Source organism: Pantoea sp. RG18, from assembly GCF_025910075.1.
Taxonomy (GTDB): Bacteria; Pseudomonadota; Gammaproteobacteria; order Enterobacterales; family Enterobacteriaceae; genus Pantoea; species Pantoea agglomerans.
Window position 1 is genome coordinate 1 of sequence record NZ_JAPCIL010000015.1, and the last position, 57,671, is coordinate 57,671.

Genomic DNA, 57,671 nt, shown 5'->3' on the forward strand with positions numbered 1-57,671 from the left:
TAGTGTGCTGATATGGCTCAGTTGGTAGAGCGCACCCTTGGTAAGGGTGAGGTCCCCAGTTCGACTCTGGGTATCAGCACCAGTTAAGACACGAGTTCGGTAAATAAAAGAATTTGCCTGGCGGCTGTAGCGCGGTGGTCCCACCTGACCCCATGCCGAACTCAGAAGTGAAACGCCGTAGCGCCGATGGTAGTGTGGGGTCTCCCCATGCGAGAGTAGGGAACTGCCAGGCATCAAATAAGAGAGAGCCCTTTGCGTATGCGAAGGGCTTTTTTCGTTGTAGCAAACCGCAATAAAACTCCCTCTTCACAGCGTATCTGTCTGTTTATTCATAACAGCAACAGGTCAGTAAGCATATTAAAGCGGCTGTTCAGGCCATAAAAAAACCCGGCACCAGGCCGGGTAGTGAGATAACTGAACGTCTGATCAGTGAATAACCTGCGATAGAAACGCCCGGGTACGCTCCGATTTTGGATTCGCAAAGAACTCCTGCGGTGGCGCGACTTCGACGATCTCTCCCCGATCCATAAAGATCACCCGGTCAGCCACCGTTCGGGCAAAGCCCATCTCATGGGTGACGCACAGCATAGTCATCCCATCCTCAGCCAGACCAATCATCGTATCCAGCACCTCTTTAACCATCTCAGGATCCAGCGCTGACGTGGGCTCATCAAACAGCATAATTTTGGGCTTCATACAGAGTGAGCGGGCGATGGCGACACGCTGCTGCTGTCCGCCAGAGAGCTGGCCCGGAAACTTATGTGCATGCTCGGCAATACGCACGCGTTGCAGATAGTGCATGGCCAGCTCATCAGCTTCCTTCTTTGGAATCTTTCTTACCCAGGAAGGTGCCAGCGTGCAGTTTTGCAGTACGGTCAGATGTGGAAAGAGATTGAAGTGCTGGAAGACCATACCGACTTCGGTGCGCACGCGCTCAATGTTACGAACGTCATCATTAAGATGGATACCGTCAACAACAATGCGGCCCTGCTGATGCTCTTCCAGATGGTTGATACAGCGGATCGTCGTCGATTTGCCGGAGCCGGAAGGTCCGCACAGTACGATGCGTTCACGGGGTTTAACCTGCAGGTTGATGTCTTTCAGTACATGGAATTGCCCGTACCATTTATTCACGTTCTCAAGCGAGATCATCAACGCGTCGGAAGAGTGTGTCATAGAGTCAGTCATGTAAAACCTCAGTGCGATGTACGCCCGGTGTGAAAGCGCTTTTCCAGATACTGGCTGTAGCGCGACATGCTAAAACAGAAGATCCAATAGACCAGTGCAGCAAAGACATAACCTTCGGTCGACATCCCCAGCCAGGTCGGATCGACCGTTGCCTGCTGGACGCTGCTGAACAGATCGAAAAGACCAATGATGATGACCAGGCTGGTATCTTTAAACAGTGCGATGATGGTATTGACCAGGCCGGGAATAGTGAGCTTCAGCGCCTGGGGCAGAATAACCAGCATCTGCGTCTTCCAGTAGCCCAGCGCCAGAGATTCGGCTGCTTCGTACTGACCTTTCGGCAGTGCCTGCAGGCCACCGCGAACCACCTCTGCCACATAGGCGGACTGGAACAGAATGACGCCGACCAGCGCGCGCACCAGCTTGTCGATGTTAGTGCCTTCAGACATAAACAGCGGCAGCATCACGGATGACATAAACAGCACGGTAATCAGCGGCACGCCGCGCCAGAACTCAATAAAGATAATCGACAGCGTGCGCACGACCGGCATGCGTGAGCGACGGCCCAGCGCCAGCAAAATACCCAGCGGCAGTGCACCGGCAATACCCACCGACGCAATAATCAGCGTCAGCGTTAATCCGCCCCATTGACGTGTTTCGACACGTTCCAGCCCCAGATAGCCGCCATACAGCAGAAACCAGACAATCACCGGATAGATGACAGCCCAGGCAGCAATGTAGCGTCCACGATACGGCAGGCTCTTCAGGAACATCGGCACAATCGACAACAGGCCGATCACCAGCGCCAGGTTAATACGCCAGCGCAATTCATGCGGGTAAAGCCCATACATGAACTGGCCGAAACGAGCATGGATAAAGACCCAACAGGCACCCTCTTTGGTGCAATCGGCGCGCGTGGTGCCGATCCAGTTTGCCTGAAAGACCAGCCAGTTCAGCGCGGGTGGAATGACGTGCCAGATAACCCAGATGCAAAACAGCGTCAGTAGCGTATTAAACCAACTGGAAAACAGGTTTTTACGAGCCCAAAACCAGGCGCGACTGACCAGAGTCGTCGGGACGGGGGGCGTTTCATGCGTAGTCACAGACATAGTTATCCCGTTCTCTTAACGCTCAACCAGCGCAATTTTGCGGTTGTAGAAGTTCATAAGCATTGATATCAGCAGGCTGATAATCAGGTAAACGCCCATCGTGATAGCAATCGTCTCAATGGCCTGACCGGTCTGATTCAGTACCGATCCGGCGAACAGCGACACCATATCGGGATAACCGATAGCGGCGGCGAGTGAAGAGTTCTTCACGATGTTCAGATACTGGCTGGTTAGTGGCGGAATAATGACGCGCATGGCCTGAGGAATAATCACCTGGCGCAGCGTAACCGGATTAGGCAGCCCCAGCGACCGCGCTGCTTCATGCTGACCATAGGGGACCGACTGGATCCCGGAGCGGATCACTTCAGCAATAAACGACGACGTATAAATCGACAGTGCCAGCGTCAGGGCTGCCAGCTCCGGTATCATCACCGAGCCGCCACGGAAATTGAAACCGCGCAGTTGTGGCACATCCCAGTGCGTGGCTGGGCCAAACCCAATGTGTGCAAGCAAAGGAAAGAGAATCAGCATCACAACGGCAGCGGGCCATGTGCGACGTAACTGACCGGTTTTCAGCTGATGTTTACGGTTAAAGCGGTACAGGCCATAGCTCACAGCCGCGGCCAGAAGCAGTGCAATAACAAACGGCCAGCTGCCTGCTGCATAGGTCGGCCATGGAACGTAGAGTCCGCGATTACTGACATATGCCAGGTCAAAAGCATTCAGCGCCTGACGTGGGCCCGGTAGATTGCGTAAGACTGCAAAGTACCAGAAGAAGATTTGCAGCAGGGGTGGGATATTACGGAAGGTTTCGATATAGATATTCGAGAGTTTCCGCAGCAGCCAGTTGTCAGAAAGGCGGGCAAGACCGACCGCGAATCCGAGAATCGAAGCGAAAACAATACAGAGTGCAGAGACCAGCAGCGTGTTGGTTAATCCGACCAGAAACACGCGCGCGTAGGTATCTCCCTCAGTGTACTCAATCAGATGCTGAACGATGCCGAAACCGGCAGTGCGCTCAAGAAATCCAAACCCCGATGTAATGCCGCGATTGGCAAGGTTAATAATGGTGTTATGCACCAGATAACCCACCACACCAAGCACCGCGACGATGGCGATGAGCTGATAAATCCAGGCGCGAACCGTGGGATTACCAAATGAAAAATCCCTTTTCACGGTTGGGCGTTGTGACATGTTGAAACCTCAGTAACGAAAGCTGGGGTAGGGCACCACAGAATAGGGTGCCCGATTAGTGAGGTCTGTTAACGTACCGGTGGTGCGTACTGAATACCGCCCTGGTTCCACAACGCATTCTGACCACGTGCAATCTTCAGTGCGCTGTCTTTACCGACGTTACGGTCAAAGCTTTCCTGATAGTTACCCACCTGCTTGACGATGTTGTAGGCCCACTTGTTATCCAGCTTCAGATCCTTACCAAAATCACCTTCGGCGCCCAGGAAGTGTGCCATGTCTGGTGTGGTTGGCTTGGCCGTCATCTGATCAACGTTCTTCGAGGAGATGCCCATCTCCTCCGCATTCAGCATGGCGTAGAGCGACCACTTCACGATGGTGAACCAGTCATCATCACCACGACGCACCAACGGCCCCAGCGGCTCTTTGGAGATCACTTCGGGCAGAACAATAAATTCATCCGGTTTGCCCAGCTTAATGCGTAATGCGTAAAGCTGAGACTGGTCAGACGCCAGCGTATCGCAACGTCCGCTATCCAGCGCTTTAGCCGATTCATCAGAGCGGTCGAAGGTTACAGGCGTATATTGCATTTTGTTGGCTTTAAAGAAGTCCGCTACGTTCAGCTCGGTGTCGGTTCCCGCCTGAATACAGACGGTGGCACCATCCAGCTCTTTCGCACTTTTCAGGCCGGCCTTCTGGTGAGTCAGGAAGCCGATACCGTCGTAATAGTTCACGCCCGCAAACAGGAAGCCCATGCCGCCATCGCGCGATGAGGTCCAGGTGGTATTACGTGAAAGCACATCCACCTCGCCGGACTGCAGAGCGGTAAAACGCTCTTTCGCGGTCAGCGGGGTATATTTCACTTTGGTCGCATCACCAAACACAGCGGCAGCCGTCGCACGACACACATCCACATCGATACCGGTAAACTTGCCGCCAGCATCTGCATAGGAGAAGCCCGGCAAGCCGTCACTGATACCACATTGAACAAACCCTTTTTTCTTTATCGCATCCAGTGTGGTGCCTGCGTGTGCTTGCTGAGCAACGGCAACCAGCGAGGCAGCAGCGATCAGCGTAGAGAGCATCATCTTTTTCATAAAGCATCCTGTGTGGCGGGATCATGTTGTTATGTTTGCGCACTTTAGTGTGCGTTTTTCCTGTCTGTGGCGGTCAGCCATCCACGACTCTGCAAAGCTGATGCCAGGTTTGCAGGTTCCTGAATTCGTATGAAAGAACGGTTAATAATCGGAAGCACTTAGAAAGTTCCGCTAATATGGCGCACCAAAAGGAAGCAATGCGAGTCGACCCGATCACATTTAGTGCAAATAGTTTCACTATGTGGGAGCAGTGTGAGCATTCACTCAGGCAGAAATGTATGAAGAGATTGCGTTGCTTTTTAATGCGCAGAAAGTCACATACCCAGCAGTGGCGGGGATGTGAAGCGAGGTGAGGGTCAGGCAGGCACTAAGTCAAATCACAGCGGGCGAAAGCGAGAGGGTGAAATATCACGCCAGCGATTGCAACTACAGTTACCATATTACCGGAAACTGTTTCACTATCATTACCGTGGCTTTGTGCGTCGACGCACAAATAAAAACGCCAGCCCGAAGGCTGGCGTGATTTACAGACAGAACTAAAAATCAGTTCATGCCGTATTTTTTCAATTTCTTACGCAGCGTACCGCGGTTGATACCCATCATCAGGGCAGCACGGGTCTGATTGCCACGGGTATACTGCATCACCATGTCCAACAGAGGCTGCTCGACTTCAGCCAAAACCAGCTCATACAGGTCGCTCACATCCTGACCATTCAGTTGAGCAAAATAGTTCTTCAGTGCCTGTTTAACCGAATCACGCAAAGGTTTTTGAGTTACCTGATCCTGTGAGTTAACGGTTGAAACGGTCAGTACGTCAGAATTTACGCGTTGTTCGAACATAGTTCTTTCAGCTCTTTATTTCGTTACGCAAGATTTTCGAAGTATGCCTCCAACGCCTCCAGCTGTTCGCTGGCATCCTCAATGGCGTTGAATGTGCGCCGAAACTGGTCATTCGGGGCGTGCTCCTGCAGATACCAGGAGACGTGCTTTCGCGCTATACGGTATCCCTTGCCTGAACCGTAAAAGTCGTGCAGCTCACGTATATGCGAAACAAGCAAGCGCTTGACCTCTGCCATCGGCAGCGGGGCAAGCAACTCCCCAGTGTCCAGATAATGCTGGATTTCCCGGAAGATCCACGGTCTTCCCTGAGCAGCACGTCCTATCATCAGAGCATCGGCCCCTGTATAGTCGAGCACCGCTCTGGCTTTATGCGGGTCAGTTATGTCTCCATTCGCGATAATCGGAATGGAGACACTCTGCTTAACTGTCCGAATGCTGTCATATTCAGCTTCTCCGTTGAACAGGCAGGCACGAGTGCGACCATGTATCGTCAGAGCCTGTATACCGCAGCGTTCAGCCAATTGGGCAATCGCGACACAGTTCCTGTTTTCAGGATCCCAGCCAGTACGAATTTTCAGCGTAACCGGCACATTCACTGCATTAACCACTGCGGAGAGAATTGACTCCACCACGGTGGGATATTGCAGCAAGGCTGAACCCGCCATTTTGCGGTTAACCTTCTTGGCAGGGCATCCCATATTAATGTCGATGACCTGTGCACCAGCCTCAACATTAATGCGTGCAGCTTGCGCCATTTCACTGGGATCGCAACCGGCAATTTGCACGGCGCGAATGCCTGGCTCATCGCTGTGAACCATACGTAATCGAGATTTGTCGCTAGCCCAGACTTCCGGGTTTGAAGACAACATCTCAGAAACTGCCATGCCTGCACCCATTTCGTGACACAGCGCCCTGAACGGCCTGTCGGTAATACCGGCCATCGGTGCTGCAATCAGTCGATTTCTCAGCTGGAGGTTTCCAATACGCATGAAGTCAGAATGGCCATACTGTGTCTGCAAGGCGGCGTATATTACGCATTTTTGCAGGAAGATGAAAGGCCAAACTTTGAACAATCAGCAAGAAAGATCAATGAAATCCGGGTCATGATCGATGTGCATATTTATTAAGCTTAAAAATCAATGATTTAACAATTTATGCTGAAATTGTGAACAAAAGTTTTTCCAGAAAAGTACGTCAATTCGCCAGATAAAAAACGTCACATGCCGTGATTAACGATACAAGCATCCATTTCAAATCGGGAAAGCCCGCAACTTACGCTACGGGCTGGCTGAATGTTCTGTTAAGGCACTTTGTTCCGGGCAGCGCGATATCAGAGGGGGCAGACAGGCGCCATATTCAGGATTTAATCCCGGTAATCCGGCACCACTCCTCTTTAACCGCAACCGGGTCGAGCGTGAACTCGCTGACATACGCTTCGCAGACGCTCTCTGCCTGGCTCTCTAACACGCCCGAGAGTCCCAGATGACCGCCAGACTTCGGCAGTACGCTGATCAGCGGGGCCAGTTCACGTAGCGGGCCGGCCAGGATATTAGCCACCACCACATCAGCCTGTAGATTTTCGGGTTGCTGGTGGGGCAGATAGAGCGACAGGCGATCAGAGACGCCGTTGCGCTCAGCATTATCCCGGCTGGCCTGAATAGCCTGCGGATCGATATCAATCCCGATCGCCTGAGCCGCACCCAGCTTCAGTGCGGCGATCGCCAGGATCCCCGAACCACAGCCGAAATCGATCACCGTTTTGCCCACCAGATCCAGCCCGTCAAGCCAGGTAAGGCAGAGTGAGGTGGTCGGATGCGTGCCGGTCCCAAACGCCAGGCCGGGATCGAGCATCACGTTGACGGCATCAGGATCCGGCACATCACGCCAGCTCGGACAGATCCAGAGCCGCTCACCGAAGCGCATCGGATGGAAGTTTTCCATCCATTCGCGCTCCCAGTCTTTATCTTCGATCTGCTCGATCCGGTGACGAAAACCGGCGCCCAGCAACGGATGCTGCGCCAGTTCGGCGGTAATCGCGGCCATATCAGTTTCTGCATCGAACAGGCCGATAACATCGGTATCGCCCCACAGGCGGGTTTCACCTGGCAGCGGCTCATACACCGGCGTGTCGTTGGTATCCTGAAAGGTCACTGAAACCGCACCGATGTCCATCAGCGCATCGCTCAGCGTTTCCGCGTGTTCACCTGAGCTATTAATTTTGATTTGAATCCACGGCATAACGTCTCTCTTTCCGTCAATGTTGCGGCGCGTCGACCGTTTGCGGCGCGCGTCCAAACAGGTTGCCCACTAAAAATGCCAGCAGGCTTAAAAGCAGTGAGGGCACAATGGGATGAAAACCCAGAATCTGCAGGTTCAGGCTCGCCAGAAAAGCGTAGCAGCCTCCACCCACCACCATGCCGGTGATGGCGCCTGCGGCATTAGCGCGTTCCCAGTAGAGACCCAGTACCAGCGGCCAGAGGAAAACCGCCTCAAGGCCGCCAAAGGCCAGCAGGTTGAGCCAGATAATCATATCGGGTGGATTCCAGGCCGCAATCAGCAGCAGGATACCCAGTGCGAACGTAATGGTGCCAGATAACAGCCGCAGCCGCGTCTCATTTTCCATCTGCTGCGGGGCGACACGCAGATAGAGATCTTTGATCAGCGTGGCCGAAGCCTGTAACAGCTGGGCATTAATGGTCGACATAATGGCGGCCATGGGGGCTGCCAGAAACAGTCCGGCAGCTAACGGTGGCAGCACAGTGATCATCAGGGTGGGTATAACACTATCCGGCACGGTCAGATTCGGCAGTATCGCCCTGCCCAGCGCACCGGCCAGATGCATTCCCAGCATCAGGATCACCACCACAATGGTACCCAGAATAATGGCCCGATGGACTGCCTTGCTGTCTTTATAAGAGATGCAGCGCACCGCAGTATGCGGCAAGCCAATCACCCCAAAGCAGACCAGCACGACAAATGAACTGAGGAAGGTCGGCGTTATAATCTCACCCGGTCCCTGCGGCGACAGCAGAGCGGGATCAATGTCATGCAGTTTCTGCACGGCCGTGCTCAGGCCGCCAGCCTGATGAATCACCGCGAACAGCAGCAGAAATGTGCCAATCAGCATCACGATGCCCTGCATGGCGTCATTGAGAACGCTGGCACGGAACCCGCCAAAAGCGGTGTAGAGCGCAATAGTGCCGCCAAAAATCAGCAGACCCGTGTCATACGGGATGCCTGCGGCGGTTTCGAGCAGCCGCGCGCCGCCAATAAACTGCACCGTCATGGCACCGATAAAGGCAACCAGCAGGCTCAGACTCGCCAGCCAGATCAGCAGCGGGCTCTGATAGCGGGCGTAGAGCATGTCATTCAGCGTCACCGCATTATGCTTACGCGCCAGGATGGCAAACTTTTTCCCCAGCACACCCAGCGAGAGCCAGACGGCGGGCACCTGCACCATCGCCAGCAATACCCATCCCAGCCCATATTTGTAGGCGGCACCGGGACCACCAATAAACGAGCTGGCGCTGATATAGGTGGTGGTGAGCGTCATCGCCAGCACAAATCCGCCCATGGAGCGGCTGCCAAGGAAATATTCAGTGAGGAAGCTACCCTCGCGCCTTTTGCGCACGGCAAACACCGACAGCGCGGCAATCAACACCAGATAAATCAGTAACGGCAGGATAATTTCACTGTTCATTTGTGTCCTCCAGCGGCATGTCGCGGAAAATTAACCGCACCATCATCCAGCACAGGAATATGAACAACAGGGGAGCAAACAGGCAGGAGAGTTCAAACCAGCGCGGCAGGCCGGTGATACCAATTTCACTGCCACCCAGCCAGGCAGAAAGCCCCCAGGCTGCGAGCCAGAGCAGGGTGAGGTAGAGCGACCAGCGCGCCTCTTTATGTGCCTGTATAAAACGAGCATCCATGATTCAACCTTAACGCCAGCGGCAAAAGAAAAAGGCCGGATTAACCGGCCTCTGACTGACTCAGCGTTGCGTTTACTTCTCGTGCAAGCCGAGTTTTTTCTCCAGATAGTGGATATTGGTTCCACCGTGCTGGAAGTTTTCGTCGGACATGATTTTCATCTGCAGTTCAACGTTGGTTTTGATACCGTCGATGATCAGTTCCGCCAGCGCATTCTTCATGCGGGCGATAGCCACGTCGCGCGTTTCGCCATAGGTGATCAGCTTACCGATCATGGAGTCGTAATACGGCGGTACGGTGTAGCCTGAGTAAATATGCGACTCCCAGCGCACGCCAAAACCGCCTGGCGCATGGAAGCGGGTGATTTTACCCGGACTTGGCAGGAAGGTGACCGGATCTTCAGCGTTAATACGGCACTCGACCGCATGTCCGCGAATAACCACTTCGTCCTGTTTGATCGACAGTGGCTGACCCGCAGCAATGCGCAGCTGCTCTTTGATCAGATCCACACCGGTGATCATCTCGGTCACCGGATGTTCCACCTGAATACGGGTGTTCATCTCAATGAAGTAGAACTCACCGTTTTCGTACAGAAACTCGAAGGTACCTGCGCCACGATAGCCAATCTCAATACAGGCTTTGGCACAACGATTGCCGATAAAGCTGCGCTGTTCTTCAGTAATACCTGGGCCTGGCGCTTCTTCAACCACTTTCTGGTGACGACGCTGCATAGAGCAGTCACGTTCGCCCAGATAGATCGCGTTGCCCTGGCCGTCAGCCAGAACCTGAATCTCGATGTGGCGCGGATTCTCCAGATACTTCTCCATGTAAACCATGTCGTTGCTGAAAGCCGCTTTGGCTTCCGCTTTCGTCATGTTGATGGATTGTTCCAGATCTTTGTCGCTGCGCACAACGCGCATACCACGACCGCCGCCGCCGCCAGAGGCTTTGATGATGACCGGATAACCGATGCGCTTCGCAAAGGCACGGTTTTTTTCCATATCATCGGTCAGCGAACCGTCAGAACCGGGTACGGTTGGGACGCCTGCTTTCTTCATGGCATTAATCGCAGAGACTTTGTCGCCCATCAGGCGAATGGTGTCTGCTTTCGGACCGATAAAGATAAAGCCGGAGCGCTCAACCTGCTCAGCAAAATCGGCATTCTCAGAGAGGAAGCCGTAGCCAGGGTGAATCGCCACCGCGCCGGTGATCTCTGCAGCAGAGATCAGCGCCGGGATGTTGAGGTAACTTTTAACTGACTGCGCCGGGCCGATGCAGACGGTTTCGTCTGCCAGCAGCACGTGCTTCAGGTCACGATCCGCGCTTGAGTGTACCGCAACAGTCTTGATGCCCAGTTCTTTACAGGCACGCAGAATGCGCAGCGCAATCTCACCACGGTTAGCAATAACAATTTTATCCAGCATGATCTGCCCCGTTACTCGATGATAACCAGTGGCTCGTCAAATTCGACCGGCTGACCGCTTTCAACCAGGATCGCTTTCACTACACCTGATTTGTCAGCTTCGATCTGGTTCATCATTTTCATGGCTTCGACGATGCACAAGGTATCGCCGGCATTCACTTTCTGGCCGACTTCCACAAAGGCTTTCGCATCCGGGCTCGGCGTACGGTAGAAGGTCCCTACCATTGGTGAACGCACGATGTGACCGCTGATTTCAGCCGGTGCCGCTTCGGCAACCGCTGCAACAGGAGCAACAGCTGTTGCCAGAGCAGGCTGTTGAACCGGCGCAGCGTAAGTCTGCTGCATCATCGGGTAACCCACGTTTGCAGGTGCACGGCTGATGCGAACGGACTCTTCACCTTCAGAAATTTCCAGCTCTGAAATGCCAGACTCTTCAACCAGTTCGATCAGTTTTTTAATTTTACGAATATCCATGAGTGGGGTTCCGTACTCAGTTTGATTAATTAGTTTGAGACAGGCGTTTTACTGCCGTTTGTAAAGCCCATGTGTAGCCGTCAGCGCCAAGCCCACAGATCACGCCAGCAGAGACATCAGAAAGATAGGAGTGATGGCGGAAGGGCTCGCGGGCATGCACGTTGGAGAGATGAACCTCGATAAACGGTATTTCTACCGCCAGCAGGGCATCACGTAGTGCGACACTGGTATGGGTAAACGCGGCAGGATTAATAATGATGTAATCCACATTGCCTTTGGCCTCATGAATGCGATCAATCAGCTGAAATTCAGCATTGGTTTGCAGGTGGCTCAATTCCACATTCAACTGGTCTGCCTGACGTGTCAAATCGTCAACGATCTGACGCAGCGTGGTATGACCATACTTCTCAGGTTCACGCGTTCCCAACAGGTTCAGGTTGGGCCCGTTTAAAAGCAGAATATGTAATTTATGCGCCATCGTGCTGCCATCTCCCGCAATCATTGAGGCATCGCGTAAAATACCTTGCGAATCTTCATTTGTCACCTTTGAGAATGAAAAAGAAGACCCGACGAGCAATAAAGCCGGGCATTATATCCGTTTCGTGTCATTTCGCAGCAAAATACTGGTCTTATCTGCGAAGATGATCGGATGTGGCCTGCGGGCCACATCTTTTATCAGAAAAGTGCAGAGGAAAACAACGGGTGAAGCGCTAGCGAGGCCACCATTTGAGAAATTTTTTGTAACGCCAGGCTAACAGTATTGCAGCAAGTAGTGCGTAGATAAGTGGCTGGGGTGACACGGTTTTCACTGACCAGATATAGTGAATCGGCACCAGAATGGCCACCAGATAGACCGCGTTGTGCAGGGTTTGCCAGCGCTTACCGAGCTTGCGCTGAGCGCGCTGAAACGACGTCAGCGCCAGGGCCAGTAATATCAGCCAGCTGATAATCCCCAGTGTCAGATAGGGACGGGAAATCAGCTCGCTGCCCAGCAGACGCAGATTGTCAGCGCCCAGCTCCAGCAGGTAATAGCTCAGCAGATGGAGAGAAGCCCAGACAAACGTCCAGACGCCAAGCAGACGCCGGGTGCGGATTAACAGCGGTTGCCTGCCATAACGTGCCAGCGGTGAGACCAGCAGCGTACCCAGCAGCAGTTTCAGCGCCATGCGGCCGGTAAAATGCTGAATATCTTTTGCCGGATCCGCACTCAGGCCGCCCTGCATCGCGGCAAGAACCAGATAAACCAGCGGCAACAGGGCCGCCAGATGCAGAATCACCTTAAGCCAGGTGATCTGTTTTATCGACAGGCGTACCACCTAGTAATTCTCCCGTAAATCCAGGCCACGATAGAGCGACGCAACCTGTTCGGCATAGCCGTTAAACAGCAGCGTTGGCTGACGTTCGACCTTCAGACTGCCGCCCGGGCCAATAAATCGCTCAGTGGCCTGCGACCAGCGTGGATGATTAACATGCGGATTCACATTGGCATAAAAACCATATTCATCTGCGGCGATCTGGTTCCAGGTCGTTGGTGGCTGATTTGCGGTCAGGGTGATTTTGACAATCGACTTAATGCCCTTAAAACCATATTTCCACGGCACCGTCAGGCGAATCGGCGCGCCATTCTGCGGCGGCAGCGCTTTGCCATAGACGCCGGTGGTCAGAATGGTCAGCGGATGCATGGCTTCATCCAGACGTAAACCTTCGACATAGGGATAATTGAGTCCGCCGCCAATAAAGCGATCTTTCTGACCTGGCATCTGCTCAGGATCGTACAGCGTCTGGAAGGCGACAAAACGCGCTTTGCTGGTGGGTTCCGCCAGAGAGATAAGCTTATTCAGCTCAAAGCCTATCCAGGGCACCACCATCGACCAGGCCTCCACGCAGCGCATGCGATAGATTCGCTGCTCCATGGCAAACCGTTTAAAGATGTCATCCATATCCAGGGTCACGGGCTTAGCCACTTCGCCATCAATGGTCAGTTTCCAGGGCTCTGTTTTCAGCGTACCGGCATTGGCGGCCGGATCGGCCTTATCCAGCCCGAACTCATAGAAGTTGTTATAGCCGGAAACTTTATCCGCAGGCGTTAAGGTCAGATCGGCCTGATATTGCGCTGGTTTGGTAAAGTCCAGCGGCCGGCCTGCTGGCGCGGGTGGGCGATCGTTGCCTTTGAACCAGCTGAGAATATCGGCTTGCGCCACGCCCGGCATACCCATCGCCGCTGCGCTCAGTCCCAGCGTTTTCAGCACCTGGCGGCGCTTCATGTTAAAAATGCTTTCCGGCGTTACGTCGGCTTCGGTCAGACGGGGTGTGCGTTTCATGGTGCCTTCTCCAGACAGGATGTCATTAACCAGCATGATGACTATTACTGATATCAGCCAGTTTCGCCCTGAAAATGTGAAATTTCCTGGCTGGCCGGTACGATGAGAATGCACCGAAAAGTGCCAGGATCAACGTCAGCGATGATATCCCGACGATATACTTCGGCTTCATACGTCCCGGCGCTGTCGGCAACGGCAAATTATGCTATTTTTGCTCGCGTTTTCGTCAGGCTGACGGTACAAGGTTGGGTGATCCGGTTATCACCGCAGTAATACAGGCACAGGGATGCGATTAACCACAAAATTATCTGCGTTTATTACCTTTTTAAGCCTGCTGGCCATGTCGTTGATGCTGGCAGGCTGTGCATTCAGTGTTTTCTGGTTCAGTCATCAGCGGGTTGAACATCGGGCGCAGATACTGGCGACCGAAGTGGATCAGGCGATGTTCACCCAGACGCCGGCAGAGTTGCATGTCTGGCTCACGCGTATGATGCCGATAATGAATGCCGAGCAGATTTCTCTTCACAACGGCAGGCAGACTTTCCTTACCCTCTCCCGACACGAAAACCAGATGCTGGAAGACGAACCTAATCGTTTTATCCAGGTCGATGTGCCTTTGATGCACCAGACGGGGTTAGAGCTGCGGGTCGTCACCCTTGATCCTGCCAAAACCTGGCTGCGCTCCATTACCGGCACCTCTACGCTGGGCATCCTGTTTACCGTCATGCTGGTGATGAGTCTGGTGCTGCTGCTGATGCATCGCTGGCTCAGTCGGCAGTGGCGCGGTATGGAGCATCTTGAAGTACGGGCAGAGGCGATTATCAGCGGTGAGCGCGGTGTAATGCCGAAACGCGGTGCGGATGAGTGGCCACCGAGAGCGAGCCGCGCACTGGATGTGTTGCTGGCGGATCTGCAGGAAGCGGGCGAACAGCGTCTGCGTATCGACACGCTGATCCGCACCTTTGCTGCGCAGGATGGACGCACCGGTCTCAACAACCGGCTGTTCTTTGATAACCAGCTCGCCACCCTGCTGGAGGATCAGGAAGCAGTCGGCACCCATGGTGTGGTGATGATGGTGCGCCTGCCCGATCTGGACACGCTGAAGGATTCGCTGGAGCCGGGGCTGGTTGAGGAGTACCTCTTCAATTTCGTCAACATGCTTTCCACCTTTGTGCTGCGCTATCCTGGCGCCCTGCTGGCACGCTATTTCCGCAGTGATTTTGCCGTGCTACTGCCGCATCGCAGTCTCAAAGAGGCAAACAGTATTGCGGATCAGCTGATCAATGCCGTTGATTCCCTGCCGCCGATGCGGCTGGTTAATCGTGATGATCTCATTCATATCGGTATCAGCGCCTGGCACAGCGGGCAGACTGTGCCGCAGGTGATGGAAAATGCCGAAATGGCTACCCGACGTGCGGCACTGCTGGGCGGCAACAACTGGACCAATGGTGCCGGAAATCCGCAGGACGCCGGGCGGGGTAGTGTGCGCTGGCGAACCCTGCTGGAGAACACGCTTAGCCGTGGCGGCCCGCGGCTCTATCATAAACCCACCGTCAATATTGAGGGTAAGGTACAGCACCGGGTAATGCTGACCCGCATCTTCGATGGCGATAAAGAAGTGCTGGCCGCAGAATATATGCCCCTGGTACAGCAGCTCGGCATGGCTGATGGCTGGGATCGCCAGTTAATGACTCGCATTGCGGCACTCTCTGAACTCTGGCCAGAAGAGACGCTGGTGATCCCGGTGACGATTACCTCGCTTCTGCAGCGCTCTTTTGTCCTCTGGCTGCAGAACATGCTGCTGCAGTGCCCGAAAGCGCAAAGAAAACGATTTTTATTTGAACTTGCCGAGGCAGATGTTTGTCAACACATCAACCGTTTAACGCCAGTTTTCCGCGCACTTAAGGCTTTTGGCTGTCGGGTTGCGGTAAATCAGGCGGGTTTAACCGTGGTAAGCAGCGCCTACATACGACAGCTGCCGCTGGAACTGATCAAGCTTGATGCCGGTCTGGTACGCAATATTGAGCGACGGACTGAAAATCAGCTGTTTGTGCAGAGTCTGCTGGAAGTCTGTAAATGTACGGGCATTCAGGTGTTTGCTACCGGTGTCCGCACTAAAGCGGAGTGGCAAACTTTAGTCGCGTTGGGCGTAGCAGGTGGGCAGGGCGACTTTTTTGCTCCCTCGCTTCCGGTTAACAGTAACGTGAAGAAGTATTCACAACGTTACCGTATTTAATGAATTGCGGTCGTACTGACGGAAATTTACGGTTTTTTTTAATGTTTATCCGCGTCTGAACCTCTGAACTTACTGCCGGAAATGTTAGATTTTATGTCGGACAGGGCGAGGGGAAATAGCGTGAAATGCAGTGCTGATGGCGTCTGGTCGCCATTCTGCTGTTGTGGATCGCCAGTTCAGATGACTTAAACGCAATCAGGCGTCTTTTTTCACCGAAGCAGAACGTTTTTGCGCCTTGTGGCAGCTTCGTGTGGTTGGTAAAGTAAGCGGATTTTATTTTCCGCCCCCAGCTTGCAGGATTACCCCTTAGTATGTTTAAAAAATTTCGTGGCATGTTTTCCAACGACTTGTCCATTGACCTGGGTACCGCGAATACCCTGATTTACGTGAAAGGACAGGGCATCGTACTGAACGAGCCCTCCGTCGTCGCTATTCGACAGGATCGTGCCGGTTCACCGAAAAGTGTTGCGGCCGTGGGTCATGAGGCCAAACAGATGCTTGGCCGTACGCCAGGCAATATCGCAGCGATTCGTCCGATGAAAGATGGCGTTATCGCTGACTTCTTCGTGACCGAAAAGATGCTGCAACACTTCATCAAGCAGGTTCACAGCAACAGTTTTATGCGTCCCAGCCCGCGTGTGCTGGTCTGCGTACCCGTCGGGGCAACACAGGTTGAACGCCGCGCGATTCGTGAATCCGCTCAGGGCGCAGGCGCGCGTGAAGTGTTTCTGATTGAAGAGCCGATGGCTGCAGCAATTGGTGCGGGTCTGCCCGTTTCAGAAGCGACCGGCTCAATGGTGGTGGATATTGGTGGCGGTACCACAGAAGTGGCGGTGATCTCGCTGAACGGTGTGGTCTACTCCTCGTCAGTGCGTATTGGTGGCGATCGTTTCGATGAAGCTATTATTAATTATGTGCGTCGTAACTACGGTTCACTGATCGGCGAAGCGACCGCAGAACGTATTAAGCATGAGATCGGTTCAGCCTATCCGGGGGATGAAGTCCGTGAGATCGAAGTGCGTGGTCGTAACCTGGCAGAAGGTGTACCGCGCGGCTTTACACTGAACTCTAATGAAATTCTGGAAGCGCTGCAGGAGCCATTAACCGGCATCGTTAGCGCGGTGATGGTTGCCCTTGAGCAGTGTCCGCCTGAGCTGGCTTCAGATATTTCGGAGCGCGGCATGGTGCTGACCGGCGGTGGTGCGTTACTGCGCAACCTGGATCGTCTGCTGATGGAAGAGACGGGCATTCCGGTTGTGGTTGCTGAGGATCCACTGACCTGTGTGGCTCGCGGTGGCGGCAAAGCGCTGGAAATGATCGACATGCATGGCGGCGATTTGTTCAGCGAAGAATAATTGCCTCAACCGGCTAAGAACGCAATGATCATGCGAGGGAGTGGCATGTGAACCGGCGCAATCTGGGCCGGTGCAGTGCGTTCAGCCCAGGGAAGCACGGTGTTATGCCGTCGCTTCCTCTCCTGTTGTCGAGGATCACGCAGATTATATGAAGCCGATTTTTAGCAGGGGACCTTCCCTGCAGTTGCGTCTATTCCTGGCGGTTATCGTGGCGATTGCCATTATCATTGCCGACAGCCGTGTGGGTTCTTTCACCCAAATACGCAACTATCTGGATACGTCGGTCAGTCCGTTTTACTTCCTGGCCAATGGGCCACGTCAGCTACTGGATGGCGTGTCAGAGTCGCTGGCGTCGCGTCAGCAACTCGAGCAGGAAAACAAAGCGTTACGTCGTGAGCTCTTCCTGAAAAACAGTAACCTGCTAATGCTGGGGCAATATAAGCAGGAAAACGCACGCCTGCGTGAACTGCTGGGTTCACCGCTGCGTCAGGATGAGCAAAAGATGGTGACACAGGTCATTTCTACCGGCACCGATCCTTACACCGACCAGGTGGTAATCGACAAAGGCAGCGTTAACGGCGTCTATGAAGGCCAGCCGGTCATCAGTGATAAAGGGGTAGTCGGTCAGGTCATCGCTGTCGGACAACTCACCAGCCGTGTTCTGCTGATCTGTGATGCGTCACATGCCCTGCCGATTCAGGTGCTGCGTAATGATATTCGTGTCATTGCTGCAGGTAACGGTTGTACTGAAGATCTTCAGCTTGAGCATCTGCCGGGTAATACGGACATTCGGGTCGGCGATGTACTGGTGACTTCAGGTATCGGTGGCCGATTCCCTGAAGGCTATCCGGTGGGTGTGGTTTCCTCGGTAAAAGTGGATACCCAACGCGCCTATACGGTGATTCAGGCGCATCCGACCGCGGGTCTGCAGCGTCTGCGTTACCTGCTGCTGCTGTGGGGTGCCGATCGCAATGGTGATATGCCGCTGCCGCAGGATGAAGTTCATCGCGTTGCGAACGAGCGTCTGATGCAGATGATGCCGCAGGTCTTACCGCCTGCGGGAGAAATGGGCCCGCCTGCGCCTGCCGTACAGATGGGACCGCCTGCACCGTCAGCTACCAGCAGCAGTGGACAAAGCAACTCCTCGCGTTCACGCGGGGGGCAGCCTTGAGTCGATATCGCAGCCAGGGACGTTGGGTCATCTGGCTCTCCTTCCTGGTTGCGCTTGTCCTGCAGATCATGCCCTGGCCGGATGAAATTTATATGTTCCGGCCCTCATGGCTGCTGTTGATCCTTATCTATTGGGTGCTCGCACTGCCGCATCGGGTCAATGTCGGTAGCGGATTTGTGCTGGGTGCCATCATGGATCTGATTGCGGGTTCCACACTCGGCGTGCGTGCGCTGGCGCTCAGTATCATCGCCTACCTGATTGCCTTTAAGTTCCAGTTATTCCGCAACTTAGCGTTGTGGCAGCAAGCGTTAATGGTTATGGTGCTGTCGCTGGCTATGGATGTGATTGTCTTCTGGGCTGAATTCCTGGTAATCAACGTTTCATTCCGACCTGAAATTTTCTGGAGCAGTGTCGTCGACGGTATTCTCTGGCCCTGGCTATTCTTATTAATGAGAAAAATTCGACGTCAGTTCGCTGTTCAATAAGGAAATTTATGGTAACCCTCTATCTTGCTTCCGGTTCACCGCGTCGTCGTGAGCTGTTAACTCAACTTGGTCTGACATTCGAGCGCATCGTGACTGGCGTTGAAGAGCAGCGTCAGCCGAACGAAGCGGCGGAAATCTATGTCCGCCGTCTGGCCAATGATAAAGCGCAGGCGGGTGTCAAACTGGCCGCGCAGGATCTGCCGGTGCTGGGCGCGGATACGATTGTGGTGCTGAATGGCGAAGTGCTGGAAAAGCCGCGCGATGCCGCTGATGCCCGCGCGATGCTGTGCAAACTCTCTGGTCATACGCATCAGGTGATGACGGCGGTAGCGCTGGCCGACAGTCAGCAGGCGCTGGATTGCATCGTAACCACTGATGTGACATTCCGCACCTTAACCGCCACCGACATCGACGACTATATCGCGACCGGCGAGCCAATGGATAAAGCGGGTGCATACGGTATTCAGGGCAGGGGAGGAAACTTTGTCCGCAAAATTAATGGAAGCTACCATGCAGTGGTCGGATTACCCTTGGTTGAGACAGGGGAGTTGATCAGCCATTTCGAGTCACTGCGTGCCGTAAGGGGTCAACATGACGGCTGAATTACTGGTAAACGTCACGCCTTCTGAAACACGTGTTGCCTATATTGACGGCGGCATACTGCAGGAAATTCACATTGAGCGTGAGGCGCGGCGCGGCATCGTTGGCAATATTTATAAAGGCCGTGTAAGCCGTGTTCTGCCCGGCATGCAGGCCGCCTTTGTTGATATCGGTCTGGAGAAAGCGGCCTTTCTGCACGCCTCAGATATCATGCCGCATACTGAATGTGTGGCGGGCGACGAAAAGAAAAACTTTATCGTGCGGGATATCGCCGAGCTGGTGCGGCAGGGACAGGATCTGGTGGTTCAGGTCGTCAAAGATCCGCTTGGCACCAAAGGTGCCCGGCTGACCACTGACATCACTCTGCCTTCGCGTTACCTGGTCTTTATGCCAGGCGCATCGCATGTGGGTGTCTCTCAGCGTATTGAGAGCGAGAAAGAGCGCGATCGGCTTAAAGCGGTCGTGGCTGACTACTGCGACGATCTGGGCGGCTTTATTATCCGTACCGCCGCAGAAGGCATCGGGGAAGAGGAGCTGGCGCAGGACGCGGCTTTTCTCAAACGACTCTGGACCAAAGTCAGCGAGCGTAAAAAGCGCAATCAGACCCGCTGCCTGCTCTACGGTGAGCTGGCTCTGGCCCAGCGTATTCTGCGTGATTTTGCGGGCGCGGCGCTGGATCGCATCCGGGTCGACTCCCGCCTGACCTGCGATATGCTGGTGGAATTTACCGGTGAATATATCCCGGAAATGGCCGGTAAGCTGGAGCTCTACAACGGTAAACAGCCTATTTTCGACCTGTTTGACGTCGAAAATGAGATTCAGCGCTCGCTGGATCGAAAAGTTGAACTAAAGTCAGGCGGATATCTGATTATCGATCAGACCGAAGCGATGACCACCATCGATATCAACACCGGTGCGTTTGTCGGCCATCGTAACCTTGATGAGACGATCTTTAATACCAATGTTGAAGCCACTCAGGCGATCGCACGTCAGCTGCGACTGCGTAATCTTGGTGGCATCATCATTATCGACTTCATCGATATGAGCAACGAAGACCATCGCCGCCGGGTATTGCATTCGCTGGAAAGCGCGCTCAGTAAAGATCGGGTTAAAACCGGTATTAATGGTTTCTCGGCGCTGGGTCTGGTGGAGATGACGCGTAAGCGTACCCGTGAAAGCATTGAGCACGTTTTGTGTCAGGACTGCCCGGTCTGCAAAGGGCGCGGCACGCTGAAAACCGTTGAAACGGTCTGCTATGAAATCATGCGTGAGATTGTCCGGGTTCATCACGCTTATGATTCTGACCGCTTTCTGGTCTATGTTTCACCGACGGTGGGTGAGGCGTTAAAAACTGACGAGTCTCATGCACTGGCTGAAGTCGAAATCTTTGTCGGCAAGCAGGTTAAAGTTCATGTTGAAGCGCTCTACACTCAGGAGCAGTTCGACGTGGTGATGATGTAACGCCAGCCCGGTCACCGGTTTCTTCGGATATCGGGCTGAAAAATCGCCCTTGTTTGAGATAAAATGCGCGTTTTAACGCTTTTATCGGGAGACGGTCGGGTATGAGAACCAACTATCCGTCGTTTACGGAACACAAGGAGAGGCGTGAGTGAGGCAGTTGCCGAGGATTTTGTTACTGCTGGTCGCGGCAATCATCGTGATTGTCGCGCTGCTGGTCAGCGGATTGCGTCTGGTGATGCCGCATCTCGACAGCTATCGCAGCAACCTTCTGCAATACATCTCCGACAGCAGCGGCGTGCCGGTCAACGCCAGCCAGTTACAGGGTAAATGGGAGAATTTTGGCCCAACCCTGCAGGTTCGCGATCTTAGCGTCGATCTGCATGAGAACGGCAAACTCACTATCAAACGCATCAATCTGGCTCTCGACGTCTGGCAGTCCCTGCTGCACTGGCGGTGGCAGTTTCGCGATCTGACCTTCTGGCAGTTGCACCTCGATACTAATCGCCCGCTGCTGGATAACGACAAAGAGAAAAACAGCTTCCGTCCGGCGCAGATAAACGAACTCTTCCTGCGTCAGTTTGACCACTTTGACCTGCGTGACAGCACCATCCGTTTCCGCACCCCTTCCGGTCAGCATGCTGAGCTGGCGATCCCGCGACTCACCTGGGTCAATGAAGATAACCGCCACCGGGCCGAAGGCGAAGTCAGTCTGTCGAGCTTCACCGGCCAGCACGGCGTGGTCCAGGTGCGGCTTGATCTTAACGACAGCAACGGTTTACTCAATGATGGCCGCATCTGGATGCAGGCCGACGACGTCGATATGCGCCCGTGGCTGGGCCGTTGGGTGCGTGACAATACCCGGCTGGATAGCGCCCGATTTAGCCTGGCGGCCTGGGTTAACCTGCGCGATGGCGACATCTACGCCGGTGATCTGCTGCTGCGCAAGGGCGGAGCCAGCTGGCAGGGCGAGACCGGACGACACCGCATTGAGGTCGATGGGCTGACCGCGCATCTGTCACGTTTCCAGAATGGCTGGGTGGTCAATGTGCCACAAACCCGGCTCAGCACCGACGGCCACGCCTGGCCCGCCGGTCACTTCTCTCTGTTATGGCGTCCTGAAGATAAGCAGATGCTGGGACCGGAGGGTCAGCCGGAAGTGCGCGTTCGCGCCACACAGCTGGTGCTGAGTCATATTGCGCCGATCGTTCCGCTGTTTGCACCGCTCTCTCCGGCACTGTTTGAAAACTGGCAGACGCTGCAGCCACAGGGCACCATCGATGGCCTGGCGCTGGATATTCCGTTACAGCAGCCTGAAACAACCCGCGTACAGGTGAAGTGGCGTGATTTCAGCTGGCAGCACTGGAAACTGTTGCCGGGCATCAGCCATTTAAGCGGTGAAGCGCGCGGCAGCCTGAGCAATGGTCAGGTCAGTGTGGATATGGGGGCGGCGACCGTTCCCTATGGCGACATGTTCCAGGCTCCGTTAGAGATTAAGCGGGTGACCGGTGCGCTGCGCTGGCTGAATGATGATCATGGCCTCACGCTGGCGGGCGAAAATCTTGACCTGGAGGCGCGCTCGCTCTGGGCGCGCGGCGACTTCAGCTACCAGCAGAACAGCGGCGGTGAGCCTCGTCTGGATATTCTGGCCGGTATCCGGCTTACCGATGCGGGCGATGCCTGGCGCTACTTCCCGGTGCCGCTATTGGGTAACAGCCTGACGCACTATCTCAGTGGGGCAGTGAAGGGTGGCAAGGTGGACAACGCCACACTGCTGTTTGCCGGTAATCCGGCGCTGTTCCCGTTCAAGCATAATGATGGCATGTTCCAGGTCTGGGTGCCGCTTCGCCAGGCAACCTATGCGTTTCAGCCCAAATGGCCAGCGTTAAGCAATCTCGATATCGACCTTAACTTCCTGAATGACGGTCTCTGGATGAAAGCGCCAGTGGCGAAACTGGGCGAGGTGGACGCGCGCAACGTCACTGCGGTCATCCCCGACTACCTGAAAGAAAAACTGATCATTGAGGGTGATATCAGTGGTGAAGGCCGGCAGATCGCGGACTATTTCGGGCAGACTCCGCTGAAACCTTCACTGGGTGCCGCGCTGGAACAGCTGGAAATCAAAGGCCGCGTCGGCGGCCACCTGAATCTGGATATCCCGCTGGATGGTGAGCAGGTTCATGCCCGTGGCAATGTGGACCTGAACAATAATTCGCTGTTTATCAAACCGTTAAAAACCACCATTAACAATCTCTCCGGGCGCTTCCGTTACGACAACGGCAATCTGGCCAGTGAGGATCTGCGTGCGAACTGGTTTGGTCAGCCAATGGGCGTGCTTTTCAGCACCAAAGAGAATCCGGACGACTTTGGCGTGAACGTCAAACTTCAGGGCGACTGGCAGCCCGCTAAAATCAGCCAGCTTCCTGCAGCCATCAGCAAGCAGCTGGGCGGAAATCTGCCATGGCAGGGCGACGTCAATATTACGCTGCCCCATCATGGCGGGGCGCGTTATGACGTGACGCTGAACGGTAATGCAAAAGAAGTAAGTAGTCACTTACCTGCACCGCTCGATAAGAAAGCCGGTGAGGCGATGCCAGTCGCAATCAAGGCCAGTGGCGACCTGCACCATTTCGATCTCAGTGGCAGCGTCGATGCAAACCATCGCTTTAACAGCCGCTGGTTGCTGGAGCCGACGCTGCGCGTCGATCGTGGCATCTGGCTGAATGATACGCAGAAAACACCTGCTCTGCCCGATCATCCCGGCATGGTACTGAACCTGCCCGCGCTGGATGGCGAGGCCTGGGTGGCGATGATGGCCGCAGGGGGAGCATCCGGGGGCAGCGAGTCAGGCGGCGGCCTCAAAACAGGTGGCGTCACGCTGCCCGGCAATATCACGCTTCGCAGCCCGGCGGTCACCCTGGCCGGACAGCAATGGCATGAGGTTGAAGCGACACTGGCTCAGAGTGCGGGCGGCAAGGGTCAGGTCGGCGTCAGGGCTAAAGAGCTGCATGGTGCGCTGGCAATGGCACCGAAAGCACCGTGGCAGGTGAACCTGGATTACCTTTACTACAATCCGCAGTGGGATAACGGTGAAGGCAAAGGCGGCAAAGCGCCACCTCAAAAAGCCACGAATATTAACTTCAGCCAGTGGCCCGCTTTACAGTTGCGCTGTAAAGAGTGCTGGGTGCTGGGTCAGAAATATGGTCAGGTCTCCGCGATGCTGCAACCCCGCGGAGATACGTTAGCGCTTACTAACGGAAAAGTGGATACTGGCAGTTCACAACTGAAAATCAACGGGGAATGGGTTAACCGCCCGGACGACCAGCGCACTTCGCTGAAGGGCACGCTGAAAGGCCCGAATATTAATAACGCGACCAACTGGTTTGGGGTCAACACGCCGCTGCGCGATGCGCCATTTGATATTGCGTATGACCTGCACTGGCGCTCTGCCCCCTGGCAGCCCTCGGCAGAGACGCTGAGCGGCACCCTGAAGACCCACTTTGGCAAAGGCCAGATCGCCGATGTGAATACCGGTGCCGCCGGGAAAATTCTGCGGCTGGTGAGCTTTGATGCGCTACTGCGCAAGCTGCGCTTCGACTTCAGCGACACCTTCACCAATTCTTTCTACTTCGACTCGATTAACGGCACCGCCTGGATCGAAAACGGCATGATGCGCACCGATAATCTGCTGGTGGATGGCCTGGAAGCGGATATTGCGATGCAGGGTAATCTCGACCTGGTGAAGCGTCAGATCGACATGGAAGCGGTGGTTGCGCCGGAAATATCCGCCTCGGTCGGTGTGGCGACAGCTTTTGCCATCAATCCGGTAATTGGCGCGGCGGTGTTTGCCGCCAGTAAAGTTCTGGGACCCCTGTGGAACAAGATATCGCTGCTGCGTTATCACATCAGTGGCCCGCTGGATAAACCGGAAATCAATGAAGTGCTGCGTAAACCGCGTGAAACTGACAACAAGTGAATTTGACGCCGTACCGGAATTACCGCAGGCTATGATTATCTGAGCACATAATGAGTGAGAAACGATGACTCTGAACCTGGTAAGTGAGCAGTTACTGACTGCTAACGGCATTAATCAGCAGGACCTATTTTCCCTGTTAGGGCAGCTTTCAGAACGTCGTCTGGATTATGCCGATCTCTATTTTCAGTCCAGCTTTCACGAATCCTGGGTGCTGGAAGACAAAATCATTAAAGATGGCTCCTACCATATCGATCAGGGTGTGGGTGTGCGCGCGGTCAGCGGGGAGAAAACCGGCTTCGCCTATGCAGACCAGATCACGCTGAATGCACTGCGTCTCTCCTCTGAAGCCGCACGCAGCATCGTACGCGAACAGGGAAATGGCAAGGCACACACGCTTTCTGCCGTGATGAACCGTTCGCTCTATCAGGCGGTCGATCCGCTGAGCAGCCTGACACGTGAAGACAAAATTGCCCTGCTGCATCGCGTTGATAAAGTGGCTCGTGCTGCTGATCCGCGCGTGCAGGAAGTCAATGCCAGCCTGACCGGCGTTTACGAGCAGGTATTGGTAGCCGCGACTGACGGCACGCTGGCGGCAGATGTCCGTCCGCTGGTTCGCCTCTCTATTAGTGTCCAGGTGGAAGATCAGGGCAAACGTGAACGCGGCGCAAGCGGCGGCGGTGCGCGTACCGGTTATGCGTTTTTCCTGGCAGATGAAGATGGCGAAGTCCGCGCTGACGCCTGGGCGCGTGAAGCAGTGCGTATGGCGCTGGTGAATCTCTCCGCCGTGGCCGCACCTGCTGGTGCGTTGCCAGTGGTACTGGGTGCGGGCTGGCCGGGCGTGCTGCTGCATGAAGCGGTCGGTCACGGTCTGGAAGGCGACTTCAATCGCCGTGGCACCTCGGTGTTCAGCGGTAAAATTGGTCAGCAGGTTGCGTCTGACCTCTGTACCGTGGTGGATGACGGCACCCTTGAAGGGCTGCGCGGTTCACTGGCAGTAGATGATGAGGGCGTTCCCGGTCAGTACAACATGCTGATTGAGAATGGTGTGCTGAAAGGCTACATGCAGGACAAGCTGAATGCGCGACTGATGGGGGTTAGCCCTACCGGTAACGGACGTCGTGAATCCTACGCGCATCTGCCGATGCCGCGCATGACCAACACCTATATGCTGGCTGGCAAGTCATCGCCGCAGGATATTATTGAAAGCGTTGAGTATGGCCTCTATGCGCCGAACTTTGGTGGCGGTCAGGTGGATATCACCTCCGGCAAATTTGTCTTCTCAACCTCAGAGGCTTATCTGATTGAGAACGGCAAAATCACCAAACCGGTTAAAGGCGCAACGCTGATTGGTTCCGGCATCGAAGCGATGCAGCAGATCTCGATGGTAGGTAATGACCTGGCGCTGGATAAAGGCGTCGGCGTCTGTGGTAAAGAGGGGCAGAGCCTGCCGGTCGGTGTCGGTCAGCCGACCCTGAAGCTGGATAAACTGACCATCGGCGGCACCGCCTGATGTGACCCCAACAACCCGCCGCCTGGCGGGTTGTCAGAATGCTGACAAATCCATAGCCGGATGAACCTGGCAGCAATGCAATAGCTGAAAGCGCAGGGAACACGGGCAGAGGAGGAAAGCGTCCCGCGCCACGGATGGCGCGGGCCGAGCGTGTCAGGGATGACGGATTTTGCGTCTTTCCGATCTGACCGTGTTCCCTTCGCTGGCTGGGTCTTACAACTGGTCGGGACAGATGTTGTCAACAATCTATTGTTAGCTTTTACGATGCTGCTGATACTGTTCAGCCACCTGTTCAAAATAGCCGGTCAGATAATCGATACAGACCTGCACCTTAAGCGGTAACTTATCCTTCTCGGTATAGAGCGCGTAGACCGGGCGCGGATCGGACTGATACTGCGGAAACAGAATATCGATCTCGCCTGCGGTGATCTCATCAATCACCCACATCATCGGCACATAGGCGATGCCATTGCCCGACTTCAGCCAGCGAATCAGCGTCAGGGAATCATTGGTCACAAAACGTCCCTGCGGTGCCAGGCGTGTCACTAATCCTTCCGGCGCAATCAGTTCGAAATTGTTGTCGGGCCGTACGCTATATTCCAGCCAGGAAAAATTATCGATATCACCCGGCTTCTCCGGCGTACCATGCTGCGCCAGATAGCTTTTTGCGGCGCACACCACCATCGGCATCGCACCCAGGCGACGCGAAAATAAGCTGGAATCTTTTAACGCTCCCACCCGAATCACCAGATCCAGACCATCCGCGATCAGATCCGGGGCCGGAACGCCGGTGACCAGATTCACACTCAGCCCCGGATATTCCCGCAGCATATCGCTGGTCATGCCGGCTAACACGTTCTGCGCCATGGTAGAGGAGCTGCCAATTCGCAGTACGCCTATGGGCGTATTGTTAAAAGCGTAAAGCTGTTCATGCACCTGCGTCGCTTCGGCCAGCATACGGCGGCAGCCCTGATAATAGATTTTGCCCGCTTCGGTCAGCCCGATACTGCGGGTACTGCGATTCAGCAGTTTTACCTGCAATGCATCTTCCAGTTTCGCGACGATCTGGCTGATTGATGAGACGCTCAGATGAAGCTGACGCGCCGCAGCGGTAAACGAACCCAGTTCGACCACTTTAGCGAAGACAGACATGCCTTTCAGTCGTTCCATTATTTACTCTGACTTAAAAGTGATTTAGATCACATTCTGTAGAAAACTTATAGTCAGGCGCGTTATTATAAGCGCGCCGGGGTATTTCCCGGTGATTCTTCATTGCCTGATACCCTTCGATGATACGCTATTATTAAGCCAGCTGCGGTTCGGATAACGCTTCCAGAGGGTTTTCCTGCGACATCTGAAGAGGCATGAGTATCCCGGCAAGGTCGAACTAAGGATTTGTGATGAGTGTGCTTCCGGTATTTGTCATGTTTGGGCTCTCTTTTCCGCCCATTTTCATCGAACTTATTATTTCATTGATGCTGTTCTGGTTAGTGAAACGCGTGCTTACGCCGAGCGGTATCTACGATCTTGTCTGGCATCCGGCACTTTTTAATACAGCGCTTTACTGCTGTGTGTTTTACCTTGTCTCCCGTTTATTAGTCTGAGGTTTAAGTGAAAGCACTCATAAGAAAAATCGCGCGCTACGCGATTACTATCCTGCTGGTCATCATCGCAGTGGTCATTATTTTCCGTGCCTGGGTCTTCTATACCGAATCGCCCTGGACCCGTGATGCGCGTTTCGCCGCTGACGTGGTGGCGATCTCCCCTGACGTCACCGGCCTGATTACCGAGGTTCCGGTACACGACAACCAGCTGGTGAAGAAGGGCGATACGCTGTTTGTGGTTGACCGGCCGCGCTATCAAAAAGCGCTCGATCAGGCGCAGGCGGATGTTGAATATTACCAGGCGCTGGTCAGTGAGAAACGTCGCGAAGCCGGGCGCCGTAACCAGCTGGGCACCTCCGCCATGTCGCGCGAGGCTATCGAACAATCCAATAACGATTTGCAAACCAGCGAACATCAGCTGGCGAAATCGGTGGCGACACGCGATCTGGCGAAGATTGACCTTGAGCGCACCACGGTGAAAGCGCCATCCGATGGCTGGGTCACTAACCTGAATGTCTACCAGGGTGAGTTTATTACCCGTGGTTCGGTTGCCGTGGCGCTGGTTCAGCAGCACTCCTTCTATGTACTGGCTTACCTGGAAGAGACCAAACTGCACGGCGTGGAGAAGGGCTTCCGCGCGGAAGTCACCCCACTTGGCAGCAACATCGTGTTGCGCGGCACCGTAGACAGTGTGGCGGCTGGCGTCACCAACAGCAGCAGCTCGGTCGACAGCAAAGGCATGGCAACGGTGGACTCCAATCTGGAGTGGGTGCGTCTGGCGCAACGTGTGCCGGTGCGCATCCGGCTTGATCAGCAGCCCGGCAATCGCTTCCCGGCGGGCACGACAGCGACAGTGGTGATCACCGGTCAGGCCGATCGTCAGCCTGAACAGGTTTCACCGATGGTCCGACTGTTTAATCGCCTGCGTGAGTTTGGTTAAGAGGGCGATATGATCGAGTTCCTGCGGTTCCCGGTAAAGCTCACCTTTGCGCTGGTATTAGCGCTGATGGTGGGTTTTCACTTTAACCTTGAAACGCCGCGCTGGGCGGTGATGACTGCCGGTATCGTGGCCGGCGGCACCGCGTTTGCAGCAGGGGGGGACCCCTATTCTGGGGCGCTGCGCTATCGCGGCGTTTTGCGTATTATCGGGACATTTATTGGCTGTATCGCCGCGCTGACCATCATGATCGCCACTGTGCGTGCACCGGTCGTGATGCTGCTGCTGTGCTGCATCTGGGCAGGACTCTGCGTCTGGCTCTCTTCGCTGATCAAGGTAGAAAACTCTTACGCGCTCGGACTGGCGGGCTACACCGCGCTGATTATTGTGGTGACGGCTAATGCCAGCGGCGGTCTGACGCTGGTGCCACAATATGCGGTAGAGCGCTGCAGTGAAATCGTACTCGGCATTCTGTGTGCCATTCTGGCCGACATGATTTTCTCACCCCGTTCGATTAAAAAAGTGATCGACGCTGAGGTCGATTCGCTGCTGGTGGCACACTATAACCTGCTGCAACTCTGCGTCGCTCACGGTGATAAAGAAGAGGTCGATAAAGCCTGGAGCGCGCTGGTAAGGCGCACCACGGCATTGAACAGTATGCGCAGCCAGCTGATGATGGAGTCCTCACGCTGGAAGAACAGCAATCGCCGTTTGCAGATGCTCAATACGCTGTCACTGACGCTGATTACACAGGCAGCCGAAACCTTTCTGATCCAGAATTCCCGTCCTGATTACATTCCGCCCCAGTATCGTCTGATGGTTGAAAAACCAGCCTCGACCGTTGAAGAGGTGCATAAGCGGATGAAAGTGATGCGGCGGGTGATTGGTGCCAGCGGCAAATCAACGCCGGTCACGCTGGCCAGCTGGGTAGGCACTGCTACCGAATATCTGCTGCTGCTGAAAGGGATCAAAAGTAATAGCCGGATCACCTCGCTGGAAGAGGAGATTCTGCAGCGCGAAGTGGTGATCCAGGCGCGTTCCGCTGAAACGCATCATGCGATGATCAACGGTATCCGTACCTTTGTGGCGACCGCGCTGGGTTCGCTGTTCTGGCTCTATACCGGCTGGACCTCTGGCAGTGGCTGCATGGTCATGCTGGCTGTTATCACCGCACTGGCGATGCGTATGCCCAACCCGCTGATGATGGCAAAGGACTTTCTCTACGGCATGACGGTCGCGGTTCCGCTGGGCGCGCTCTACTTTATGTATGTTCTCCCGGCGACGCAGCAGAGCGCACTGCTGCTCTGCATCGCAATCGGCCTGCTCGGTTTTATCGGTGGTATTTTCATTCAGCGGCGTCAGCTCGGCACGCTGGGGGCGTTGATTGGCACCCTTAACGTTCTGGTGCTGGATAATCCGATGGAATTCCACATTAACGTCTTTCTCGATAACGTTCTGGGCCAGGTCATCGGCTGCTTCGTGGCGATGATGGTGATCCTGCTGATTCGTGATAAATCAAAAGCGCGCACCGGCCGCAAGCTGCTGAATCGCTTTATGTATGCGGCTGTCTCTGCCATGACGACCAATCAGGCGCGCCGGCGTGAAAACCATCTGCCAGCGCTCTATCAGCAACTGTTTCTGCTGCTGAACCTGTTTCCGGGCGATATCAACAAATATCGCATCGCCCTGACGCTGATCATCGGTCATCAGCGGTTACGCGACGCAGAAGTGCCGGTGAATGCCGATCTTTCTGCTTATCACCGGCAGTTGCGTTACACCGCTGACCGGGTGATCTCCGCCAGCAGCGATGACAAGCGGCGTTACTACTTTGAACGTCTGCTGAAAGAGCTGGATGTCTATCAGGAAAAGCTGGCCCATTACGAGGCTCCCGCCAGCGTAACGGAACCGGTAAAACGACTGGCTATGATGCTGGATAAGTACCAGAACACGCTCATCCAAATCTGAATCTGGCCGCTGTGACCTGCAGCGGCCTGCGCAATCCCCACCCATCACAAAATCTGTCGCTTTTGCCAACTATACTCTCCAGACGGAAGAGCAAAACTGACAGGAGCGAATCAATGAAATCACTGCAAGAGAGCGAACTGTTCCGGACCGGCTATTTAGCGGACGGTCAGTGGCATCAGGCGGCTTCTACCTTTGACGTGACCAATCCGGCGACCGGTGAGGTGATTGCACAGGTGGCAAAAGCGGGTAAAGCTGAAACGGAACGGGCTATCGCCGCAGCGGAGCGCGCATTTCCCGCCTGGCGGGCGCAGACTGCAAAAGCGCGCGCTGAAATTCTCACTCGCTGGTACCAGCTGATCATTGAGAACAAGCGCTGGCTGGGACAGCTGATGACGACCGAACAGGGCAAGCCCCTGAAAGAAGCGGAAGGGGAAGTTGAATACGCCGCCAGTTTTATTCAGTGGTTCGCCGAGCAGGCGAAACGGACCAATGGTGAGATTATTCCGCCAGCTAAATCCGGCTCCCGTATTCTGGCAACCCGCGAACCGATTGGCGTTGTGGCTGCCATTACGCCGTGGAACTTCCCGATGGCGATGCTGACCCGCAAACTGGGGCCAGCTCTGGCTGCCGGCTGCACCGGCATTATTAAACCTGCCAATAACACGCCACTCTCCGCCTTTGCCCTGCTGGCGCTGGCGAAGGAGGCAGGTGTGCCTGATGGTGTACTGAATGCGGTAGCCGGTGATACCCATGCTATCAGCGATGCCATCATGGCCAGCAAAGCGGTGCGTAAAATCTCGTTCACCGGCTCCACCCAGGTGGGCAAGCTGCTGATGCGTAATGCTGCCGAAACCATGAAAAAAGTGTCGATGGAGCTGGGGGGTAATGCCCCCTATATCGTGTTTGACGATGCCGATATTGATGCCGCCGTACAGGGCGCCATTGCCAACAAATTCCGTAATGCGGGCCAGGTGTGCGTCAGCGTAAACCGCTTCTACATTCACAATGCTATCTATGATCGTTTTACTCAGCAGCTGGCTACCGAAGTGAACAAGCTGAAGGTGGGCAACGGCATGGAAGAGGGCGTGATTGTCGGGCCATTAATTGAGGCATCGGCGGTGGAAAAGGTTGAGCAGCACGTCAATGATGCGGTAGCAAAAGGCGGCAAATTACTGGCGGGTGGCGAGCGACATGCGCTGGGTGGCAACTTCTGGCAGCCCACTGTGATTACTGAGGCGCACGAAGGGATGCAGCTCGCGCAGGAGGAGACCTTTGGTCCGGTGGCTGCCTGTTTCCGCTTTGATGATGAAGATGACGTCATCCGTCGTGCTAACGATACACCGTTCGGCCTTGCCGCATACTTTTACACCCAGAATCTGCAGCGGGTGTTCCGTGTTTCAGCCGCGCTGGAAAGCGGCATGATTGGCATTAATGAATGTGCCGTATCAACCGAGCTGGCGCCGTTTGGTGGTGTGAAAGAGTCGGGGCTGGGCCGCGAAGGTTCGGTACTCGGCATGGAAGAGTATCTGGAGGTCAAAGCGCTGCACCTGGGCGGTTTGACCTAGCGGACAGTAACGGGCGGCGCAGGTCGCCCGCAGACGGAGCATGGGAGCCGTCAGCATGAAAATCGAGCGTTTTGATTTTAATGAAATTGTCGATCAGGCCCATTTCTTCCGCCAGTTCAGCGAGCGATTTGCGCTGGAGGAGCGCCGCATCTGCGATCTGGATGGATTATGGGATGTGGTGACGGGCGATCTGTTACCGCTGCCGCTGGAGATTGAGTTTGTTAATCTGGGCAGGGGACAGCGACGGCGTTATGGCGCGCTGATTCTGTTATTTGATGAAGCGGAAGAGGAGCTGGAAGGTCAGCTTCACTTTAACGTCAGATAAAACGTCAGATAAAAAAAGGCCCCGGCGAGCGGGGCCAAAGGGTTCGTCATACATCTGACGAGGAATTACTTATAAAGCTGTGCGGTGATGTGATAGTTATCGCCGGTGCGCGCCTCAATAACTTTATAGGCGCTGGCACCCTGTTCATCCGCTTTCTGAGAAAGCTCAGCGCGATAATCCATTGGCGATCCCGCGGTTCCACTGATGGTCACGGTGCCCGCAGGCTGCAGGTTCTGCGTCTGATCGCCGGTGACCAGCTGTGCGGCTGATGCGCCGAACGCCATAACGGAAAGCAGACTGACTGTAGCGATGGTTGTTTTGATATTCATGATTATCTCCTCAATACATTCAACAACCTGCGGTTACTCGTAAAGGCGGGTCGTCGATATCTTCTGACGCCCTTCAGGCGTCATCACGGTTAATTATTTATAAAGCTCAGCGGTGACATGCCAGGTGTTATCCTGGTTGTTTTCGATGATGCGATAGTGGCTTGCGCCCTGGGCATCCGCTTTCTCTGACAGCACCTGACGGATATGCGTCTGGTCGCCATTTCGTCCACCAATGCTGATGGTCTGATTCATTGGCTGCAGACCCTGTGCCTGTTCATTGGACACCAGGCTGGCGGCGTTGGCACCTACTGAGAACAGGGATGCCAGACTCAGTGCAGCGATAGCTAATTTCATTTTCATGGTCAACTCTCCTGAAATTTCTGCTTCAGCTCTCCGGAGCGCAAAAGGGCGCGTCAGACAGAGAGCAGATGGCATTATCGGTTACGCCTTAGTTATACAGTGCGGCGGTAGCGTGATAGTTGCCGTTGTTGTATGCCTCAATCACGCGATAGGCTTTTGCGCCCTGCTGATCGGCTTTGTCGCTGAGTTTCTGTTTGATATCCATCGGCGAACCCGCCACGCCGCTGACACTGATGGTGCCGACAGGCTGCAGATTCTGTGCCTGTGACGCATCAATAGATTCTGCTGCAACAGCACCAAATGAGAGGGCGGAGAGAATGCTCAGGGTAGCAATAGTAGTTTTTACGTTCATAGATTTTTCCTCGTCGTCTATTTTTATCTTTTTATTTAGTGTGATTTGCATCACGAAAAGAAGTATAGAACTAATAACGTCAGAAATTAATACCCCGCTAATAATGTTTTTTTGTGATTCTTTATCCTTATGGCTACTTTTAATAACTTAACGTTATAAAAAAAGGATAAAAAGTAACCTTTAAGCCACTTTTAATTGCAAAAACAGTGAGATAGATCACTTTAACTTTTAGTGCGAAAGTCGGGGGTGTATCGGGCTGGAGTTTGATCTGGATCCGGGCAATGGTGCCGGTTCAGTGATGTAAAGCAGTGTAAAATAGCGCATAAAGTGAAGCAGAGTTATCGATCTGACCAACAGCCGGGCGTGTAAAAGCAGGCTTATTACTTATCCAGAGCGGGTAACTGTCGTGGAAAGGGGTGAGCAGAGAGAACGAACTGACGAACTGACGCATGATGGCCGGTCGTCAGTCCGCGATCAGAGTTCCTGTTCAAACAGGGTGAGGATGGCACCGTGCAGCTGCTTAACGGTGAAGTCACGCGCGCGGGTAATAAAGATTGTGTCATCACCCGCGATGGTACCCAGAATCCCGTGCGACTTACCCAGTGAATCCAGCATACGTGCAATCAGCTGTGCTGCGCCGGGACTGGTATGAATCACTACCAGGGCATCGTTGTAGTCGATATCCAGTACCAGGTTTTTTAACGGGCTGGTGGTGGTCGGCACACCCAGCTCAGCGGGCAGGCAATAGACCATCTCCATCCTGGCATTCCGGGTGCGCACTGCGCCAAACTTGGTCAGCATTCGCGAGACTTTGGACTGATTGATATTTTCAAAGCCCTCGTCCTGAAGCGCCTGAACAATTTCGCCCTGGGAACTGAATTTTTCTTCTTTTAATAAGGCTTTGAAAGCCTTAACCAGATCGTCTTGTTTCGATGGGTTTCGCATAGGTTACCAATAAATAGAGAGAATAACCGCGCATCCGCCCGCGGCAGAGTGGTGATTATGCATTTATATGCATTTTTATGCAATCGTTCGATTGATGAGCAGCGTCCGGGCGGCTAGCGGGCGGCGATAATAGCAAATAAATCCGCTCAGACCAAAACACGCGTCACAGCCCCGGAAGGCGAAGGTTGCAAAGTTGTTATATTATTGGTGGTGTAGTAACAGAAAACGCACGTAGCCGTTCTCTGTCTGACGACGGCAAAGTTGTCGGTCATTCAGGTGCAATGATAAGTAACTTTTGAATCCGGAGATTAAGTGTGAAAACACGTAGAATTAACAACGGATATTTATCATCGCCTGAGCAGTTGATTAAGGTCTGACACAGATAGAATTTCGGCCCATCTCTGCCCCACCTTAATAAGGAGTTAAGAATGAAAGTTGCCGTTCTCGGTGCCGCTGGCGGCATAGGCCAGGCGCTCGCACTTCTGCTCAAAACCCAGCTTCCCGCAGGTTCAGAACTCTCGCTGTATGACATCGCGCCGGTTACGCCGGGTGTTGCCGTTGATCTCAGCCATATTCCTACCGCAGTGGCTATTCAGGGATTCAGTGGAGAAGACGCCACGCCTGCCTTACAGGGTGCCGATGTGGTACTGATTTCCGCTGGTGTCGCACGTAAGCCCGGTATGGATCGCGCCGACCTGTTTAACGTTAACGCAGGCATCGTCCATAACCTAATCGAACAGGTTGCCACAACGGCACCTAAAGCGTTGATTGGTGTCATCACCAACCCGGTCAATACCACCGTGGCCATTGCGGCAGAAGTGCTGAAAAAGCACGGTGTTTACGACAAAAATCGGCTGTTCGGCGTGACCACGCTGGATATCATTCGCGCCAATACTTTTGTGGCTGCATTGAAAGGCAAGCAGCCTGACCAGGTGGAAGTCCCGGTCATTGGTGGCCACTCTGGCGTAACCATTCTGCCGCTGCTGTCGCAGGTTAAAGGCGTCAGCTTCAGCGATCAGGAAGTGGCCGATCTGACCAAACGCATCCAGAACGCCGGCACCGAAGTGGTGGAAGCCAAAGCGGGTGGCGGCTCGGCCACGCTGTCGATGGGCCAGGCAGCCGCACGTTTCGGTTTGTCACTGGTACGCGCGCTGAAGGGTGAAGCTAATGTGGTGGAGTGTGCTTACGTAGAAGGCGAGGGTGAACATGCGCGCTTCTTCTCCCAGCCGCTGCTGCTGGGTAAAAACGGTGTGGCTGAACGCAGGCCGATTGGTACCCTCAGCGCTTACGAACAGCAGGCGCTGTCAGGCATGCTGGATACGCTGAAGAAAGATATCGCCCAGGGCGAAGAGTTCGTTAAACAGTAACTGACGGCTCAGACTTGCAATAACGCCCGGCTCAGCCGGGCGTTTTGCATTACAGTCCGCCAGACTTATAGGCGCGGGCAGCGGGTGTGCCGTTGCTGGCAGGCAGCTTCTTACCCAGGGTTTCCATACGCATCTGGAACGGCGGGAACGGCATCTCAATACCGTGCTGATCAAATCCGCTCAGAATCAACTGATGCAGTTCGTGACGCAGCGGCATACGGTGTCCCATCTCAGCGGCATGCACACGAAGTTCAAATAACTGAATTCCCTGCTGCAGATCGACCAGGAAGGCTTCCGGTTGCGGCGTGTCCAGGACATAGCTGCAGCGTTCAGCTGCCTGGATCAGAATGGTGGTCACCTGTTCACTGCTGACTTTCGCCGGAGCCGGAATGGTGAGCACCACGCGCGTCACGGAATCGGACAGCGACCAGTTAATAAACTGCTCGGTGATAAAGGCCTTGTTCGGCACGATGATCTCTTTGCGGTCCCAGTCGGTAATGGTGGTCGCGCGGGTATTAATTCGCGTGATACTGCCGGTCAGGTCGCGGATCGTCACGGTATCGCCGATACGAATCGGCTTTTCGAACAGGATAATCAGACCTGAGATAAAGTTGGCAAAAATCTCCTGCAAACCAAACCCCAGTCCCACACCCAGCGCGGCAACCAGCCACTGCAGCTTCGACCACTCAATACCAATCATTGAGAAACCAATCAGCGCGCCAATTAACAGCAGCAGATATTTGGTCAGTGTGGTGATGGCGTAACCCGTACCTGGCGTCAGATTAAGATGCTGCAACAGCGCCAGCTCAAGCAGCGCGGGCATATTGCGCACCAGCTGGGTGGTGATAATAAACACCAGAATGGCGATCAGCACTGACCCCAGGGTGATGGGCTGAATCGACTCTACGCCCTGCACTGAGGTACTGACGTCCCACAGCTGAATATTCTCCAGGAAGCCAAAGGCCGAATGGATTTCTGACCACAGCACAATCACAGAGACCAGGGCGATAAGCATCAGGATAGAGCGTACCAGCCGCAGCGACTGCGCACTGATCGCATCCAGGTCAATTACCGGCTCTTCAATTTCAATCGCATCAGTGTTCAGAGAGCCTTGCTCCTTCTCTTCTTCACTGCGCGCACGGTTAGCCAGCATATCGGCACGGCGCTGACGGGCGCGATCAAAGCCAAGACGGCGACGCTGAATCAGCATCCAGCGCCGGATAATGTGATAGATAACCAGCAGCAGGAACCAGATGGCGACAGAGGTCTCCAGTCGCGCCAGCAGCGCCTGCGCGGTAGCCAGATAACCCACAGCGGAGGCGAGGGCAGCCATCAGCGGCATAGCGATCATCAGGTTCCACAGCATCCGGTTCACCATGTTCTCGCCATTTCCCTCTTTATCGAGATAGAGCGGAATCCCGGAACGCTTCAGGCTGACGGTCACAATGCTGATTGCCCCGCAGATCAGGATGAAACAGAGACGACCCAGCGACGAGGAGAACTGCCGATCTTCCAGATTACCAAAGGCGATCAGCAACATAATCAGCGGCACAATTAATCCGATGCTCAGCGAGTAGTAGCGCATGGCGCGCGCCACCCGATTTTGCGGCCAGCGGAAATGCACAATGAACAGGCCGTTAGGACGGGCAAAGGCAGCGCTGATCATAAACGCCCACAGCAGCGGCAGCGTGGCGGTAATGCCATCACCAATCGCTACGGCGATAGGGTAGGGCCAGGCGTTCTGCAGGCCATAACCCAATGCACCCCATAATACCGGCAGCGGCAGCGCCACCAGGATCGACCAGAACAGGGTACGGATAGTCAGGCGGAAACGATCCTGCGTTACCTTGCCGACTTTGCTGGCGGAACGGTCAAGGAAAGCATTGAAGTGGCGGCGCGAACTGATGCTGAAGCCGACCAGCAGCAACGCACCAATAATCGGCAGCACCGAGTTGCGGCTGGTAAACATCATCGCCATCGCTTTGCCGAGCTGACCCAGCGTATCCAGCGACAGCAGACGGGAAAGATCTTTGGCCAGATCCAGCGGATAACTCAAACCAATCGGGTTAACGTCGGCGGTCCAGAACAGATAGCGGTGCGTCGCCTCTTTGACTTCCGTCAGCGCATCCTGCAACTGCGTGTTGCCAACCTTGAGCTTGGTGATCTCCAGAATCAGCGTGTCACAGCCGGAGATCAGCGAATTGAGCAGTTCCCTCTGAGTGCGTAGCTGCGCATCAAGAATACGCTTCTGGTCTGCGGTGAAGGGCTGACCATCGGCCTGCCGTCCCTTGCGCAGCGCCTCCTGGCGCTCCAGCAGATCTTCATAATTGAGACGCTGCACGCGAAGCTGTGCCATCTCATTATCAATCTGCTGCGACTTGGGCATCTCCGGCAGACGCGCGACCTGCGCCCGTAGCGCTTCGCCCAGCAGATTAGAGGCACCCAGCCACTGCGACTGTTCACGCAGGGTAGAGAGCGCCTGACGGACCTGAATAATCTGGTTAGTGGCCAGTCGCTGCTGCGACGCCACCAGATCCATGCGCTGCGCCTGCTGATTCAGGGCAACCGAGAGTTCGCGGTTAACCCGAAACTGATCGCTGATCTCTGGCGGAAGATCGCCACTGTTTTCTGCCAGTTGCTCGGTGCGGGCCAGCGCGACTTCGGCTTCACGTTGCCGCTGATCGTTGAGCTGGTTGCGCAGCGCCTGAAGATAGTTATCGAGCTGAGTTGCTTTGCGCTGGTGGGCTTCAGCCCGCATCCGCGCCAGTTCCTGACGGTTGTTGGCAGAGAGCTGTGCCAGCTCAAGTTCATCGACCAGCGCTTTATTCGCGGCGCTTTCCGCCTGGCGAGCCGCCAGCTGCAGCTGCCCCTGTGGCGAACTGCTGCTGACGCTCTGCAAACGGCGTTCACTCTCCGTCATCGCCCGGCGTGCTTCAGTCTGCTGCTGCGGCAGTTGCGACAGCGAATCACTGATTTCCCGCGCCCGATCCTGCTCCTGCCGTGCCTGACGCCCCTCTTCCAGCAGCTGGCTGCTGACCTGCAGGATCTCCTGATCCAGCTCGGCGCTGCTCATGTTGTTGCGCACGGTTTTCCCGCTTTCACTCAGCGCGGCGATCTGCTGACGCAGTTCGCGCGCCAGACGCGGAAAATCATCAATAACCTGCTGATATTGCGCCGCGCGCTCCAGCGATTCATCGCGTTCAGAGAGAAAGTTTAAGGCGGCTTCAATCGTCTGGATCTGTTCAGCCTGAGAGGGTGAACTTTTGGCCGATTTTATCTCTTCCAGCTGCTGTTTGAGCTGGCTGGCATCAGGAAGGCTGGCCGCGAAGGCCGGGCTGCTGAGCCACAGGCTCAGCAGCAGGAGGAGAATCGAACGCACAGAGGACACTCAATTTAATCGACGATGACGTCGGAAATGTCTGTCGCGACCGGCAGCGCAATCGCCAGCGGTTGACCCAGACGGGTTTTGCTTTCTGCTTCCAGGCTTTCAGCCAGTTTGACGCGGCCAGGTGCGAACAGATTGATGACGGTAGAGCCAAGCTTGAAGCGGCCCATTTCCTGGCCTTTCAACAGCACCACGGCGCTTTCATCATCCGCTGCCGGATAGTGCCAGCGCTTGATCACGCCTTCACGCGGTGGCGTGATGGTGCCAGCCCAGACGGTTTCGATGCTGCCGACAATGGTGGCCCCCACCAGGATCTGCACCATCGGCCCGATATCGGTTTCGAAGTAGCAGATGACGCGCTCGTTACGGGCGAACAGGTTGGGAATATTACGCGCGGTCAGTGGGTTGACGGAGTAGAGGTCGCCAGGCACATAAATCATCTCACGCAGGATGCCGTTGCACGGCATATGGACGCGGTGATAATCACGGGGCGCCAGATAGGTGGTGACGAACTCGCCATCAACAAATTGGGATGCCATCCGCTCATCACCCGCCAGCAGGGCGTCGATGGTGTAGTGATGACCCTTAGCCTGGAAAATCTGATCGCCATCAATGTGGCCGAGCTGGCTGATAGCGCCATCCGCGGGCAGGGCGATGAGATTGGCATCGGCATCCACCGGACGCGCATCGTCTTTCAGCGGACGAACGAAAAAGTCATTAAAGGTGCGATAGCTGGCGGTATCGGGCTTACGCGCTTCCGCCATGTCGACTTTGTAAAACCAGACAAAGATGTCAATGACCAGTTTGGTCAACCAACCACCGCGGCGACTGGCGCCCCAACCGGCAAGTTCAGTCAGCCATTTCTTCGGGAGAATATGATTCAAGCCGAGTTTTAAACGATCAAACACCTTAGCCTCCTGGCTATTTTATGACGTTGTAAAAAAGGGGGCGGATTGTAGCAGCGCCCCGTTCAGATGGCGACTATACCCGAATTCCGGCACGCTGCACGGTCTGGACGCGCGACTGGAATGCACCTCGCAAAATGCCCCGGCTTATCCGTTCAGACGCGGTTATACCGATTAACTTTCACCATCAGGGAAATTTTTACGCGTTTTTACCTGCGCCATGCTCTCCAGGATACGGTGGTAGTTATCAAAACGGGACCTGTTGATTTTGCCCTGTTCGACCGCTTCGCGAATGGCACAGCCGGGATCGCTGCCGTGTTTACAATCGCGGAATTTGCAATCGCCAAGGAATGCGCGGAATTCGACAAATCCGCGGGTAATTTGTTCCGGCTCAAGATGCCATAAACCGAACTCACGCACGCCAGGTGAATCGATCACATCGCCGCCGTCCGGGAAGTGATAAAGGCGCGATGCGGTGGTGGTGTGCTGGCCTAAGCCTGAGCCATCCGAAACCTCGTTAGTCAGAATAGCGACCTGCTCTTCTTTGTCGAAGCCGAGCAGGGCATTCAGCAGACTCGATTTGCCGACGCCAGACTGACCGGCAAAGATACTGATGCGGTCGGTCAGCGCCGCTTTCAGGTCGTCCATGCCGTTTTTCGCCCGACTGGAGACCATGACCACGCGATAGCCAATATTGCGATAGATATCCATCTGCTTATCGACAAAGGCGCGCGCCTTGTCATCCAGCAGATCGGTTTTGTTCAGTACCAGCAACGGTTCAATGTCCAGTGTTTCGCTGGCAACCAGATAGCGGTCGATGATGTTTAACGACAGTTCAGGCAGGATTGCGGAGACGACGATGATCTGGTCGATATTCGCCGCCATCGGCTTCACGCCGTCGTAAAAATCGGGGCGGGTTAATACGCTGGTGCGCTCATGCACCGCTTCAACAATACCTTTGTTGCCGCTGGTTGCCGGACGCCACAGCACCCGGTCGCCGGTGACCAGCGAACGAATGGTTCGGCGGATATTGCAGCGGTGGGCGACGCCTGCGCTATCCTCAACATCAGCGTGCATGCCAAAACGGCTGACAACGACCCCATCTGCAGCTTCACCAAACAGGTTGTCATCCGCTTCCGGACGCTCTCTGCGTTGGTTGAGACGGCGATCGTGGTTAGCGCTTACGCGGCGTTGTTGGCCCTTCGACAGTTTATTTTTACTCACTCACCCTCACAGCGTTAGCCAGATTTCGCCCGGCTGGGCAAAACGTCTATGATACACCTTATTCATCGTAAATGACGACTACAGCAACCGCAGGAAACAGCATGGCTACTGGAAATGAACAGAATCTGATCTGGATTGATCTTGAGATGACCGGACTTGATCCGACGCACGATCGCATTATTGAAATTGCGACCCTGGTGACTGATGCCAACCTGAACATTCTGGCGGAAGGGCCGGTCATGGCCGTTCATCAGTCCGATGCGCAGCTGGCGCTGATGGATGAGTGGAATGTCCGCACTCATACCAACAGCGGTCTGGTTGCGCGGGTGAAGGAGAGTCAGATTGACGATCGCGCAGCAGAGCTGGCGACCATTGAGTTCCTGAAACAGTGGGTTCCGGCGAACACCTCGCCTATCTGCGGCAACAGCATCGGGCAGGATCGTCGTTTCCTGTTTAAGTACATGCCTGAGCTGGAAGCGTACTTCCACTATCGTTATCTGGATGTCAGTACCCTGAAAGAGCTGGCTCGTCGCTGGAAACCCGATATCCTTCCTGGCTTCAAAAAAGGGGGGACGCACCAGGCTCTGGATGATATCCGTGAGTCCGTGGCGGAGCTGGCGTACTACCGCGAACACTTTTTGCAGCTTTAATCGGCGACGGGTGCGCATGAAATCACCAGGTTGCTGATTTAATCAGCAAACGCGCTGAAAGCGAAAATTTTTGCTTTCAGACGCTTGCAGCAGCAACGATTTCTCGTATAATGCGCACCCCGTACCGGTGAAGAATTTATTAACGGTACAAGGCGCGGGAATAGCTCAGTTGGTAGAGCACGACCTTGCCAAGGTCGGGGTCGCGAGTTCGAGTCTCGTTTCCCGCTCCAGTTTTAAAATGTAAGCAGTACCCTCTTTGCGGGAATAGCTCAGTTGGTAGAGCACGACCTTGCCAAGGTCGGGGTCGCGAGTTCGAGTCTCGTTTCCCGCTCCAGTTTTATTTAGCAGTGCCCTTCTATGCGGGAATAGCTCAGTTGGTAGAGCACGACCTTGCCAAGGTCGGGGTCGCGAGTTCGAGTCTCGTTTCCCGCTCCAGATTTAACATCACCCTCATTTCAGTCCGTTATCCGACTGTTTTACGTCGCGTGATTTTGATTGTTTCATGAAGGTTATCCACAGCACTGCACCCCATCATCTGCGCCTGTTACGGCGATCTGTAAATGGCTTTTGAACAGAGTTATCCACAACCTTGCAGGTTAACCGAAGCGATAGTCTCATTATTAAATAAACACAACTTTTATATAAGTTGTTGATATTTATCGTTATGAAAATATTTCAATTTGTTATTTAACAGCAAAATCAGCGTTGTTGCAGTTGAATGACAACAGCTTTTTATTTTTATTCACAGCATGTGGAAAACGATAATTCGCGATCAAGCTGTTCAATCACGCATCACGCGGTAAACCCTTCTCTACTGCACGAACCAGGCGCTTCTGCTGGGCAGGTTGCACTTCAACCACGAGTTGCTCGCGTTTCTGCTGCTGCTGCGTGATTGCCCACAGAATATGTTCATCCAGCAGGTCACTTTCACCGAGTCGTTGTTCCAGTACCTGAACGATTTCGGGCGACCAGGGCGCGTTACCCAGCGCCACTGCAATATTACGCAGCCAGCGTAAATGACCAATGCGGCGAATCGCTGAGCCTTCAGTGATGCGTAAAAACTTCGCTTCATCCCATTGAAACAGATCGATCAGCTCAGGGGCGTGTAGCGCCGCTCGCGGTGAAAAGTCGCTTTCGTCACTGAGTTGTCCATAGCGATTCCACGGACAGATCAGCTGGCAGTCATCACAGCCATATATCCGGTTGCCCATCAGCGGGCGAAATTCTTCCGGGATCGCGCCTTCCAGCTCAATGGTGAGATAGGAAATACAGCGCCTGGCATCCACGATGTAGGGCTCAACGATCGCGCTGGTGGGGCAGATAGTCATGCAGGCGACACAGCGGCCACACTGCTCCTGCTGCGGTGTATCTACCGGCAGCGGAATATCGATCAGCAGTTCGCCGAGGAAAAACCATGAACCTGCTTCCCGATTCAGTATCAGCGAATGTTTGCCGGTCCAGCCGAGTCCCGCTTTGGCCGCCAGCGGCCGCTCAAGCAGCGGGGCCGAATCCACAAACGGGCGAAAATTAAGCTCGCCACAATGCTGCTGGATCATTTCTCCGAGCTTTTTCAGTCGATTGCGCAATACTTTGTGGTAATCACGACCTAATGCATAACGGCTGACATAGCCCAGCTGGGGATTTTTCAACGTGCTGGCAAAGGCGGCTTTGGCCGGAAGGTAGTTCATGCGAACGCTGATAACGCGCAGCGTGCCGGGCAGCAGTTCATGAGGACGCGCCCGCATCATGCCGTGTCGCGCCATCCACTCCATCTCGCCATGATACTGCTTATCCAGCCACGCCTGCAGGCGCAGCTCTTCCGCACTGAGATCGGTATCGGTGATGCCGACCTGCTGAAAGCCGAGATCCAATCCCCACTGTTTAATCTGTTGTGCGAATTGATGAAGATCGAGAGGGTATGACATGAGTAACCAGGATTCGAAGAAAAACAGCCGCAGTTTACCATATTCTGTCTGGCCTGCGCAGGCTGTGGCCCAGCTTGAGCAACAGGGGGCCGATGCGCTCGGCATTACGCTGTATGAGCTGATGCTGCGTGCCGGACAGGCCGCTTACGAGCATCTGACTGCGCACTGGCCAGAGGCCAGCCACTGGCTGATTCTGTGTGGTCACGGCAATAACGGTGGCGATGGTTATGTGCTGGCGCGACTGGGACAGGCGGCGGGCAAAACCGTTACGCTGCTGGCGTGCGAAAGTGAAAAAGTGTTGCCGGAAGAGGCGCAGCGTGCACGGGACGCGTGGCTGGATGCGGGCGGTGAAATTCATGCGGCCGATGCGGTCTGGCCAGAGCAGATCGATGTGATTGTGGATGCGCTGCTGGGAACCGGCAGTCATCGTGCGCCCGAAGAACCCTATGCCACGCTGATCCAGCAGGCGAACGCTCATGCGGCGCCGAAACTTGCCATTGATATGCCTTCCGGTTTATCAGCCCGCAATGGCACCGCGCCCGGTGAGGTAATTAATGCCAGCCATACGCTGAGTGTGGTTGCTCTTAAACCGGGCCAGATCACCGGCAAAGCGCGAGATTACATTGGAGAGCTTTACTATGCCGATCTCGGCCTGGCCGCTTTTCTGGCGGGCGAAGGGGCTCCCATCGCGCGTTATGATGCCAGCGCATTAACCCGCTGGCTCAAGCCGCGCAAACCAACCTCGCACAAGGGCAGTCACGGCCGGCTGCTGGTAGTGGGGGGCGATGCCGGTACCGCTGGCGCGGTACGGATGACGGCAGAAGCGGCGTTGCGCAGCGGTAGTGGGTTAGTGCGAGTACTTACTCACAAAGATAATATTATTCCGATCCTGACCGCCCGGCCCGAAATTATGGTCGATGAACTGACCGATGAGCGCCTGACGGAGGCGCTGGAGTGGGCCGATGTCATTGCGATAGGGCCCGGTCTGGGTCAGCGCGACTGGGGAAAGCGTGCGCTGAAGCAGGTCGCGAGCAGTGAAAAGCCGATGCTTTGGGACGCGGATGCACTTAACCTGCTGGCAATCAGTGCGGAGAAACGTCAGAATCGCATTATTACGCCGCATCCTGGTGAAGCGGCGCGTTTGCTGAATACCGAGACCAGTGAAATTGAGAGTGACCGCTTACATGCAGCGCAGACATTGGCGCAGCGTTATGGTGGTGTAGTGGTACTGAAAGGTGCCGGTACGCTGATTGCCAGCGAGCAGGGTGAAATGGCCTTTGCTGACGTGGGCAATGCCGGTATGGCCTCCGGCGGTATGGGCGATCTCCTGAGTGGAATCATCGCCTCGCTGGTGGGCCAGAAACTGACGCTGTTTGATGCGGCCTGCGCCGGCTGCGTTGCACATGGTGCCGCGGCCGATGCGGTCGCTGCGGAACGTGGTACGCGCGGTATGCTGGCAACTGATTTACTGGATCTGCTGTGGCAGTTTGTTAATCCTGAGATGAATAAAGAAGCATGAAGACCTGTGTTATCTCTTTGCCCGATGAGGCGGCTACGCTCAGTTTGGGCGCTCAGCTGGCGCGCGCCTGTGGCAGCGCGGCAGTGATTTATCTCTATGGCGATCTGGGGGCGGGTAAAACCACCTTCAGCCGCGGCTTTCTGCAGGCGCTGGGCCATCAGGGCAACGTCAAAAGCCCTACTTACACGCTGGTTGAGCCTTACACGCTGGACGACCGTACACTTTATCACTTCGACCTCTATCGTCTTGCCGATCCTGAAGAGCTTGAATTCATGGGCATCCGCGACTATTTCAGCGGCGATGCTATCTGCCTGGTTGAATGGCCGCAGCAGGGCGCCGGTTTTCTGCCGCCGCCCGATCTCACGCTAACGCTGCGTTACGTGGGTGAGGCGCGTGAAGCGGAACTGACGGCACAATCCTCGTCGGGCCAGCAATGGCTTGAACAATTTGGTCAGGGCAGGGATCAGGCATGATGTCACGGATGAAAATAGCGCTGGTGACACTGTTGCTGCTGGTCTGTACACCCCTGTTTGCTGCCACCCTGTCGGATATCAAAGTCGCCAATGGCGACAGCCAGGCAACCATCACCCTGAACTTTGCCGGACAACCTGTCTATGGCTTCTTCCCGCTGCGCAATCCTGACCGTGTGGTGCTTGATGTGCGCCAGAGCGGCGTGGTTCAGGGGCTGCCGTTAAATTTCAGCGGCGAAAACATCGTAAAGCGAATTCGCACCAGCACCCCGAAAGATAAACAGAGCGTGCGGCTGGTGTTTGAGCTGACGCAGGCGGGTAAAACCCGGGCGGTCACCCAGCGCAATGGCAACAGCTACAGCGTGGTCTTCACCATTACCGGTAAGCCGCCTGCTGTTACGCGCAGTGTGCCTGCGCCGGTAACGGCCCCGACGCGCGTGCCCACCCAGAGTGCCGCAGCGGCGAACCCCTTTAATTCGAATCCGGTGACGTCCGTGACCAGCACAGCCAGCACCGTGAGTCCTGGCCGGGCCGTCAGCCAGAACGATACCGTGATTGTGGCGATTGATGCCGGACATGGCGGTCAGGATCCCGGCGCTATCGGGCAGCGCGGACTGAAAGAGAAGAACGTCACAATCGCAATTGCACGTAAACTGCGGGTGTTGCTGAATAACGATCCGATGTTTAAAGGCGTCCTGACACGTGATGGCGACTATTTTATCTCGGTTATGGGCCGCTCCGACGTGGCGCGTAAAGCCAACGCCAACGTGCTGGTTTCAATTCATGCTGACGCTGCGCCGAGCCATGCGGCGACCGGTGCATCGGTCTGGGTATTATCAAACCGCCGGGCCAATAACGAGATGGCTAACTGGCTGGAGCAGAAAGAGAAACAGTCTGAGCTGCTGGGCGGCGCAGGTGACCTGCTGGCTAACAGTCAGGCCGACCCCTACCTCAGCCAGGCAGTACTTGACCTGCAATTCGGTCACTCGCAGCGGGTCGGTTATGACATCGCCCAGAAAGTGTTGCAGCAGATGCGCAGCGTGACGTCGCTGCATAAACGTCTGCCTGAGCATGCCAGTCTTGGCGTGCTGCGTTCACCCGATATTCCTTCTTTGCTGGTGGAAACCGGCTTTATCAGTAATTCCTCGGAGGAGCGACTGCTTGGCAGTAGCGCACACCAGGATAAGATTGCGCAGTCGATCTATAAAGGTCTGCGCACTTATTTCCTGGCGCACCCGCTGCAATCCATCCCAAAGGAGGAAAACCGGCCGCTGGGCTCGTCGCCAGCGGTTAACGTCGCCAGCAACCCGGCGACCGGGGTGACGCAATATACCGGCGTAACTCAGCGCCATACGGTTACGCGCGGTGAGACACTCTCCGGGATTGCCGCGAAGTATGGCGTCAGCATGTCGACCCTGCGTGAAATGAACACCCTGAAGCGGGATGTGGTATGGGTCGGACAGCGGTTGAAAGTGCCGGCCAGTGCGGCCGCCAGCCGCACCACGCGCGCCACGCCACGCGGCGTTGTGCGTCATAAAGTGGTTGTGGGGGATTCACTGACCGGCATTGCCGCACATTATGGCGTCAGCCCGAAAGCGATAATGCAGACCAATAATCTGAAATCGACCAACGTCATGTTGGGGCAGAACCTGAAAATCCCTGCATCCTGATTGTTTGCCCGGCCGCTGCGCCGGGCGACCAGCTAAAAGGAAAACCATGCCGATACAAATTTTACCGCCCCAACTGGCAAACCAGATTGCGGCGGGTGAAGTGGTTGAACGTCCTGCATCGGTTGTAAAAGAGCTGGTGGAGAACAGCCTGGATGCTGGTGCAACGCGCATTGACGTTGATATTGAAAAGGGGGGCGCAAAGCTTATCCGCATTCGTGACAACGGCTGCGGCATCGTGAAAAGCGAGCTGTCGATGGCGCTGGCCCGACACGCCACCAGTAAAATCGCCTCACTGGATGACCTGGAAGCGATCATGAGCCTGGGTTTTCGCGGTGAAGCGCTCGCCAGTATCAGTTCTGTCTCCCGCCTGACCTTAACCTCACGTACCGCCGATCAAACCGAAGCCTGGCAGGCCTATGCGGAAGGGCGTGATATGACGGTAACGGTTAAACCGGCTGCGCATCCCTGTGGGACCACGCTCGAAGTGCTGGATCTGTTTTATAACACCCCGGCGCGCCGCAAATTTATGCGCACAGAGAAAACCGAGTTCGGTCATATCGACGAAGTGATCCGTCGTATTGCACTGGCGCGTTTTGATGTCGCGCTTTCACTGAGCCACAACGGCAAAATGATGCGTCAGTATCGGGCCGTCAGCGAGGAGAGCCAGCGCGAACGGCGACTGGCAGCTATCTGCGGCACCACGTTTATTCAGCATGCGCTGCGAATTGACTGGCAGCATGATGATCTCTCGCTGCGCGGCTGGGTCGCCGATCCCGCCGGTTCGCGCCAGGTCACCGAGTTACAATATTGCTACGTCAATGGCCGGATGATGCGCGACAAGCTGATTAATCACGCTATCCGCCAGGCTTTCCAGACCCAGCTCCAGGATGACCAGCAGCCCGCTTATGTGCTCTATCTGGAGATCGATCCGCATCAGGTGGATGTCAACGTTCACCCGGCCAAGCATGAAGTGCGTTTTCATCAGTCACGCCTGGTGCATGATTTTATTTATCAGGGCGTGGTCAGCGCATTACAGGCGATAGCGTCACCCATTTTGCCTGCGCTGCAGGCAGAAGAAGCCGCACCGCGCTGGCAGCCGGAAAACCGTCAGGCGGCGGGAGGGAATCATTTTGCGCAGCCTTCAGCCCCCGCCAGCGAGAATCAATCTTCAGCCTCCACGCGGCAAACACCGCCCGCAGCGGCGCCGGCCTGGCAAAACAAAGAGAACGTGTATCGTCAGCGTGAAGGCGCGGTTTATCAGCAGTTGCTGAAAACGCCTGTCAGCGCCACGCCGCCGCCAAAAGCCCGTGAACCGGCACCGCGTCCGGCCGAAAAACCCTCGCCGCTGGCCGCGCATGCCCAGAGTTTTGGCCGGGTACTGACCGTGTTACAAAACCACTATGCGCTGCTGGAGCAGGATCAGAAGTTAATGCTGATGGCGCTGCCGGTCGCGGCGCGCTGGCTGAAACAGGCGCAGCTTGAACCGGGTGAAGATGGGCTTAAACCGCAACCCCTGCTGATTCCGGTGCGGCTCAAAATCGCCCTGGATGAACGGCAGGCCGCAAAAGAAAAGAGCAGCCTGCTCAATCAGATGGGTATTGATCTTCAGCCCGAAGGCGACCACGTGACCTTACGCGCGGTGCCTTTACCGTTACGAACACAAAATTTACAAATCTTGATTCCTGAGCTGTTAGGCTATCTCGCCCGGCAGCAGGAGATCTCTGCGACGCAACTGGCCCAGTGGCTGGCGCGGCGTCAGGATACAGAGTCCTCCGACTGGAATCACTCACAGGCGATCAACCTGCTGGCAGAGCTTGAACGGCTTTGCCCACAGCTACTGAAATCGCCGCCTTCAGGCTTATTACAGCCCATAGAGATTGAGAGCGCGATCAACGCGTTGAAGCATGAGTGAATTAAACCAGGCTGGCCGGCCAAAGGCTATTTTTTTGATGGGACCCACGGCTTCTGGCAAGACTGCTTTAGCAATTGAATTGCGTAAGCGGTTACCAGTGGAACTAATCAGCGTAGACTCTGCCTTAATCTATCGTCAGATGGATATTGGTACGGCGAAACCGTCGGCTGAGGAGTTAGCAGTGGCACCCCATCGTCTGCTCGACATTCGCGATCCCGCTGAAGCCTATTCGGCAGCGGAGTTCCGGCGGGATGCTTTAGCAGAAATGGCGGATATCGTTGAAGCCGGACGAATACCGTTGCTTGTTGGTGGAACCATGCTCTACTTCAAGGCGTTACTTGAAGGATTGTCGCCGTTGCCCTCGGCCGATCCCGACGTTCGTCAGCGGATAGAGCAAACGGCGCGTGAAAAAGGCTGGGAAGCTTTACACCGCCAGCTGTGTGAAATCGACCCGGTTGCCGGCAGTCGTATTCATCCGAATGATCCGCAGAGACTTTCGCGAGCACTGGAAGTTTTTTTTATTTCGGGTAAAACTTTAACGGAACTGACAAAAACATCCGGTGAAGCGTTACCCTACGACGTGCAACAGTTTGCCATCGCCCCCGCGAGCCGTGAATTGCTGCACCAGCGCATCGCGTTGCGTTTTGAGCAGATGTTGGCGTCAGGATTTGAAGCGGAGTCTCGGGCCCTTTTTGCACGAGGTGATTTGCATACGGACATGCCTTCCATTCGTTGTGTTGGCTATCGTCAGATGTGGTCTTATTTATCGGGCGAAATCGATTACAGCGAGATGGTTTATCGGGGAATTTGCGCAACCCGGCAGCTTGCTAAGCGACAGATGACCTGGTTACGCGGTTGGGAAAATGTTCACTGGCTTGACAGTGACGAGCCCCGGCTGGCGCGTGATACAGTGTTACAGGTTCTTAGTGCGAAGCATGGGTGATTGTGTACAATTGATGGGTTATCGTGCGCAAATTTTTACGCAGTTTTTTTCAGAACCATAGGTTCTACTTGCAACAAACAACAAGCATATAAGGAAAAGATAGAATGGCTAAGGGGCAATCATTACAAGACCCGTTTTTGAACGCACTGCGTCGTGAACGTGTTCCGGTTTCGATTTATCTGGTTAACGGTATTAAGTTGCAGGGTCAGATTGAGTCATTTGATCAGTTCGTCATTTTGTTGAAAAACACGGTGAGTCAGATGGTGTATAAGCACGCCATTTCTACCGTAGTTCCTTCACGCCCGGTTTCTCACCATAGCAATAATACCGGTGGCGGCAGCAACAATTACCATCATGGCGGCAGCAACACAACTGCGCAGCCACAGCCACAACAAGACGGTGATAACGCAGAATAACGCGTCACCGTACAGCCAGGAACGGAGAACAGCGGTTTTCCGTCCTGGTCTTTTATTTAGCGAGGTTATAGCTTGTTTGACCGTTATGAAGCCGGTGAGCAGGCCGTACTGGTACACATCTGGTTCTCCCAAGACAAAGAAGTAGAAGATTTGCAGGAGTTTGAAACCCTGGTCTCTTCTGCTGGCGTTGAGGCGCTGCAAGTGGTTACTGGCAGCCGCAAAGCGCCACACCCCAAGTATTTTGTCGGTGAAGGAAAGGCCGTTGAAATTGCCGATGCGGTAAAAACAACAGGAGCATCGGTCGTATTATTCGATCATGCCCTTACGCCCGCTCAGGAAAGAAACCTCGAGCGCCTGTGCGAATGCCGGGTCATTGATCGCACCGGTTTAATTCTGGATATCTTTGCCCAACGCGCACGTACCCACGAAGGTAAATTGCAGGTTGAGCTGGCACAGCTGCGCCATCTTGCGACACGTCTGGTGCGCGGCTGGACCCACCTTGAACGCCAGAAAGGCGGGATTGGTTTACGTGGCCCGGGTGAAACGCAGTTAGAAACGGACCGCCGGCTGTTGCGCGGCCGTATCAGTCAGATTTTGTCTCGTCTTGAGCGAGTTGAAAAACAGCGTGAACAGGGACGTCAGTCACGCGCCAAAGCGGATGTGCCAACGGTTTCGCTGGTGGGTTACACCAACGCCGGCAAGTCGACCCTCTTTAACGCCATGACCTCCGCCAACGTCTTTGCCGCAGACCAGCTGTTTGCGACGCTCGACCCCACACTGCGCCGTCTGAATGTTGCTGATGTCGGGGACGTTGTACTGGCGGACACGGTAGGCTTTATTCGCCATCTTCCTCACGATCTGGTTGCCGCTTTTAAAGCCACGCTGCAGGAGACTCGTCAGGCGACGCTGTTAATGCACGTGATTGATGGGGCTGACCTTCGCGTCACGGAAAATATCGCCGCCGTCGATGCCGTACTGGAAGAGATTGAAGCTGACGAAATCCCGACGTTACTGGTGATGAATAAAATCGATATGCTCGACGGATTCGAACCGCGTATCGATCGTAACGAAGAGAACCTGCCAATCCGCGTCTGGCTTTCCGCCCAGACAGGCGCAGGCATTCCGTTGCTATGGCAGGCGCTGTCTGAGCGTCTGGCGGGTGAAATAGCCCAGCACGCATTACGTCTGCCACCGGAAGCGGGGCGACTTCGCAGCCGTTTCTATCAGCTGCAGGCGATTGAGAAAGAGTGGAATGAAGAAGACGGCAGTGTAGGATTGCAGATACGTATGCCCATTATTGAGTGGATGCGTTTATGTAAGCAGGAACCGTCGCTGACCAGTTACATTGTTTGATATTGCCCAAACGCATTTACCTTAAAAATTGAAGATTGTCGCACTTTCTTTGCAGACCCGAATACGCTGGCGTTACCCGAGTATTTTGGATTTCAGCAAGGCGGCAACTGAGTGAATCCCCGGGAGCTTACGCAGGTAAGTGACCAGGGTGAGCGAAGGCAGCCAACACCGCTGCAATCCGAAAGCTGAAGGGTAAAAATCGTAATTACAATAAATGGAGTAGAAACATGGCGTGGAATCAGCCCGGAAATAACGGACAGGACCGCGACCCGTGGGGAAGCAGCAATAATCAAGGCGGCAACTCTGGGGGGAATAAGGGAGGACGGGAATCCGGGCCTCCTGATCTGGATGATATCTTCCGTAAGCTGAGCAAGAAGCTTGGTGGACTGGGCGGTGGCAAACAGAACGACAACGGTCAGCGCGGCTCCGGCAGCGGTGGCAAAATTGTTGGTATCGTGGCTGTTGCTGCTGTAGTCATCTGGGCTGCAAGCGGTTTCTACACCATCAAAGAAGCGGAACGTGGCGTGGTGACGCGCTTCGGTAAGTTCAGTCATCTGGTCGAACCCGGCCTGAACTGGAAGCCGACATTCGTTGATCAGGTGCGTGCGGTTAACGTTGAATCGGTGCGCGAACTGGCTGCTTCTGGCGTCATGCTGACTTCAGATGAGAACGTGGTGCGCGTGGAGATGAACGTGCAGTACCGCGTGACCGATCCGGAACGTTATCTTTATGCTGTGACCAGCGCGGACGACAGCCTGCGTCAGGCTACCGACAGCGCACTGCGCGGCGTGATTGGTCGCTCTACCATGGACCGCATCCTGACCGAAGGTCGTACCGTGGTGCGTAGCGATACCCAGCGTGAAATCGACGAGACGATTCGCCCTTATAACATGGGGATCGCGGTGCTGGACGTCAACTTCCAGGCTGCACGTCCGCCGGAAGAGGTGAAGTCTGCATTTGATGACGCGATTGCCGCACGCGAAAACCGCGAGCAGTACGTTCGCGAAGCCGAAGCTTACGCCAACGAAGTTCAGCCTCGTGCTAACGGCCAGGCGCAACGTATTCTGGAAGAGGCACGCGCTTACAAAGAGCGTACCGTTCTGGAAGCGCAGGGTGAGGTGGCGCGTTTCGCCAAGATCCTGCCTGAGTATAAAGCTGCACCCGAAATCACCAAAGAGCGTCTCTATATCGAGACCATGGAACGTGTGCTGAGCCATACCCGCAAAGTACTGGTTAACGATCGGAGTAATAACCTGATGGTGCTGCCGCTGGATCAACTGATGCGTGGCGGTCAGACTTCATCGGGCCAGAATGGTCAGAAAGGCGCGAATGGTTCTTCGCTGCCTGCGCGCTCCGATAGCAGTGCCAGCCGCAATGACACGTCGTCATACAGTCCGGACAATATCATGGATCAGCGTCGGGCAAATGCTCAGCGCAGCGACAGCCAGCGCGAAGGGAGAGAGTAATCGATGCGTAAGCCAATAGTATTTTTAATCATTGTCGTGCTGGTGGCGCTCTATGCGTCCCTGTTTGTGGTGCAGGAAGGGCAGCGAGGCATTGTTCTGCGCTTCGGTAAAGTCCTGCGCGACGGCGAAAACAAACCGCAGGTGTTTGAGCCGGGTCTGCATTTCAAGATTCCATTCCTGGAAACGGTTAAAACGCTGGATGCGCGTATCCAGACCATGGATAACCAGGCCGATCGCTTCGTCACCAAAGAGAAGAAAGATCTGATCGTGGACTCCTACATCAAGTGGCGTATCAGCGACTTCAGTCGCTACTACCTGGCCACCGGTGGCGGTGATGTCTCTCAGGCGGAAGTGCTGCTGAAACGTAAGTTCAGTGACCGCTTGCGTTCTGAGATGGGTCGTCTGGATGTGAAAGATATCGTAACGGACTCCCGTGGTCGTCTGACTACCGATGTGCGTGACGCGCTGAATACCGGCTCTGCAGGCAACGATGATGAAATCGCAACCCCTGCGGCTGATGACGCGATTGCCAGTGCAGCGGCCCGTGTCGAGCGTGAAACCAACAGCAGCGAGCCAGCACCAAACCCGAACAGTATGGCGGCGTTAGGTATTCAGGTGGTGGATGTTCGCATCAAGCAGATCAACCTGCCGACTGAAGTGTCTGATGCGATCTTTAACCGTATGCGTGCTGAGCGTGAAGCGGTAGCGCGTAGCCAGCGTTCACAGGGTCAGGAAGAGGCGGAAAAACTGCGCGCCCAGGCCGATTACCAGGTCACCCGTACTCTGGCTGAAGCCCAGCGTGAAGCGCTGATTACACGCGGTGACGGTGATGCGGAAACGGCGCGGTTGTTTGCCGATTCGTTCAGCAAAGATCCTGACTTCTACGCCTTTATTCGTAGCCTGCGTGCCTATGAAAACAGCTTCAATAGCGATCAGGATGTGATGGTGTTAAGCCCGGATAGCGACTTCTTCCGATATATGAAGGCGCCCTCTAACGCGACACGCTAAGAACTGATATAACCTGTGGGCCGACAATGTTGTCGGCCCTTTTTTTTGGGTATCAGAATGAAAACAAGCATCTGGATGGCGCTGGCGCTGGTGTTAGTGCTGGAAGGGTTGGGACCAATGTTTATGCCGCGCGCCTGGCGACGCATGATCCTGACGATGACGCGGTTGCCCGATCGTCTGCTGCACCGCTTTGGTGGAGGACTGGTCGTTGCTGGCATGGTGATTTACTGCATGCTCAGCCTGCACGGCAACCTCTGAGGCTGACGTTCAGACCGGCTAAATTGTGCCTTTCAACGCTATTATCCCCAACATGTTGTAGTGATCAAAACTCAGGCAAAAAAGCGCGCAATCGTATGCTAAAAGTGCTGAAAACCACGGGATCAGATGGTAGAATCCTTTTTTAAGCAATCGGTGATTTTGAGAAATGGGTAAGAACGTCGTCGTACTGGGCACCCAATGGGGTGACGAAGGTAAAGGTAAGATTGTAGACCTTCTGACTGAGCGCGCGAATTACGTTGTGCGTTATCAAGGCGGCCACAATGCGGGCCACACGCTTGTCATCAACGGTGAAAAAACCGTCCTCCACCTGATCCCTTCTGGCATTCTGCGCGATAACGTCACCAGCATCATTGGTAACGGCGTAGTGCTCTCTCCTGAAGCCTTAATGAAAGAGATGAAAGGCCTGGAAGCGCGCGGGATTCCGGTACGTGAACGTCTGCTGATTTCTGAAGCCTGTCCGCTGATCCTGCAATATCATGTTGCGATGGATATGGCGCGTGAACGTGCTCGTGGCGCCAAAGCGATTGGTACTACTGGTCGTGGCATCGGACCGGCTTATGAAGATAAAGTCGCTCGCCGTGCCCTGCGCGTCAGCGACCTGTTTAACAAAGAAACCTTTGCTGCCAAGCTGAAAGAAGTGGTCGATTTCTACAACTTCCAGCTGGTGGAGTACTACAAAGAGCCGGCAGTCGACTTCGATAAAGTGCTGAGTGATGTGATGGAAGTCGCTGACATCATCACTGGCATGGTCGTTGACGTCTCTGAACTGCTGGACGTCGCGCGTAAGCGTGGCGATCTGATTATGTTTGAAGGTGCGCAGGGTACGCTGCTGGATATCGATCACGGTACCTATCCGTACGTGACCTCATCCAACACCACCGCAGGTGGCGTAGCGACCGGTTCAGGCATTGGCCCGCGTTATGTCGACTACGTGCTGGGTATTGTGAAAGCTTACTCAACCCGCGTTGGCGCAGGCCCGTTCCCGACCGAGCTGTTCGATGAAACCGGCGAATTCCTCTGTGCGCAGGGTAATGAGTTTGGCGCGACCACCGGTCGTCGTCGTCGTACCGGCTGGCTGGATGCGGTAGCGGTTCGCCGCGCGGTCCAGATCAACTCCCTGTCAGGTTTCTGCATGACCAAGCTGGACGTGCTGGATGGCCTGAAAGAGGTGAAGATCTGTGTGGCTTATCGTATGCCTGATGGCCGCGAAGTGACCACCACGCCACTGGCGGCAGAGAACTGGGAAGGCATTGAGCCGATCTACGAAACCCTGCCAGGCTGGAGTGAGACAACGTTTGGCGTCAAGACGCTGGAAGGTTTGCCTCAGGCTGCGCGTGACTACATCAAGCGTGTGGAAGAGGTAACGGGTGTGCCGATTGATATCATCTCAACCGGCCCTGATCGTAGTGAAACAATGATTCTGCGCGACCCGTTCGACGCGTAATCATTCAGGCCGGACGCTGTCCGGCCCTTGTTTTTCCATTCTTTGATGCCACTTAACCTCCCTTCGCTTGTCAAACCTTCTGCTGGCTTAAAAAAGCGCACGGCCAGACAGACTCTGGTTTATCATCGTAGCTAATCGAATGGCGATCCGATTTAATCCTGGCATCAATCACAGGGCGAATAAGGTCATGCCGCGCCTGAAGGTTCACTGAGGTTACTGTGCAGCTCACGAGTTTTACTGATTATGGCTTACGGGCACTGATTTATCTGGCATCGTTGCCGGAAGGTCAGCAGACCAATATTACGGAAGTGACGAACACTTATGGTTTGTCCCGTAATCATATGGTCAAAATTATCAATCAGCTGAGCCGGGCGGGCTATGTCGCCGCAACGCGTGGTAAAAACGGGGGCATTCGTCTGGGTATGCCAGCTCGTCAGATTGTCATTGGCGATGTGGTACGTAAGATGGAACCACTACAATTAGTGGATTGTGCGTCCTGTTCCATCACGCCAGCCTGTCGTCTGAAGCAGGCGTTACATGATGCGGTGCAGCGATTTTTGCAGGAGCTGGATAGCTATACGTTGGCAGATCTGGTCGAAGGAAATACACCACTTTATGAGATCATCTTGTCCAGATCGCCGGTGGAAATAAATATTAAATGACATCGGAGGAACCGCTATGTCAAAAGATCCTTTTCAGGATAGAGAAGCTGAAAAATACGAAAACCCTATTCCGAGCCGTGAATTTATTCTGGCTCTGTTAGAAAAACGTGAAAAACCGGCCAGCCGCGAAGAGCTGGCTGAAGAGATGAATCTGCAGGAAGAAGAACACCTTGAGGCGCTGCGTCGCCGCCTTCGCGCCATGGAGCGTGATGGTCAGCTGGTGTTCACCCGCCGTCAGTGTTATGCCCTGCCAGAACGTCTTGATCTCCTGCGCGGTAAAGTCATTGGCCACCGCGATGGCTACGGCTTCCTGCGGGCAGAAGGTCA

Annotated in this window: 51 protein-coding genes, 4 tRNA genes and 1 rRNA gene (1 of these 56 running past the window's edge); 33 read left to right on the top strand and 23 right to left on the bottom strand. The window is 54.8% G+C overall.

The genetic code is table 11. From position 1 onward, the window contains the following. Nucleotides 1-6: 6 nt before the first annotated feature. Both OK409_RS16295 and rrf read left to right on the top strand, forming a co-directional pair. A tRNA-Thr gene (locus OK409_RS16295) sits at nt 7-82 on the top strand. Nucleotides 83-116: 34 nt separating this feature from the next. Further along, nucleotides 117-232, top strand: a 5S ribosomal RNA gene (gene rrf / locus OK409_RS16300). A 194-nt stretch (nt 233-426) separates the two neighbouring features. On the opposite strand, the gene OK409_RS16305 is transcribed toward rrf, so the two are convergent. From OK409_RS16305 to msrP, 14 genes are all read right to left on the bottom strand, one after another. Further along, nucleotides 427-1,188 (bottom strand): amino acid ABC transporter ATP-binding protein, encoded by a 762-nt coding sequence (locus OK409_RS16305; protein ID WP_010699823.1) that lies wholly within the window; start codon nt 1,186-1,188, stop codon nt 427-429. Nucleotides 1,189-1,196: 8 nt separating this feature from the next. Next, on the bottom strand, nt 1,197-2,297 hold the full coding sequence (locus OK409_RS16310) for an amino acid ABC transporter permease (RefSeq protein ID WP_010255980.1): 1,101 nt from the start codon (nt 2,295-2,297) through the stop codon (nt 1,197-1,199). A 15-nt stretch (nt 2,298-2,312) separates the two neighbouring features. Beyond that, a complete protein-coding gene (locus OK409_RS16315) occupies nt 2,313-3,491 on the bottom strand; it encodes an amino acid ABC transporter permease (RefSeq protein WP_154210829.1) in 1,179 nt (392 codons plus the stop codon). A 68-nt stretch (nt 3,492-3,559) separates the two neighbouring features. Beyond that, complete coding sequence (locus tag OK409_RS16320; RefSeq protein WP_010255984.1) at nt 3,560-4,585, bottom strand: amino acid ABC transporter substrate-binding protein; 1,026 nt, start codon at nt 4,583-4,585, stop codon at nt 3,560-3,562. 543 nt (nt 4,586-5,128) lie between these two features. Then, the gene (gene fis, locus OK409_RS16325) at nt 5,129-5,425 is read right to left on the bottom strand and encodes a DNA-binding transcriptional regulator Fis (protein WP_003855228.1); all 297 of its coding nucleotides are present in this window, start codon (nt 5,423-5,425) and stop codon (nt 5,129-5,131) included. A 23-nt stretch (nt 5,426-5,448) separates the two neighbouring features. Further along, nucleotides 5,449-6,414 (bottom strand): tRNA dihydrouridine synthase DusB, encoded by a 966-nt coding sequence (dusB, locus tag OK409_RS16330; protein ID WP_008925814.1) that lies wholly within the window; start codon nt 6,412-6,414, stop codon nt 5,449-5,451. Nucleotides 6,415-6,781: 367 nt separating this feature from the next. Next, nucleotides 6,782-7,663 carry a 50S ribosomal protein L11 methyltransferase gene (gene prmA / locus OK409_RS16335; RefSeq protein ID WP_010699821.1) on the bottom strand — a complete coding sequence of 294 codons (882 nt, stop codon included), beginning with the start codon at nt 7,661-7,663 and terminating at the stop codon, nt 6,782-6,784. Nucleotides 7,664-7,679: 16 nt separating this feature from the next. Further along, the gene (gene panF / locus OK409_RS16340) at nt 7,680-9,125 is read right to left on the bottom strand and encodes a sodium/pantothenate symporter (RefSeq protein WP_050680388.1); all 1,446 of its coding nucleotides are present in this window, start codon (nt 9,123-9,125) and stop codon (nt 7,680-7,682) included. Further along, nucleotides 9,115-9,357 (bottom strand): YhdT family protein, encoded by a 243-nt coding sequence (locus OK409_RS16345; protein ID WP_010256005.1) that lies wholly within the window; start codon nt 9,355-9,357, stop codon nt 9,115-9,117. The genes panF and OK409_RS16345 overlap by 11 nt, the downstream gene beginning before the upstream one ends. A gap of 72 nt (nt 9,358-9,429) precedes the next feature. Further along, nucleotides 9,430-10,779: an acetyl-CoA carboxylase biotin carboxylase subunit gene (accC, locus tag OK409_RS16350; protein ID WP_010256007.1), complete on the bottom strand. Its 1,350-nt coding sequence runs from the start codon at nt 10,777-10,779 to the stop codon at nt 9,430-9,432. An 11-nt stretch (nt 10,780-10,790) separates the two neighbouring features. After that, nucleotides 10,791-11,252 carry an acetyl-CoA carboxylase biotin carboxyl carrier protein gene (gene accB / locus OK409_RS16355; RefSeq protein ID WP_010256009.1) on the bottom strand — a complete coding sequence of 154 codons (462 nt, stop codon included), beginning with the start codon at nt 11,250-11,252 and terminating at the stop codon, nt 10,791-10,793. A gap of 25 nt (nt 11,253-11,277) precedes the next feature. Then, nucleotides 11,278-11,730 carry a type II 3-dehydroquinate dehydratase gene (gene aroQ / locus OK409_RS16360; RefSeq protein ID WP_010256011.1) on the bottom strand — a complete coding sequence of 151 codons (453 nt, stop codon included), beginning with the start codon at nt 11,728-11,730 and terminating at the stop codon, nt 11,278-11,280. A 232-nt stretch (nt 11,731-11,962) separates the two neighbouring features. Next, nucleotides 11,963-12,568 (bottom strand): protein-methionine-sulfoxide reductase heme-binding subunit MsrQ, encoded by a 606-nt coding sequence (gene msrQ, locus OK409_RS16365; protein ID WP_010699820.1) that lies wholly within the window; start codon nt 12,566-12,568, stop codon nt 11,963-11,965. Beyond that, on the bottom strand, nt 12,569-13,573 hold the full coding sequence (msrP, locus tag OK409_RS16370; RefSeq protein ID WP_010256016.1) for a protein-methionine-sulfoxide reductase catalytic subunit MsrP: 1,005 nt from the start codon (nt 13,571-13,573) through the stop codon (nt 12,569-12,571). A 286-nt stretch (nt 13,574-13,859) separates the two neighbouring features. On the opposite strand from msrP, the gene csrD reads away from it, so the two are divergent. The 8 genes from csrD (at nt 13,860) to tldD (ending at nt 26,364) form a co-directional block, all read left to right on the top strand. Then, nucleotides 13,860-15,809: an RNase E specificity factor CsrD gene (csrD, locus tag OK409_RS16375; RefSeq protein WP_010699819.1), complete on the top strand. Its 1,950-nt coding sequence runs from the start codon at nt 13,860-13,862 to the stop codon at nt 15,807-15,809. A 311-nt stretch (nt 15,810-16,120) separates the two neighbouring features. Next, nucleotides 16,121-17,164: a rod shape-determining protein MreB gene (gene mreB, locus OK409_RS16380; RefSeq protein ID WP_004385136.1), complete on the top strand. Its 1,044-nt coding sequence runs from the start codon at nt 16,121-16,123 to the stop codon at nt 17,162-17,164. A gap of 148 nt (nt 17,165-17,312) precedes the next feature. Beyond that, a complete protein-coding gene (gene mreC, locus OK409_RS16385) occupies nt 17,313-18,335 on the top strand; it encodes a rod shape-determining protein MreC (RefSeq protein WP_010256043.1) in 1,023 nt (340 codons plus the stop codon). Continuing rightward, nucleotides 18,332-18,820: a rod shape-determining protein MreD gene (mreD, locus tag OK409_RS16390; RefSeq protein WP_010256045.1), complete on the top strand. Its 489-nt coding sequence runs from the start codon at nt 18,332-18,334 to the stop codon at nt 18,818-18,820. Before mreC ends, mreD begins: the two co-directional genes overlap by 4 nt. Nucleotides 18,821-18,828: 8 nt before the next feature. Continuing rightward, complete coding sequence (locus OK409_RS16395; protein ID WP_264367228.1) at nt 18,829-19,422, top strand: Maf family protein; 594 nt, start codon at nt 18,829-18,831, stop codon at nt 19,420-19,422. Further along, nucleotides 19,412-20,881: a ribonuclease G gene (rng, locus tag OK409_RS16400; RefSeq protein WP_003855268.1), complete on the top strand. Its 1,470-nt coding sequence runs from the start codon at nt 19,412-19,414 to the stop codon at nt 20,879-20,881. The genes OK409_RS16395 and rng overlap by 11 nt, the downstream gene beginning before the upstream one ends. A gap of 148 nt (nt 20,882-21,029) precedes the next feature. Further along, nucleotides 21,030-24,854 (top strand): AsmA2 domain-containing protein YhdP, encoded by a 3,825-nt coding sequence (gene yhdP, locus OK409_RS16405; protein ID WP_264367229.1) that lies wholly within the window; start codon nt 21,030-21,032, stop codon nt 24,852-24,854. Between the two features lie 64 nt (nt 24,855-24,918). Continuing rightward, nucleotides 24,919-26,364, top strand: coding sequence for a metalloprotease TldD (tldD, locus tag OK409_RS16410; RefSeq protein WP_010256052.1), 1,446 nt, complete (start codon nt 24,919-24,921; stop codon nt 26,362-26,364). Between the two features lie 252 nt (nt 26,365-26,616). Here the strand turns inward: tldD and aaeR are convergent, their stop codons facing one another. Beyond that, on the bottom strand, nt 26,617-27,534 hold the full coding sequence (gene aaeR / locus OK409_RS16415) for an HTH-type transcriptional activator AaeR (RefSeq protein WP_010256055.1): 918 nt from the start codon (nt 27,532-27,534) through the stop codon (nt 26,617-26,619). A 230-nt stretch (nt 27,535-27,764) separates the two neighbouring features. On the opposite strand from aaeR, the gene aaeX reads away from it, so the two are divergent. From aaeX to OK409_RS16440, 5 genes are all read left to right on the top strand, one after another. After that, the gene (gene aaeX / locus OK409_RS16420; protein WP_010256058.1) at nt 27,765-27,968 is read left to right on the top strand and encodes a p-hydroxybenzoic acid efflux pump operon protein AaeX; all 204 of its coding nucleotides are present in this window, start codon (nt 27,765-27,767) and stop codon (nt 27,966-27,968) included. 7 nt (nt 27,969-27,975) lie between these two features. Continuing rightward, a complete protein-coding gene (gene aaeA, locus OK409_RS16425) occupies nt 27,976-28,908 on the top strand; it encodes a p-hydroxybenzoic acid efflux pump subunit AaeA (protein ID WP_010256061.1) in 933 nt (310 codons plus the stop codon). 9 nt (nt 28,909-28,917) lie between these two features. Then, on the top strand, nt 28,918-30,870 hold the full coding sequence (aaeB, locus tag OK409_RS16430) for a p-hydroxybenzoic acid efflux pump subunit AaeB (RefSeq protein ID WP_010256064.1): 1,953 nt from the start codon (nt 28,918-28,920) through the stop codon (nt 30,868-30,870). Between the two features lie 113 nt (nt 30,871-30,983). Beyond that, nucleotides 30,984-32,435 carry an NAD-dependent succinate-semialdehyde dehydrogenase gene (locus tag OK409_RS16435; RefSeq protein WP_264367230.1) on the top strand — a complete coding sequence of 484 codons (1,452 nt, stop codon included), beginning with the start codon at nt 30,984-30,986 and terminating at the stop codon, nt 32,433-32,435. A 55-nt stretch (nt 32,436-32,490) separates the two neighbouring features. Continuing rightward, nucleotides 32,491-32,760, top strand: coding sequence for a hypothetical protein (locus tag OK409_RS16440; protein ID WP_010256069.1), 270 nt, complete (start codon nt 32,491-32,493; stop codon nt 32,758-32,760). Between the two features lie 65 nt (nt 32,761-32,825). Here the strand turns inward: OK409_RS16440 and yhcN (OK409_RS16445) are convergent, their stop codons facing one another. The 4 genes from yhcN (OK409_RS16445) to argR all read right to left on the bottom strand — a co-directional run bounded on the left by yhcN (OK409_RS16445) (nt 32,826) and on the right by argR (nt 34,746). Then, the gene (gene yhcN / locus OK409_RS16445; protein ID WP_010256072.1) at nt 32,826-33,089 is read right to left on the bottom strand and encodes a peroxide/acid stress response protein YhcN; all 264 of its coding nucleotides are present in this window, start codon (nt 33,087-33,089) and stop codon (nt 32,826-32,828) included. A gap of 93 nt (nt 33,090-33,182) precedes the next feature. After that, nucleotides 33,183-33,449: a YdgH/BhsA/McbA-like domain containing protein gene (locus OK409_RS16450; RefSeq protein WP_010256074.1), complete on the bottom strand. Its 267-nt coding sequence runs from the start codon at nt 33,447-33,449 to the stop codon at nt 33,183-33,185. Between the two features lie 88 nt (nt 33,450-33,537). Next, nucleotides 33,538-33,801, bottom strand: coding sequence for a peroxide/acid stress response protein YhcN (gene yhcN, locus OK409_RS16455; RefSeq protein ID WP_050680384.1), 264 nt, complete (start codon nt 33,799-33,801; stop codon nt 33,538-33,540). 474 nt (nt 33,802-34,275) lie between these two features. Continuing rightward, on the bottom strand, nt 34,276-34,746 hold the full coding sequence (gene argR, locus OK409_RS16460) for a transcriptional regulator ArgR (protein ID WP_010256080.1): 471 nt from the start codon (nt 34,744-34,746) through the stop codon (nt 34,276-34,278). A 428-nt stretch (nt 34,747-35,174) separates the two neighbouring features. On the opposite strand from argR, the gene mdh reads away from it, so the two are divergent. Then, nucleotides 35,175-36,113 carry a malate dehydrogenase gene (gene mdh / locus OK409_RS16465; RefSeq protein ID WP_264367231.1) on the top strand — a complete coding sequence of 313 codons (939 nt, stop codon included), beginning with the start codon at nt 35,175-35,177 and terminating at the stop codon, nt 36,111-36,113. A gap of 49 nt (nt 36,114-36,162) precedes the next feature. Here mdh and mscM read toward each other — a convergent pair whose 3' ends face one another. From mscM to rsgA, 3 genes are all read right to left on the bottom strand, one after another. Continuing rightward, nucleotides 36,163-39,492: a miniconductance mechanosensitive channel MscM gene (mscM, locus tag OK409_RS16470; protein WP_179257622.1), complete on the bottom strand. Its 3,330-nt coding sequence runs from the start codon at nt 39,490-39,492 to the stop codon at nt 36,163-36,165. Nucleotides 39,493-39,506: 14 nt separating this feature from the next. Continuing rightward, nucleotides 39,507-40,406, bottom strand: coding sequence for an archaetidylserine decarboxylase (asd, locus tag OK409_RS16475; RefSeq protein ID WP_264367232.1), 900 nt, complete (start codon nt 40,404-40,406; stop codon nt 39,507-39,509). A 171-nt stretch (nt 40,407-40,577) separates the two neighbouring features. Continuing rightward, nucleotides 40,578-41,627, bottom strand: coding sequence for a small ribosomal subunit biogenesis GTPase RsgA (gene rsgA, locus OK409_RS16480; RefSeq protein WP_010256092.1), 1,050 nt, complete (start codon nt 41,625-41,627; stop codon nt 40,578-40,580). 101 nt (nt 41,628-41,728) lie between these two features. On the opposite strand from rsgA, the gene orn reads away from it, so the two are divergent. The 4 genes from orn to OK409_RS16500 all read left to right on the top strand — a co-directional run bounded on the left by orn (nt 41,729) and on the right by OK409_RS16500 (nt 42,712). Next, the gene (orn, locus tag OK409_RS16485; RefSeq protein ID WP_010256094.1) at nt 41,729-42,277 is read left to right on the top strand and encodes an oligoribonuclease; all 549 of its coding nucleotides are present in this window, start codon (nt 41,729-41,731) and stop codon (nt 42,275-42,277) included. A 154-nt stretch (nt 42,278-42,431) separates the two neighbouring features. Then, nucleotides 42,432-42,507, top strand: a tRNA-Gly gene (locus tag OK409_RS16490). 28 nt (nt 42,508-42,535) lie between these two features. Then, nucleotides 42,536-42,611 (top strand) — tRNA-Gly (locus tag OK409_RS16495). 25 nt (nt 42,612-42,636) lie between these two features. After that, a tRNA-Gly gene (locus OK409_RS16500) sits at nt 42,637-42,712 on the top strand. 350 nt (nt 42,713-43,062) lie between these two features. Here the strand turns inward: OK409_RS16500 and queG are convergent. Further along, on the bottom strand, nt 43,063-44,202 hold the full coding sequence (gene queG / locus OK409_RS16505; RefSeq protein WP_264367234.1) for a tRNA epoxyqueuosine(34) reductase QueG: 1,140 nt from the start codon (nt 44,200-44,202) through the stop codon (nt 43,063-43,065). Here queG and nnr point away from each other — a divergent pair. The 13 genes from nnr to rnr all read left to right on the top strand — a co-directional run. Continuing rightward, entirely contained in the window at nt 44,201-45,721 is a 1,521-nt protein-coding gene (gene nnr, locus OK409_RS16510; protein WP_264367235.1) for a bifunctional ADP-dependent NAD(P)H-hydrate dehydratase/NAD(P)H-hydrate epimerase, read from the top strand. The two genes, queG and nnr, sit on opposite strands and share 2 nt — an antisense overlap. Next, a complete protein-coding gene (gene tsaE, locus OK409_RS16515) occupies nt 45,718-46,194 on the top strand; it encodes a tRNA (adenosine(37)-N6)-threonylcarbamoyltransferase complex ATPase subunit type 1 TsaE (protein WP_010256103.1) in 477 nt (158 codons plus the stop codon). Before nnr ends, tsaE begins: the two co-directional genes overlap by 4 nt. Next, entirely contained in the window at nt 46,191-47,861 is a 1,671-nt protein-coding gene (amiB, locus tag OK409_RS16520) for an N-acetylmuramoyl-L-alanine amidase AmiB (protein ID WP_033769796.1), read from the top strand. The genes tsaE and amiB overlap by 4 nt, the downstream gene beginning before the upstream one ends. A 46-nt stretch (nt 47,862-47,907) precedes the next feature. Continuing rightward, nucleotides 47,908-49,773: a DNA mismatch repair endonuclease MutL gene (gene mutL, locus OK409_RS16525; protein WP_052271673.1), complete on the top strand. Its 1,866-nt coding sequence runs from the start codon at nt 47,908-47,910 to the stop codon at nt 49,771-49,773. Continuing rightward, nucleotides 49,766-50,716 (top strand): tRNA (adenosine(37)-N6)-dimethylallyltransferase MiaA, encoded by a 951-nt coding sequence (gene miaA / locus OK409_RS16530; protein WP_010256112.1) that lies wholly within the window; start codon nt 49,766-49,768, stop codon nt 50,714-50,716. The genes mutL and miaA overlap by 8 nt, the downstream gene beginning before the upstream one ends. Nucleotides 50,717-50,820: 104 nt before the next feature. Next, a complete protein-coding gene (hfq, locus tag OK409_RS16535) occupies nt 50,821-51,132 on the top strand; it encodes an RNA chaperone Hfq (protein ID WP_010256116.1) in 312 nt (103 codons plus the stop codon). Between the two features lie 72 nt (nt 51,133-51,204). After that, on the top strand, nt 51,205-52,485 hold the full coding sequence (gene hflX, locus OK409_RS16540; protein ID WP_010256119.1) for a ribosome rescue GTPase HflX: 1,281 nt from the start codon (nt 51,205-51,207) through the stop codon (nt 52,483-52,485). A gap of 227 nt (nt 52,486-52,712) precedes the next feature. Beyond that, nucleotides 52,713-53,951, top strand: a complete 1,239-nt coding sequence (gene hflK / locus OK409_RS16545) for an FtsH protease activity modulator HflK (RefSeq protein WP_033758916.1) — start codon at nt 52,713-52,715, stop codon at nt 53,949-53,951. 3 nt (nt 53,952-53,954) lie between these two features. After that, nucleotides 53,955-54,959 carry a protease modulator HflC gene (hflC, locus tag OK409_RS16550; protein WP_010256123.1) on the top strand — a complete coding sequence of 335 codons (1,005 nt, stop codon included), beginning with the start codon at nt 53,955-53,957 and terminating at the stop codon, nt 54,957-54,959. A gap of 57 nt (nt 54,960-55,016) precedes the next feature. Further along, nucleotides 55,017-55,217, top strand: a complete 201-nt coding sequence (locus OK409_RS16555; protein ID WP_010256126.1) for a DUF2065 domain-containing protein — start codon at nt 55,017-55,019, stop codon at nt 55,215-55,217. A 166-nt stretch (nt 55,218-55,383) separates the two neighbouring features. Then, on the top strand, nt 55,384-56,682 hold the full coding sequence (locus tag OK409_RS16560) for an adenylosuccinate synthase (protein ID WP_010256129.1): 1,299 nt from the start codon (nt 55,384-55,386) through the stop codon (nt 56,680-56,682). Nucleotides 56,683-56,900: 218 nt separating this feature from the next. Beyond that, nucleotides 56,901-57,344, top strand: a complete 444-nt coding sequence (gene nsrR, locus OK409_RS16565) for a nitric oxide-sensing transcriptional repressor NsrR (RefSeq protein ID WP_010256130.1) — start codon at nt 56,901-56,903, stop codon at nt 57,342-57,344. A gap of 16 nt (nt 57,345-57,360) precedes the next feature. After that, nucleotides 57,361-57,671, top strand: partial view of a ribonuclease R gene (gene rnr, locus OK409_RS16570; protein ID WP_132500098.1) — the beginning only. It continues 2,182 nt past the right edge of the window; the window shows 311 of its 2,493 coding nt (coding positions 1-311); its start codon is at nt 57,361-57,363; its stop codon lies off the right edge, out of view.

Bases quoted from the DNA above. Each gene is read 5' to 3' on its own strand.
- argR (WP_010256080.1), bottom strand. From the start codon at position 34,746: ATGCGAAACCCATCGAAACAAGACGATCTGGTTAAGGCTTTCAAAGCC.
- accB (WP_010256009.1), bottom strand. From the start codon at position 11,252: ATGGATATTCGTAAAATTAAAAAACTGATCGAACTGGTTGAAGAGTCT.
- mutL (WP_052271673.1), top strand. From the start codon at position 47,908: ATGCCGATACAAATTTTACCGCCCCAACTGGCAAACCAGATTGCGGCG.
- prmA (WP_010699821.1), bottom strand. From the start codon at position 7,663: ATGCCGTGGATTCAAATCAAAATTAATAGCTCAGGTGAACACGCGGAA.
- tsaE (WP_010256103.1), top strand. From the start codon at position 45,718: ATGAAGACCTGTGTTATCTCTTTGCCCGATGAGGCGGCTACGCTCAGT.
- OK409_RS16305 (WP_010699823.1), bottom strand. From the start codon at position 1,188: ATGACTGACTCTATGACACACTCTTCCGACGCGTTGATGATCTCGCTT.
- OK409_RS16450 (WP_010256074.1), bottom strand. From the start codon at position 33,449: ATGAAAATGAAATTAGCTATCGCTGCACTGAGTCTGGCATCCCTGTTC.
- msrP (WP_010256016.1), bottom strand. From the start codon at position 13,573: ATGAAACGCACACCCCGTCTGACCGAAGCCGACGTAACGCCGGAAAGC.
- tldD (WP_010256052.1), top strand. From the start codon at position 24,919: ATGACTCTGAACCTGGTAAGTGAGCAGTTACTGACTGCTAACGGCATT.
- yhcN (WP_010256072.1), bottom strand. From the start codon at position 33,089: ATGAATATCAAAACAACCATCGCTACAGTCAGTCTGCTTTCCGTTATG.
- OK409_RS16435 (WP_264367230.1), top strand. From the start codon at position 30,984: ATGAAATCACTGCAAGAGAGCGAACTGTTCCGGACCGGCTATTTAGCG.
- hflK (WP_033758916.1), top strand. From the start codon at position 52,713: ATGGCGTGGAATCAGCCCGGAAATAACGGACAGGACCGCGACCCGTGG.
- OK409_RS16310 (WP_010255980.1), bottom strand. From the start codon at position 2,297: ATGTCTGTGACTACGCATGAAACGCCCCCCGTCCCGACGACTCTGGTC.
- aroQ (WP_010256011.1), bottom strand. From the start codon at position 11,730: ATGGCGCATAAATTACATATTCTGCTTTTAAACGGGCCCAACCTGAAC.
- accC (WP_010256007.1), bottom strand. From the start codon at position 10,779: ATGCTGGATAAAATTGTTATTGCTAACCGTGGTGAGATTGCGCTGCGC.
- csrD (WP_010699819.1), top strand. From the start codon at position 13,860: ATGCGATTAACCACAAAATTATCTGCGTTTATTACCTTTTTAAGCCTG.
- OK409_RS16560 (WP_010256129.1), top strand. From the start codon at position 55,384: ATGGGTAAGAACGTCGTCGTACTGGGCACCCAATGGGGTGACGAAGGT.
- miaA (WP_010256112.1), top strand. From the start codon at position 49,766: ATGAGTGAATTAAACCAGGCTGGCCGGCCAAAGGCTATTTTTTTGATG.
- rng (WP_003855268.1), top strand. From the start codon at position 19,412: ATGACGGCTGAATTACTGGTAAACGTCACGCCTTCTGAAACACGTGTT.
- OK409_RS16345 (WP_010256005.1), bottom strand. From the start codon at position 9,357: ATGGATGCTCGTTTTATACAGGCACATAAAGAGGCGCGCTGGTCGCTC.
- amiB (WP_033769796.1), top strand. From the start codon at position 46,191: ATGATGTCACGGATGAAAATAGCGCTGGTGACACTGTTGCTGCTGGTC.
- aaeB (WP_010256064.1), top strand. From the start codon at position 28,918: ATGATCGAGTTCCTGCGGTTCCCGGTAAAGCTCACCTTTGCGCTGGTA.
- OK409_RS16440 (WP_010256069.1), top strand. From the start codon at position 32,491: ATGAAAATCGAGCGTTTTGATTTTAATGAAATTGTCGATCAGGCCCAT.
- OK409_RS16395 (WP_264367228.1), top strand. From the start codon at position 18,829: ATGGTAACCCTCTATCTTGCTTCCGGTTCACCGCGTCGTCGTGAGCTG.
- OK409_RS16555 (WP_010256126.1), top strand. From the start codon at position 55,017: ATGAAAACAAGCATCTGGATGGCGCTGGCGCTGGTGTTAGTGCTGGAA.
- dusB (WP_008925814.1), bottom strand. From the start codon at position 6,414: ATGCGTATTGGAAACCTCCAGCTGAGAAATCGACTGATTGCAGCACCG.
- nnr (WP_264367235.1), top strand. From the start codon at position 44,201: ATGAGTAACCAGGATTCGAAGAAAAACAGCCGCAGTTTACCATATTCT.
- mreC (WP_010256043.1), top strand. From the start codon at position 17,313: ATGAAGCCGATTTTTAGCAGGGGACCTTCCCTGCAGTTGCGTCTATTC.
- yhcN (WP_050680384.1), bottom strand. From the start codon at position 33,801: ATGAACGTAAAAACTACTATTGCTACCCTGAGCATTCTCTCCGCCCTC.
- orn (WP_010256094.1), top strand. From the start codon at position 41,729: ATGGCTACTGGAAATGAACAGAATCTGATCTGGATTGATCTTGAGATG.
- hfq (WP_010256116.1), top strand. From the start codon at position 50,821: ATGGCTAAGGGGCAATCATTACAAGACCCGTTTTTGAACGCACTGCGT.
- mdh (WP_264367231.1), top strand. From the start codon at position 35,175: ATGAAAGTTGCCGTTCTCGGTGCCGCTGGCGGCATAGGCCAGGCGCTC.
- OK409_RS16315 (WP_154210829.1), bottom strand. From the start codon at position 3,491: ATGTCACAACGCCCAACCGTGAAAAGGGATTTTTCATTTGGTAATCCC.
- aaeX (WP_010256058.1), top strand. From the start codon at position 27,765: ATGAGTGTGCTTCCGGTATTTGTCATGTTTGGGCTCTCTTTTCCGCCC.
- hflC (WP_010256123.1), top strand. From the start codon at position 53,955: ATGCGTAAGCCAATAGTATTTTTAATCATTGTCGTGCTGGTGGCGCTC.
- OK409_RS16320 (WP_010255984.1), bottom strand. From the start codon at position 4,585: ATGAAAAAGATGATGCTCTCTACGCTGATCGCTGCTGCCTCGCTGGTT.
- fis (WP_003855228.1), bottom strand. From the start codon at position 5,425: ATGTTCGAACAACGCGTAAATTCTGACGTACTGACCGTTTCAACCGTT.
- aaeR (WP_010256055.1), bottom strand. From the start codon at position 27,534: ATGGAACGACTGAAAGGCATGTCTGTCTTCGCTAAAGTGGTCGAACTG.
- panF (WP_050680388.1), bottom strand. From the start codon at position 9,125: ATGAACAGTGAAATTATCCTGCCGTTACTGATTTATCTGGTGTTGATT.
- mreB (WP_004385136.1), top strand. From the start codon at position 16,121: ATGTTTAAAAAATTTCGTGGCATGTTTTCCAACGACTTGTCCATTGAC.
- queG (WP_264367234.1), bottom strand. From the start codon at position 44,202: ATGTCATACCCTCTCGATCTTCATCAATTCGCACAACAGATTAAACAG.